General features: G+C 57.4%; 39 protein-coding genes and 2 tRNA genes. 15 read left to right on the top strand and 26 right to left on the bottom strand.

The features are described from left to right. Positions 1-623 precede the first annotated feature (623 nt). The 12 genes from DWV20_RS07730 to purB form a co-directional block, all read right to left on the bottom strand. The gene (locus DWV20_RS07730) at positions 624-1,421 is read right to left on the bottom strand and encodes a TraX family protein (RefSeq protein ID WP_117759178.1); all 798 of its coding nucleotides are present in this window, start codon (positions 1,419-1,421) and stop codon (positions 624-626) included. A gap of 193 nt (positions 1,422-1,614) precedes the next feature. Beyond that, positions 1,615-1,690, bottom strand: a tRNA-Lys gene (locus DWV20_RS07735). 28 nt (positions 1,691-1,718) lie between these two features. Continuing rightward, positions 1,719-2,999 (bottom strand): aminopeptidase, encoded by a 1,281-nt coding sequence (locus DWV20_RS07740; protein WP_117637906.1) that lies wholly within the window; start codon positions 2,997-2,999, stop codon positions 1,719-1,721. Positions 3,000-3,088: 89 nt separating this feature from the next. Then, a complete protein-coding gene (locus DWV20_RS07745) occupies positions 3,089-3,664 on the bottom strand; it encodes a hypothetical protein (protein ID WP_117759180.1) in 576 nt (191 codons plus the stop codon). Further along, positions 3,665-4,543, bottom strand: coding sequence for a phosphoribosylaminoimidazolesuccinocarboxamide synthase (locus DWV20_RS07750; protein ID WP_117563999.1), 879 nt, complete (start codon positions 4,541-4,543; stop codon positions 3,665-3,667). Positions 4,544-4,661: 118 nt separating this feature from the next. Next, entirely contained in the window at positions 4,662-6,227 is a 1,566-nt protein-coding gene (locus DWV20_RS07755; RefSeq protein WP_117759184.1) for a cell wall metabolism sensor histidine kinase WalK, read from the bottom strand. Positions 6,228-6,238: 11 nt separating this feature from the next. Next, a complete protein-coding gene (locus tag DWV20_RS07760; RefSeq protein ID WP_006236208.1) occupies positions 6,239-6,961 on the bottom strand; it encodes a response regulator transcription factor in 723 nt (240 codons plus the stop codon). 153 nt (positions 6,962-7,114) lie between these two features. Further along, positions 7,115-8,326 carry a twin-arginine translocation signal domain-containing protein gene (locus DWV20_RS07765; protein ID WP_117759186.1) on the bottom strand — a complete coding sequence of 404 codons (1,212 nt, stop codon included), beginning with the start codon at positions 8,324-8,326 and terminating at the stop codon, positions 7,115-7,117. Then, complete coding sequence (locus DWV20_RS07770) at positions 8,326-8,589, bottom strand: TIGR03905 family TSCPD domain-containing protein (protein ID WP_117735816.1); 264 nt, start codon at positions 8,587-8,589, stop codon at positions 8,326-8,328. Before DWV20_RS07770 ends, DWV20_RS07765 begins: the two co-directional genes overlap by 1 nt. 113 nt (positions 8,590-8,702) lie before the next feature. Then, a complete protein-coding gene (locus DWV20_RS07775; RefSeq protein ID WP_117759188.1) occupies positions 8,703-10,502 on the bottom strand; it encodes a diguanylate cyclase in 1,800 nt (599 codons plus the stop codon). Beyond that, positions 10,499-11,335, bottom strand: a complete 837-nt coding sequence (locus DWV20_RS07780; RefSeq protein ID WP_117634747.1) for an ABC transporter substrate-binding protein — start codon at positions 11,333-11,335, stop codon at positions 10,499-10,501. The genes DWV20_RS07775 and DWV20_RS07780 overlap by 4 nt, the downstream gene beginning before the upstream one ends. 139 nt (positions 11,336-11,474) lie before the next feature. Further along, positions 11,475-12,821, bottom strand: coding sequence for an adenylosuccinate lyase (purB, locus tag DWV20_RS07785; protein WP_022093797.1), 1,347 nt, complete (start codon positions 12,819-12,821; stop codon positions 11,475-11,477). A 398-nt stretch (positions 12,822-13,219) separates the two neighbouring features. Here purB and DWV20_RS07790 point away from each other — a divergent pair, with 398 nt between their 5' ends. The 4 genes from DWV20_RS07790 (at position 13,220) to DWV20_RS07805 (ending at position 18,957) form a co-directional block, all read left to right on the top strand. Continuing rightward, positions 13,220-14,893, top strand: coding sequence for an RNA-binding domain-containing protein (locus DWV20_RS07790; RefSeq protein ID WP_117637911.1), 1,674 nt, complete (start codon positions 13,220-13,222; stop codon positions 14,891-14,893). 460 nt (positions 14,894-15,353) lie between these two features. After that, the gene (locus tag DWV20_RS07795; RefSeq protein WP_117634743.1) at positions 15,354-15,581 is read left to right on the top strand and encodes a hypothetical protein; all 228 of its coding nucleotides are present in this window, start codon (positions 15,354-15,356) and stop codon (positions 15,579-15,581) included. Continuing rightward, positions 15,581-17,560 carry an N-6 DNA methylase gene (locus DWV20_RS07800; RefSeq protein WP_117634741.1) on the top strand — a complete coding sequence of 660 codons (1,980 nt, stop codon included), beginning with the start codon at positions 15,581-15,583 and terminating at the stop codon, positions 17,558-17,560. Before DWV20_RS07795 ends, DWV20_RS07800 begins: the two co-directional genes overlap by 1 nt. Further along, positions 17,557-18,957 (top strand): hypothetical protein, encoded by a 1,401-nt coding sequence (locus DWV20_RS07805; protein ID WP_117634739.1) that lies wholly within the window; start codon positions 17,557-17,559, stop codon positions 18,955-18,957. Before DWV20_RS07800 ends, DWV20_RS07805 begins: the two co-directional genes overlap by 4 nt. A 203-nt stretch (positions 18,958-19,160) precedes the next feature. Here DWV20_RS07805 and DWV20_RS07810 read toward each other — a convergent pair. Next, positions 19,161-19,235 (bottom strand) — tRNA-Gly (locus DWV20_RS07810). Positions 19,236-19,532: 297 nt separating this feature from the next. Here DWV20_RS07810 and DWV20_RS07815 point away from each other — a divergent pair. Further along, a complete protein-coding gene (locus DWV20_RS07815) occupies positions 19,533-22,964 on the top strand; it encodes a SpaA isopeptide-forming pilin-related protein (RefSeq protein ID WP_118256738.1) in 3,432 nt (1,143 codons plus the stop codon). Between the two features lie 66 nt (positions 22,965-23,030). On the opposite strand, the gene DWV20_RS07820 is transcribed toward DWV20_RS07815, so the two are convergent. After that, the gene (locus DWV20_RS07820; protein WP_022094153.1) at positions 23,031-23,249 is read right to left on the bottom strand and encodes a hypothetical protein; all 219 of its coding nucleotides are present in this window, start codon (positions 23,247-23,249) and stop codon (positions 23,031-23,033) included. A 21-nt stretch (positions 23,250-23,270) separates the two neighbouring features. Then, positions 23,271-26,468: a hypothetical protein gene (locus tag DWV20_RS07825; protein WP_118256739.1), complete on the bottom strand. Its 3,198-nt coding sequence runs from the start codon at positions 26,466-26,468 to the stop codon at positions 23,271-23,273. Positions 26,469-26,666: 198 nt separating this feature from the next. Here DWV20_RS07825 and DWV20_RS07830 point away from each other — a divergent pair, with 198 nt between their 5' ends. Beyond that, entirely contained in the window at positions 26,667-27,689 is a 1,023-nt protein-coding gene (locus tag DWV20_RS07830; RefSeq protein ID WP_117584017.1) for a YafY family protein, read from the top strand. Continuing rightward, positions 27,676-28,593 carry a YafY family protein gene (locus tag DWV20_RS07835; RefSeq protein ID WP_117584018.1) on the top strand — a complete coding sequence of 306 codons (918 nt, stop codon included), beginning with the start codon at positions 27,676-27,678 and terminating at the stop codon, positions 28,591-28,593. The genes DWV20_RS07830 and DWV20_RS07835 overlap by 14 nt, the downstream gene beginning before the upstream one ends. Here the strand turns inward: DWV20_RS07835 and DWV20_RS07840 are convergent. Then, positions 28,590-31,484: a helicase C-terminal domain-containing protein gene (locus DWV20_RS07840; RefSeq protein WP_118256740.1), complete on the bottom strand. Its 2,895-nt coding sequence runs from the start codon at positions 31,482-31,484 to the stop codon at positions 28,590-28,592. The two genes, DWV20_RS07835 and DWV20_RS07840, sit on opposite strands and share 4 nt — an antisense overlap. Next, positions 31,478-32,443, bottom strand: coding sequence for a D-alanine--D-alanine ligase (locus tag DWV20_RS07845; protein ID WP_117655795.1), 966 nt, complete (start codon positions 32,441-32,443; stop codon positions 31,478-31,480). The genes DWV20_RS07840 and DWV20_RS07845 overlap by 7 nt, the downstream gene beginning before the upstream one ends. 85 nt (positions 32,444-32,528) lie before the next feature. On the opposite strand from DWV20_RS07845, the gene rlmN reads away from it, so the two are divergent. After that, positions 32,529-33,581 (top strand): 23S rRNA (adenine(2503)-C(2))-methyltransferase RlmN, encoded by a 1,053-nt coding sequence (gene rlmN / locus DWV20_RS07850; protein ID WP_117634727.1) that lies wholly within the window; start codon positions 32,529-32,531, stop codon positions 33,579-33,581. A 198-nt stretch (positions 33,582-33,779) separates the two neighbouring features. On the opposite strand, the gene DWV20_RS07855 is transcribed toward rlmN, so the two are convergent. The 9 genes from DWV20_RS07855 to rpmH all read right to left on the bottom strand — a co-directional run bounded on the left by DWV20_RS07855 (position 33,780) and on the right by rpmH (position 38,819). Next, the gene (locus DWV20_RS07855; protein ID WP_099432405.1) at positions 33,780-34,034 is read right to left on the bottom strand and encodes a hypothetical protein; all 255 of its coding nucleotides are present in this window, start codon (positions 34,032-34,034) and stop codon (positions 33,780-33,782) included. Further along, a complete protein-coding gene (locus tag DWV20_RS07860; protein ID WP_199581804.1) occupies positions 34,024-34,929 on the bottom strand; it encodes a ParB/RepB/Spo0J family partition protein in 906 nt (301 codons plus the stop codon). The genes DWV20_RS07855 and DWV20_RS07860 overlap by 11 nt, the downstream gene beginning before the upstream one ends. Further along, positions 34,922-35,722 (bottom strand): ParA family protein, encoded by an 801-nt coding sequence (locus tag DWV20_RS07865; RefSeq protein ID WP_118256741.1) that lies wholly within the window; start codon positions 35,720-35,722, stop codon positions 34,922-34,924. Before DWV20_RS07865 ends, DWV20_RS07860 begins: the two co-directional genes overlap by 8 nt. A gap of 134 nt (positions 35,723-35,856) precedes the next feature. Then, on the bottom strand, positions 35,857-36,522 hold the full coding sequence (gene rsmG, locus DWV20_RS07870; RefSeq protein ID WP_233502312.1) for a 16S rRNA (guanine(527)-N(7))-methyltransferase RsmG: 666 nt from the start codon (positions 36,520-36,522) through the stop codon (positions 35,857-35,859). A gap of 168 nt (positions 36,523-36,690) precedes the next feature. Continuing rightward, on the bottom strand, positions 36,691-37,260 hold the full coding sequence (locus tag DWV20_RS07875; RefSeq protein WP_022093802.1) for a R3H domain-containing nucleic acid-binding protein: 570 nt from the start codon (positions 37,258-37,260) through the stop codon (positions 36,691-36,693). 44 nt (positions 37,261-37,304) lie between these two features. Next, positions 37,305-38,075 (bottom strand): YidC/Oxa1 family membrane protein insertase, encoded by a 771-nt coding sequence (locus tag DWV20_RS07880; protein ID WP_055251326.1) that lies wholly within the window; start codon positions 38,073-38,075, stop codon positions 37,305-37,307. A 29-nt stretch (positions 38,076-38,104) separates the two neighbouring features. After that, the gene (gene yidD / locus DWV20_RS07885) at positions 38,105-38,329 is read right to left on the bottom strand and encodes a membrane protein insertion efficiency factor YidD (RefSeq protein WP_022093804.1); all 225 of its coding nucleotides are present in this window, start codon (positions 38,327-38,329) and stop codon (positions 38,105-38,107) included. Beyond that, positions 38,326-38,664, bottom strand: a complete 339-nt coding sequence (gene rnpA, locus DWV20_RS07890) for a ribonuclease P protein component (protein WP_082435526.1) — start codon at positions 38,662-38,664, stop codon at positions 38,326-38,328. The genes yidD and rnpA overlap by 4 nt, the downstream gene beginning before the upstream one ends. 20 nt (positions 38,665-38,684) lie before the next feature. After that, a complete protein-coding gene (rpmH, locus tag DWV20_RS07895; protein WP_019127408.1) occupies positions 38,685-38,819 on the bottom strand; it encodes a 50S ribosomal protein L34 in 135 nt (44 codons plus the stop codon). 345 nt (positions 38,820-39,164) lie between these two features. Here rpmH and DWV20_RS07900 point away from each other — a divergent pair, with 345 nt between their 5' ends. The 7 genes from DWV20_RS07900 (at position 39,165) to gyrA (ending at position 50,321) form a co-directional block, all read left to right on the top strand. Then, on the top strand, positions 39,165-40,517 hold the full coding sequence (locus DWV20_RS07900) for an ATP-binding protein (RefSeq protein ID WP_118256742.1): 1,353 nt from the start codon (positions 39,165-39,167) through the stop codon (positions 40,515-40,517). Positions 40,518-40,532: 15 nt separating this feature from the next. Further along, positions 40,533-42,257, top strand: coding sequence for a DnaA ATPase domain-containing protein (locus tag DWV20_RS07905; protein WP_117820633.1), 1,725 nt, complete (start codon positions 40,533-40,535; stop codon positions 42,255-42,257). A 238-nt stretch (positions 42,258-42,495) separates the two neighbouring features. Further along, positions 42,496-43,599: a DNA polymerase III subunit beta gene (gene dnaN / locus DWV20_RS07910; protein ID WP_099432409.1), complete on the top strand. Its 1,104-nt coding sequence runs from the start codon at positions 42,496-42,498 to the stop codon at positions 43,597-43,599. A 9-nt stretch (positions 43,600-43,608) separates the two neighbouring features. Beyond that, a complete protein-coding gene (locus DWV20_RS07915; protein ID WP_118256743.1) occupies positions 43,609-44,715 on the top strand; it encodes a DNA replication/repair protein RecF in 1,107 nt (368 codons plus the stop codon). Then, positions 44,702-45,265: a DciA family protein gene (locus DWV20_RS07920; RefSeq protein ID WP_117584032.1), complete on the top strand. Its 564-nt coding sequence runs from the start codon at positions 44,702-44,704 to the stop codon at positions 45,263-45,265. The genes DWV20_RS07915 and DWV20_RS07920 overlap by 14 nt, the downstream gene beginning before the upstream one ends. A 105-nt stretch (positions 45,266-45,370) precedes the next feature. Further along, positions 45,371-47,401 (top strand): DNA topoisomerase (ATP-hydrolyzing) subunit B, encoded by a 2,031-nt coding sequence (gene gyrB / locus DWV20_RS07925; RefSeq protein WP_117769723.1) that lies wholly within the window; start codon positions 45,371-45,373, stop codon positions 47,399-47,401. A gap of 208 nt (positions 47,402-47,609) precedes the next feature. Next, a complete protein-coding gene (gyrA, locus tag DWV20_RS07930; RefSeq protein ID WP_199581808.1) occupies positions 47,610-50,321 on the top strand; it encodes a DNA gyrase subunit A in 2,712 nt (903 codons plus the stop codon). Positions 50,322-50,486 lie beyond the last annotated feature (165 nt).

Consider the following 50,486-nt stretch of genomic DNA (forward strand, 5'->3'; position numbering starts at 1 on the left):
AGATATATTGCCAGACCGGAGGGGCGCCGGGGGCGGGAATCGCGCACTCCATATTTTGTTCACAAATGAATAGGTCCCTCAGTCGCATCACTGAGGTTAAAACTGAAGCATTGGCTTCTGATATTGGCGATGACCAGCTGGTTTATAGGTGTTAAGGCATCGGTCATCTCTGGAGCGCCACTTTACTCCAAAAGCATCAGCTATTTGTTTCCCGTCGGTAAAAGGCAGGTTTTGTTCGCCAAGCGTTCTTATATATAGAGAAGTTCGGGTTCGAACCCGTGGCGCGGCAACAAAAAAGCGACCAGCCGGAGCCGATCGCTTTCTATTCTATGCTGGATCATCCAGAGGGCGCTTCCGAACTCATTTTCTCGCTGCCATTCATGCTTTCGAAGCATCGTTCGACCTCCACAGCCTCATGTTTTGAGGATCTGCCGTGTTTATCACTGTTATTAATGAGTGTGTGGAAGTGATCCTCATACAGATACGTGCGATCCGCCAGAGAACTGAGAAGCATCTCTCTGCAGCCCTCGTTGCCTATCCTCGCATCTCTCAGGTCTTCCGGAAATTCACAAGCAGTCTTAGGGTCAATTTGTTTCCGTTTTCAGAGACTTGTTTGAGAGTTTTTAAAGACAGTTCAAAACAATAAGTGAGACACCATAAAGCAGAGCAAGATGTGCCGGATAGAAAATGTAGAAGAAATATTTGAGCTTCAGCCCTCGCTTACCATTATAAAGATTGATAAGCAGCAACGAAACGACCGCGGCAGCAACATCAGGATTAAGTACATTAGCTGCAGCAAGCTCGAATCCGCCGCCAACTATATGGCATGACGAAAGGAGCACTGCACATACTGCAGCAAAGAACATCTTGGCCTTGCTGTCGTGGAATAAATAGAATGCAGCCACAAGCATAATGCCATACACACCGCCATCTAGTTTAGTGTATTCAGCTGCCAGTGCTGTCAAAACAATCAGAGCAGTTTCTGCGATGTATCTTTTCCGTTTTGAAAGACTTTGTATCTTTTCCAGAACAATCAAAAAGACCAAGGAAAGCAGGAGCTCACACATAACATTTTGTTGCCGAAGGTCAAATAGTTGCCCGGTTTGGACGAAATCGTATATGGGCTCCGCAATGATTGCGAAGACAAGCATATTTCGCAGGTACTTCTTTAAGTCATGAGTATGCAAAAATCCCTCAACTATCAAAAAGCAAAATAAGGGAAATGCAATTCTGCCAAGAACATGAAGCATATCCGAAGCCTCGCTTAGAATCGCCCACTGTTCGTCTGATATCTGACTGTACGATGCGTGAGTCATGATTCCATTGGTCAGGACGATCCTGCTTACATGATCGAGAACCATCGAAATGGCTGCTATTATCTTTAATGTGCTGCCGCTAATTCCGTATCTATTTGTTTTCATTTCGTATTCCTTACTTTGGGTGGGCCGTCAGGGGTTCAGCCTGCTCCGCAGGCGGCCGCTGCGGCGCTTCGCGCCTTGCGCGCTGCGCTGGCAAACGCTCACGCGTTTACTCAGCTCCGCGCCCTTTCGGGTTCGAACCCGCGTCGCGGCAACAAAAAAGCGGCCGGCATCCGCCAGTCGCTTTTCCATTCTATGGTGGGCCGTCAGGGGTTCGAACCCTGGACCTTGGGATTAAAAGTCCCCTGCTCTGCCAGCTGAGCTAACGGCCCGCGGGTGGCATTGTACCACGGTCTGGGACTATTCCCAACTCCATTGGCCGTTCTGGAAAATCACAACTTCACGTCCATCAGGCGTAATGCCCGTAATATCGATGTCGTCCGTGCCAATCATAAAATCGACGTGCGTGCTCGAGACGTTAACGCCATGCTCCAGGAGCTCTTCCTTGGACATGTCATACCCACCCTCGATGCATTCGGGGAAACCGACACCTAGCGCGAGATGGCAGCTAGCGTTCTCGTCATAGAGCGTATCGTAGAACAGTACGCCACTTTCGCGGATCGGCGTGTTCTTGGAGATGAGCGCGACCTCTCCCAGGTGAGCAGCGCCCTCGTCAGTATCGATGATGCTTGCGAGCGTTGCCTTGCCCACACGGGCATCGTAGTCCACTACGCGGCCGCCCTCGAACTTAATCCAAAAATCGTCGACCTTATTGCCATGGTGGATGAGCGGCATGGCCGAGTAGACGATTCCGTCAGCGCGCATGCGATCAGGCGAGGTAAAAACCTCCTCGGTGGGGATGTTGGGGAAGAAGGGGTGGCCATCGGGCGTCTTGCCCTTGCCGCCGGCCCACTCGTGACCTTTCGTCATGCCAATCGTCAGATCGGTTCCGTTCGAAGCGGTGTAGTGCAGGCAATCAAATTGATTATCGTTTAGGAAACGCAGGTTCTTTTCGAATGCGGCGTCATGGAGTTCCCAGTCGCTCTCCGGGTCCTGGCCATCGGCGCGAGCGGTGTGCAGAATCGCATTCCACAGCTTATAGATTGCAACCTCATCGGCGTCTCCCGGGAACACCTCGTGCGCCCAAGCCACGACCGGAGCGCCGGCGATGCACCACGGATTGATGTTGTAATCCAGTCCACGGCGGAAAACTTTGCACTGCGTATTCCTCGCCTTGGATGCCGCGGCCGGCTTGGCTGGATCGATGCCCTTGAGGGCTGCGGGATCCGCACCCTCGATAAAGATAAAGCAGGCACCGTCCTGGGCCAGGGAATCCAGCTGCAGGCGCTTCCACTCGGGCGTCTGCTCAAAATAGCTTTTATCGACATGCTCGTACGTGAGCCTCGTCACGGCATCATCGGCCCAAATGACCGTCACGTGGCCGGCGCCGGCGTCATAGGCCTCCGCGACCACCACGCGCGCAAACGGCGCGCACTCGACCGGAGACTGAACGACGACTTCCTGGCCGGGCTTGACGTTTACGCCCTTGCGGACGACCAGGCGCGCATAGTTTTTAATCTTGGGCTCCAGGGCCTTCATGCCCTCCAGAGCTTCTTCAACCGTCAGGGCAGCTCGAATCATGTGCCACTCCATCTATCTATAGAACAGTAAAAAGGCGCGCCGCAAAAACGACGCGCCTTATATCTTAGCGATAAGTATGAATGCAAACGCTATTTCTTCTTGGAGTCCTTTTTGTCCTCCTCGGCAGCCGCGCGCTCGATAAGGGCGTTGAGCTTATTGTCGGACATGCCCTCAGCCTGCGTGCGGTACATGTTGCGCAGGGGACGAATACGAACGAAGTCGTAGATAAAGTCACCCAGAATGACGACGTAAGACAAAACGATGCCGACCATCTGGACGGGACTGGACACCATGCCAGCGGGAGCGAAGTACAGCGAGGCCCAAATGGCCACGACGAGCACCATGCCGATAGCGAGCACGGCCCACCAGATGCGGCGGCGCTTGGTGTAGTCCTCATCCTGCTTGAGAAGGATATTCGACACCGTGTAGATGCGATCCTCCTTGGCGCGCTGCTTAGCCTTGCGGGCGCGCTTCTCCTCTTTAGAGAGGCCCTCGAGGTTCTCGCCCTTCTCGAGCTCTTTGCGGCGTGCCTTAGACGAAGCCGGCACGACGCGGACAGAGCTCGCTGCCTGACGGGCAGGCTTAGCAGATGCGGCGGACTTGCGCGCAACCCCGGTAACCTCGCGGGATTGCGTGCGCTTGTTCGTGGCGCTACGGGTACTCACTTATGCGTTCTCCTTCATGCTTGTGAACTGGGAGCCCGTGATGATCTGGAAGGCCTCGCGATAGCGCTCGGACGTGCCATCGATGACCTCGGCGGGCAGGTGCGGGGTCTCCCCCGTCATATCCCAGTTGGCCTTGAGCCAATTGCGGACGAATTGTTTGTCGTAGCTGGGCTGGATCTTGCCCTCCTCGTAGCTGGCAGCAGGCCAGAAACGGCTGGAATCGGGCGTGAGGCACTCGTCGATCAGCGTGACCTTGCCATCGATGACACCAAACTCGAACTTGGTGTCGGCAATGATGATGCCACGGGTCGCGGCGTACTCGGCAGCGGCCTTGTAGATCTTGAGGGAAAGGTCACGAATCTGCGTGGCGATATCCTCGCCCACGATCTCGCAGCAACGCTCGAACGAGATGTTCTCGTCGTGGTCACCGATCTCGGCCTTCGTGGACGGCGTGAACAGCGGCTCGGGAAGCTTGGAAGCCTCGGTCAGGCCCTCAGGCAGCTGGATGCCGCAGACGGTGCCGTTCTCGTCGTAGGTCTTCTTGCCCGAACCGGTCAGATAGCCGCGGACGATACACTCGATAGGAATCGTCTGGGCCTTCTTAACCAGCATGGCGCGGCCGGCGAGGTAGTCACGATACTCAGCAAACTCCTCGGGGAAATCCGCCGGGTCGATGGAAACGAGGTGGTTGGGAACGATGCCGGCAAACTTATCGAACCAGAATGCCGAGATGCGGTTGAGCACCTCTCCCTTAAACGGAATCTCGTCGGGAAGAATGAAGTCGAACGCAGAAATGCGGTCGGTGGCGACCATCAGCAGGTTTTCACCGGCATCGTAGATATCACGAACCTTGCCACGGGAATCCGGACGACGCTCCATCGTTGTCACGTGAGTCACTCCTTACCAAAATACGACAGTAATGCGGGTTCTTTCCCGCACGTTTTCGCAAACTCGGAGCGGCAGGGACGAAACCCCTCCTTCACCGAATAGCGAAAAGCTAGTGCTCCATTGTAGTAGATGCCGCGTCCGCCGTGTGCTCGCGAGGCAGATGAATCGTAAAAGTCGTACCCTTTCCAAGCTCCGACTCCACAGATATGTAGCCGTGATGGCGCTCGACGATCTGTTTAGTCACGGCGAGGCCCACGCCCAGACCGCCCGCCTCACGGGCACGGCTGGCATCGGCGCGCCAAAAACGGCCGAAGATGCGCGACAAGTCATCCTTGGCAATACCGATGCCGGTATCAGAAACGGCAATGCTGACGTGTTTGCGGTCACTGAGCACCGACACCACGACCCAACCGCCCTCGGGGGTGTAGCGCATGGCGTTGCTCATGAGATTGATGACGCATTGTGTGATCATGTCGGGATCGGCTTCGACGACATCGTCGTGACCTTGGGTCTCGTCAGCAAAGCGCAAGCGCAGATCGCGGTCGACAAACAGGCGCTCCTGGGCATTGACGATGGAACGCACGAAAGGAACCATGTCCACCGGCTCAAGGTTGAGCGGAGCCGTGCTGTTTTCCATGCGCGACAGGTCGAGCATCTGCTGCACCAGACGAGCCAGGCGACGCGTCTCGGAAGCAACAGTCTCCAAGTGCTCATCGTCGGTAGGATATACGCCATCCTGCATGGCCTCGACCGTTGCGAGCATGGCCATAAGCGGAGTACGAAGTTCGTGAGCCACGTCCGAGGTCAAACGTTTCTCGTGTTTCATATCCTTCTCGAGCGAAGTGGCCATCTCGTCAAAGGTCTCACCCAGCTGATCGATTTCGTCATCGCCGCGCAAGCCCGTGCGAGCGGACAAATCGCCATCGCGAATTTGTTTGGCCGTGCTGGTAATACGATGAATCGGCTTGGTGAGCATACGCGACATGAACGATCCGATAACGACCGAGATACAGACTGCAACAACCGCGGCAAGGACCATGGCGTTAAAGGTCTTCTCTCTAAACGCAGAATCTGCCTTGGTGAGCAGAGCATCGGAGCCGATGGCCCATAGCTTTACCTGTCCGACATGCTGGCCGGAAGGCGTTATGATTTCGACGTTGGCCACGCTATCGGAGTCGGTGGGCGCCGACGAAACCGGGCTATGCGAGGCCTTTTTACCTCTCGAGCTGCGAGACGCCGATTCGCTCTCGCGCACATCGGCAGTCGCACTTGCCGAAGGCCACGAGTCGTCATAGACAACAACGCCCTTTTTATTGACGACCTGCATGCCCAAATCGTCGGACACCAAACTCGATGTCGCGACCGTGCGCAGCTCGCCCGCAGTCCAATTGCCGTTTTCCTCGTACGACGTCGCAAGCTTTTCGGCTGCGGAATTTGCGATTTCGACGATATTGGAGCGCGTGTAATCCGAAAAGACCGTGCCCCACACAACAGAGACAACGCCCACCAGCACCAATACCGTCATGAGCGATGTCAGAGCAAAAGCAAGTGCCATGCGCGAGGGATAGCTCATCGTTGGCCGTGAATCGGAACGAGGCGTGTTCCAACTAGCCTTGGAACCCGCCTCGCTCTCCTGCTTGTGCTTTTGTCCGATTTCAAAGCGCGCAGGTGTCATATGTGATTTCCCTATTTCTCGTCCGACTTATCGGTCTTGGCCGGAGCCTCGAAGCGATAGCCGACACCGTGGACGGTGTAGAGCCACTTGGGCTTCTTGGGATCATCGCCCAGCTTGGCGCGAAGGTTCTTCACGTGGCTATCGATGGTGCGCTCATAGCCCTCAAAGTCATACCCGAGCACTTTCTCGACCAGCTCCATGCGGTTATACACACGGCCGGGATGACGAGCAAGCGTGGTGAGCAGCTTAAACTCGGAAGCGGTCAGGTCCACTTCCTTGCCCTCGACCAAGATCTTGTGGCCCGAGATATCGATGACCAGATCGCCGAAGTCGAGTACCTCGACGGCGGGCTCGTCAGCCTGATGGGCACGGCGGAACAGAGCGCGAACGCGGGCGACGAGCTCGCGCGGCGAGAACGGCTTGATCAGATAGTCGTCGGCGCCGAGCTCAAGACCGATAATACGGTCCTCGATCTCACCCTTGGCGGTAAGCATGATAATGGGCACATCCGAGGTATCGCGGATAGTGCGGCAAACGCGCTCACCGGGGATCTTGGGGAGCATAAGATCGAGCACGACCAGGTCAAACTGATGCTTCTCGAACTCTTCGATCGCGGACTGGCCGTCGCCGACGCCCACAACCCAGTAGCCTTCGCGCTCGAGATAGGCAGCGACGGCGTCACGGATTGCCTTCTCATCCTCGACCAGCAGAATCTTTTTTGCATCTGAAGCCATAACACGGCCCCCCTGTCTCAATTAGCTAAGAACAAGCCCATTTTAACGCACCTGAGCCCGCCGGATGCCGCTATGACGCGGCAGCTCGGCGGGCGGTACTCACAATTACAACGCGTTTATTCCCCTGTTGGCGCCTTTTTAACCCCTCTAAGCTTAAAGAGAGAATAGGCGTGCAGTGACCGTCTCTGGTATACCCTGGCTGTTGCGCACCGTGGCGTACGTAAGGAATGAGTCCGATTTTCCCGCCGTAGCTGGATAATCGCCATACTCCAAAGCGCGGTCGGGCGACAGCAGCGAGCCATAGGTCTTGGCAGAGGTGTCGATCAGGAAATGCGATGCCTGCACCTTAACAAGGTATTTATTCTTCTTGCCAGCCGCACATGCGAGCGGCTCGCGTGACAGGAAGAGGTACGACCCTCCCTCATTACCGATATACGTGCCCATGTTGCCCAAGCTGCCCACGCCACTATAGGTCGCCTCGATAGAAAACACGAAGGTATCGCCCATATATACGGCCTCGAAAGGCGAGACTGACGAGGGAAGGACTAGCTGGGCACGTTTGGTGTTGTTGCCGTCGGTCAGATCGATTGCCGTTATGCCGTAGTAGACGCCCTCGTCGTTGCGGACACGCGGCGAGATGGTCAAAATGCCGTCGCTCGCACGCGGGGCCGATGCAAAGCGGCCCGTCGATTTCCAAATTGTCTCGGCCTTGGATTCATCAAGCGAGCGACGATAGCAAAACGAATCACTACTCGTTTTATTGCCGCCTGCCGAAGGCATTTTATACCAGATGACCGATGACCCGAACGCCGTAAACAGGGGCGGATCATAGTCCTTGCCACCCCGATCGAGCTCAACCACGTCGCCAGAGAGCGAAGCGCCCGACAGATTTTGAGCGTAGAGCTTCCACGATGAATTGGCAAAGTTCATCTCAACCCACGCAAACACGCCATCGCCGGCGCGGACATCGTAAAACGAATACCCCGCACCTTCGATAGGATCCTCGATGAGCGTCGTGAGCGAGCCGTCGCCCAAGTTGAGCACGCCAAGCGTGTTGGCATGCAGCGCAGACGCCGGGGCCATCATCGCCGCGGCGTAATCGCCGTCGCAGTAGTACAGCAGCGTACCCAAGGGCAATGTCCATGTCGCCATGGGCTCAAGATCGATATCGACGGCCTCATACTCATCCGTAATCGAGACAATCTTTGAGTCGTCTTTGATAACCTGCGGCTCGCCGGCGGCGTCGTCGCTGGTACCCGTTTTCTTTGAGCATCCGGCAAGCACCGTGGCAGCGCCCGCGGCAGTCCCTCCGAGCACAAAGCCGCGGCGCGATATTCCGTTCTTGACGTGGTCGGCGATACTCATTAGGCGATCTCGGCGCGAGCGGCCTCGATAGCGCGCGTGAGCTGATCGGCGCAAGAAGTCTTTTTCATACCGCAGGTATTACCAGCGAGAACCTCGATGACGCGATCGGCAGGAGCACCCTCGACCAGCTTAGAGATAGCCTTGAGATTGCCGTTGCAGCCACCGGTAAACTCGACGCCCACCACCTTGTTGCCGTCATCGGACAGGTCAAGGTGGATATTGCGAGTGCATACGCCCTGAGGCTTGTAATCAAAACTAATCATTGCGTTCCCCTCTCGTAAAGCAATTTCAGACGTCTATTATCCCCGTCCGAACCGATAAAGTATCGCGGGCACCGATTCAACATTCCCCAATGCGCAAACCGGCGGTAGCAATACTAGCAATCTGCTTCCCGAGCGTGAACTTTTCGTTTCTCTTGATACATGTTGTGGTCAGCGATGTGGTACATCTCGGTCAGCGAACATCCGGGTGTCTCTGCCGTCGCGACGCCAAACGACGCACTGACTGTCAGCACCTCATCGCTCGCAGCAGCAAGGCTGAGGCGAAGATCTTGCACCACTTTGCATGCGGATTCGCGATCGGTGTGAGGGCAAATCAGCAAGAACTCGTCTCCACCAACGCGCATGGGTACAAATTTCTCGCCTGCCGTCCGCTTCAATACAGATGCAGTACGCCGTAGCAGCTCATCGCCCATTTCGTGACCGTAGAGATCATTGGTGCGCTTGAGGAAATTGCAGTCCATCATGATCACACTCACGGGCAGGGACTCGTTCACCAGGTCGTCGCCAAGGGACTCAAGGTAATTTCTATTGCGAAGTCCCGTCAGCTTGTCCTGGAAAGAAAGCTCCTCGGCGCGCTTTGTCATCGAGATGTTATGCGTCGCCACGACGACCGATTCCAGTCGACCCTGCTCATCGCGGCGCTGTGGAACAACCTGCAGCGAATACCACGTACCTCGGCAATCTCGTACCTCGGCATCCAAGTACGGCATGCCCTCCATACGGTCCTGAAGCGTGCTTATATCTATTAGCTCCATGACCGCCTCGCGGCTTTCGGGACTCACGATGTCTCGGCAAACCGTTGTCAAAAAGTCATACACCTCGGCGTGCTCGGAAAATATCTTTGCCACCGATGGCGACATGTTAATTCCCTCGATCTCGAGCGTATCGAGATGCAGCAGGAAGGTCGACTCATATATGGAACTGATAGCATTGATGATGCCGAGTTGCTTGTCCTTTTCGGCCAAATTGCGACGATCGGCAATGTTGCGCGCCAACAGCACTACAACCCAAAACGCCAAGCACACCAGCACGCCGGCAGCGATAAATGAAATCCTGCCCGACATGACCTCAGATTTGGGATAAAGCGCAAACAGGCGATAGTCCTCATACGCCGCACGCACGGCATACCAGGTACTTCCCCGATATTCGATACGTGTTAAGCCTTCGTCTTTCCAATCAATTCCGCTATCGGCAAGAAGCCGGGCAAGGGTTAGATCGACATTCGAATCGTTTGAGGAAACGATCTGCATATCGCGCATCACGAGCACCGTTGGGCTCTGATGGAATGTGTTGTTCACGAGCACGTCGGCGATCGTATACGAATAATCATCGGCGGGCTCGGGCGCAAGCGATCGATACCCCAGCGCTACGCCATCACCGTACGGAACAACACTCACGGCAAAGTCGACATCGCGACGCTCAACGACCGTCGAGTAGGACACCTTGGATCCTCGATACATCGATGCGACCGACGAACAGGCCAGCTCCTCTCGCCACAGCATCAGCGGATCGCGACCATCAATATCGTAATGAGCGGCCATATGGCCGTCGGCGTCCATGACCAACATTCCCGAAAGGTGCTCGGTATGGACGTACTCCTCGACGAGGTCATCGTTGACTTCAACGTGATCAGACGGCAAGAACGTCGAAAACGACTCGAGCGCGGCATCCAAATTGTGCGTCGCTTCGGTTTTTCTTCCCTGTTCATATCGGTCATATTTTTCGCAGGCGTTTTTTAAAAACACCATGGTTTCCTGACCAAACCCAAGCGTTTTATCGAGACAGCGATGCGTGCCGACCATATACAGCAGACCCAACAGGACAGCGCTGACCACAACGCAGATAGCCGCGGTGACTAATGCCTTTCGGCGCAAGCGGCGCTCATCATTTGTCATGATTCCGCTCCTTGCCCGTCCGTCGTCGCCCCTGCCTTGTACTTGCCCACAATGCGCTCAATCGTGCCATCTCGATCCATCTCGAACAGCACGGTATTGAGGTTTTTGACGTACTCCCCCTCATAGCCGTCCTTAAACGCGACGCCAAGGTCAACCGTCATAACGTTGTCAGCGAACACGCGGTAAAGGCCGGGATACTGGGCGACAAGTCGATCAAGCGACTGAACGTCCGCCATCCAACAGTCGACATACCCTTTGGCGAGGGCGGCTTTGCAGAGCTCGGCAGAACCGTACGATTTGATTTGCACGTCCGGCGAGATTTCCAGATCCCCTGCGAGCAATCGGCGTTCGCTCACCGAGCCCGCAATCACCGCGATGGTCTTGCTTCCATCGAGATGCGCCAAGGACTTGATGCCGCTCGTTTTCTTGGCGGCAACCGAGACCGGCACGGTTAAATACGGCTCGGTCCAGTAATACTTATCCTCGCGATAGCAGGGAGAATAATCACACCACAGGCAATCGATATCACCGTTTTTGAGCAGCCGGTCGCGATCGTTCCAGTCAATATCGACAAACTGTGGCTTGAGCCCCGCACGCTTGCAGGCCTCGCGGGCGATGTCGATATCGATACCGACGTAATCGCCCGTGGTATCGATATACACATAGGGGTCGTTATCCGTAACGCCGATTTTGAGTACTGGGAGATCTTTGTCGGCTTCATTCGAGGAGGAAGAACTGCTTCGAACGGTATACGTCAGGGCGACCACACAGGCAGCAACAAGGAGCATGAGCGTAAACGAGACAATGGCGACTCGCTTGATACGTCTGGGCACGCTCCTCCTTTCATCGAAACAGCAGTAAAGTTCATTTTATTACCGGGAGCCAATGCGGCAGTGAAAAAAGCGCCTTGCCCAAAACGGGCAAGGCGCCAATGGTTGAAATGCATCCGCAGGCGGTCGAATTAGGTCAACCCTACTCGAAGCTCAGCTGCTCCAGACGATCGAAGACCGTGTCGATGCGGGTGAGGAAGTCCCACGGATCAAAGATCTCGTCGAGCTTCTCCTGGCTGACGGTGCAGCGCGGATCAGCCTCGAGACGCTCCTTAAAGGTGGGGCCGGAGACGCAATCCTGTACCTCGTGCCAGGTTGCCATGGCGTTCTCCTGCACAATGGCGTACGCGTCCTCGCGGGTGATGCCCGTGTCGACGAGGGCCAGCAGGACCTTGGAGGAAAAAATGAGGCCGCGTGTCTTGTTGAGGTTGGCCATCATGCGAGCGGGATACAACTGCAGGCCGTCGATAACGCGGATGAGGCACTGGAACATGTGGTCGAGCGCGATGAAACTATCGGCCTGGGCGACGCGCTCGGCAGAGGAGTGCGAAATGTCACGCTCGTGCCACAGGGCGACGTTGTCGAAGGCAACCTGCGCGTTGGCCTTCACGACGCGCGACAGGCCGCAGACCTTCTCCATGGTGATGGGGTTGCGCTTGTGCGGCATGGCGGAGCTGCCCTTTTGACCCTTGCGGAACGGCTCCTCGGCCTCGAGGGTATCGGTCTTCTGCAGATTGCGAACCTCGGTAGCGATGCGCTCGCAGGTGGCCGCCGTGGTGGCAAGAACACCGGCGAGATAGGCGTGATGGTCGCGGCTAATAACCTGCGTGGACAGCGGGTCGTGAACCAGGCCCAGGTGCTCGCAGACATACTCCTCGACAAACGGCTCGATGGAGCTGTAGGTGCCGACAGCGCCCGAGATGGCGCCGAAGGCAACATTCTTGCGGGCGTCCTCAAGACGATCCAGATCGCGCTTGAGCTCCCAGGCCCAAGAGCCAAACTTCATGCCGAAGGTCATCGGCTCGGCGTGGATACCATGAGTGCGGCCGGCACAGAGCGTATTGCGCTCCTCAAAGGCGCGACGCTTGCAAATCTCGCCGAGCTTCTTGACGTCCTCGATGATCAAGTCGCAGGCCTGGGTGAGCTGGTAGCACAGAGCCGTGTCGCCCAGATCGGAGCTGGTCATGCCATAGTGAACCCAGCGGCTGGGCTTGGGGTCGCCCTCGGGAACATCGGCATCGATGTATTCCTTCATGTTGGTCAGGAAGGCAATGACGTCGTGGCGCGTGACTTCCTCGATCTCATCGACCTTCGCCTTCTCAAAGTTGGCATGATCGCGGATCCACTGGGCCTCGTCTTTGGAAATACCGATCTTACCGAGCTCCGCCTGGGCCTCGCAGGCCAGAACCTCGATCTCCTGCCAAATGGCGTACTTGTTCTCGAGGGAGAAGATGTGTCCCATCTCCGGGCGGGTATAGCGATCGATCATAGCGGCTCCTTTTTGGTTATTGGCACGTTGGTCGTAACCCAACCATTGTACCGTGCGCAGGTGCAAGTATGGGCAGCAGGCATGAACCTAACATTTTGGAATTGGAGCGGGCAACGAAGATGGACAGCAGCGTCACCGCAGCAGGCGGCAATAGTTCCGTGTACTAATGTAATTTCACGCGTTATCCGCGAAGCTACATGCGAAATTACATTAGAAGAAGACACATTATTTTCCGTTTCCCCTGGCAGCTAATCTGCGAGGTAAATTAAAAGTACAGACATTATATGCACTGAAATATATGACCTTACAGTCGGCCTACAGCCTTATGCACGGGCGGCTAATGTAACAGGAGATATAATTACATTAGTTGCGGATAAAATTACATTATATGGAGTGTCATGATACGGAAAACGAGCGAAATGCCCTCCCTACTTCTGCGCATCATTGCAGACGTCGAGACCGAGGTCGTCGAATACAAGGCAGCAAAGCAGAACTATGACTTCGAGGACATTGGCAGGTATTTCTCCGCCCTCAGCAACGAGGCCAATTTACGCAAGGCAGAGTGCGGATGGCTTTTCTTTGGCATTTCAAACGACCGCAAGATAAAGGGAACCGCCTACCGTAAAGAACCCCAATCGCCAAGTGTCGGCCTGCGACGCCTAAAGCACGAAATCGCCCAATACACCAACAACGGCATGACTTTCGAAGAGATTTACGAGTTTGAGGTTGATGACAAAAGAGTCATTGCTTTCCAGATACCGGCTGGCAGCTTCGCAACGCCAACGACTTGGCACGGAATCCCTTGGTCACGAGAGAATGAGTCCCTCGTAGAGATGCCCAAGTTCAAACTCGACGCCATTTACGGGCAGAGCCGGCCCGACTGGTCGCGCCAGATTGCCTACGAGGCAAACTTCGGTGACCTTGATCCAGATGCAGTTAGCTTTGCATGCTCCAAATTCGTCGAAAAGTTCGGAGAAAGCCAGCCTGCCGTTAGTAGCCTCGACGAAGAATCTATCCTTAGCAAGATGGCGCTTGTGATCCACGGCCACGTGAGCAATGCGGCGCTCGTTCTTCTGGGCAAACCGGAATCGAGTGTCTTTCTGGGTGGCATTGAGCCGCGCATCACTTGGACGCTCTACGCGAGCGACGGCTCCACTATGGCCTATGAACACTTTGAGCCGCCCTTCATTCTGCAGGTCGATCGTATCCTGGGAAAGATAAGAAACGAAAAGTATCGCTTCTTCGACCGCGAAGAGACGCTATTTCCCACCGAAGCGCATCGCTACAGTCCCGAAGTCATTCGAGAACTTCTCCACAACGCTATTGCGCATCAAGATTTCAGGATGTCAGGAAAGATCAATGTCCTTGAGTATGAGGACAAGCTTATATTCAAGAACGAGGGTGCCTTTATCCCCGAGACGATAGAGAACGCGCTCGCGAGCGGCTACAAGCCGCCCTACTACCGTAACCCCCTGCTTTCAAGCGCTATGAACAAAACAGGCATGATGGACCGCAACGCCATAGGCATTCGCAACGTCTTCGATATTCAGCGCAACCGCCTATTACCAATGCCCACCTACGATCTATCTGAGATTGGGCGCGTTGCCGTAACGCTGTACGGTACGGTTCTCAACGAGGACTATTCTCGACTTCTCGCAAGCAATCGAAATCTTGATTTGGTGACAGTACTGCTGTTGGACCTCGTTCAGAAGGGACTACCCGTCACAAAGGAACAGTCACGTCTGCTTCACGAACAAGGCCTCGTTAGGGGCCGTTACCCCAAACTGACGGTCTCAGCCGAGGTGGCAGCAGCCACCGGTGCCCACAGCGAGTATGTGCGAAACAAGGGCGTAGACAATAGCGTCTTCAAGGAGTTGATCTTGGAGCTCCTGCGCGTGCGCCCATGTTCAAGAGCGGAGATTATCGCAGGGCTGGATCATGCCTTGCCGGCAGACCTTACGGCAAAGCAAAAAGGCGACCATGTAAGCTATCTGCTCCAAAGCCTACGGAAAGCTGGCCGCATCACCAACGCTGGAAGCACTTCGGCAGCTGAGTGGCACATAGTCGAGTGATATGGCTCGCGATTTCGATTCTGCCAAACAGGCACATTCCAAGCCAAGTTCGCAACTAGCCCAGAATGTGCCTGACTACCAGTCGTGATAGGACGCATCCTCCGTCGTCTGGCATCGCGCAGCGTCAGGCAACAGCGCATATGGTTGATCCAACTGAAGTCGACATCCAATCGGGCATTGCAACCTTGCGAGACGGCAGTCTCATACAACAAAAATAGTTCCCTGCCACTCCATGCACGAGCGGCAGGGAGCGCTCATGGCGGATCATTTCTCAAGCTCCACCTTCCTCAACCGTAAAAACGTCCAATGTCTTAGAGGCCGTTTTTACATTTGTTGGCTTCTATTTCTTTAATTAAAAATCATCCTTTACCTGCTGATTCGTGATATTTTGCTTGTCTACATATAGGTGTAGACCTATACTAATTCCTATTATGGCTAAGCTATGTCCTTGGGAGGTGCCATGCCGTCAGAAGCTCAGAAGCGAGCCGATCGTAAGTACAAGCACGACAAGACCCAGCAGTTCTGTCTGCGGTTCTATCCCGCCGAAGAGGAGATTTGGTCATTCCTCTCCGCACAGGAAAACAAGCAGGGATTTCTTAAAGATTTGATTAGCCGCGAGATGGGCGTCGCATCGGGCGGCCCCGCACGCGTTGATACCAACACCAAGGTTGGAAGGACGGAATCGTAATGTCGCAAGTGAGCAAGACTTCGGTCATCCAGCCGGAGACTATACTGGACTTCATCGACGGCGTGACGCAGCGCAGGGACACCCCCGAGGAGCGAGTGCGCCAGGAAATCCTAAAGTCCCTCGTGCGTGAGTACGGTTACAAGAAGGAGCAGATCGGGGTCGAGGAGTCGATCAAGTTCGGCAGCAACCGAAAAGCGGTCGACGTCGCCATCTGGGAGCCGGGAAAAGCGCACACCCAGGAAAACATCCACATCATCGTCGAGTGCAAAGACCCCAAGACCAAGGCCAAAGGCAAAAAAGACGGCGTAGATCAAATGCACTCCTATGCGTCTGCCTGCATGAACTCGACCTATGGCATGTGGACCAACGGCGACGAGTTGCTTACCTTCCGTTACGTGGTGGACGATGCCGGCAAGCGCGGCCCCGAGGCCGTGCCCGATCTGCCACATGCTGGTGGCGAGGTACCCGACGACGCGCCGCGCTTCGACCAGTTGCGCCCCGCCGCCAGTGACTCGCTGCTGTACTCGTTCCGCCGCTGTCACAACTACATCGCCGGAAACCAAGGCATCCAAAAGGCCGAGGCATTCCTTGAACTGCTCAAGATCATCTTCTGCAAAATCCAGGATGAGCGCGACTCCGAGACGCCAACGTTCTACATCACGCCAACCGAGCGCCAGGGCGCCGCGGGTAAGAAGAAGTGCCGCAAGCGCATCGAGGCACTCTTTGGAAACGTCAAGCAGTCGTACGAGACCATCTTCAAGGCCGACGAGCGCATCGCATTAACCGACGATGTGCTCGCCTACATCGTGGCGCAGCTGCAAATGTATTCCCTGCTCGAGAGCGACGTGGACGTTAAGGGCCACGCGTACGAGACAATCGTGGGCTCCAACCTGCGTGGTGACAAGGGCCAGTTCTTCACGCCGCGCAACATGTGCCACATGATGGTGCGGATGGTCGACCCGTCCGAAAACGACGTCATCCTCGACCCCGCCATGGGCACCTGCGGCTTTTTGGTCACGGCCATGAATTACGTGCTTGAGAAGATCAGAGACTCCGTCGAGGTGAGCGGGCGCAGCAAAGCAGCCAAGCAAGAGGCTCTGATCGCGCGCAAGCGCGAGTTCCTGTCCAAGCATATCGTGGGCATCGACTTTGATCCCATCCTAGTGCGTGCCTCCAAGATGAATATGGTTATGAACAACGACGGCACCGGACAGCTGTTCCACGCCAACTCGCTCGAGCCGTTCTCGGGCTTTGAACCCAAACTGCAAAAGGCGCTGCGCCTGGACGCCGCCGACATTGCGGCAAATAAGGCGCTGCAGCCGGGGCACGGCGTTACGGCGATTATGACCAACCCACCTTTTGGCTCCAAGATTCCTATCGAAGACCCGGCGATTCTGGAATCCTTCGACCTTGGACACACCTGGTCGTGGTCCGAGGAAGATGCCGAGTGGAGCATGGAACCCAAGCTCTTCTCATCTCAGCCGCCCGAGATCCTCTTCATCGAGCGGTGTATCCGCCTGCTTGAGCCCGGCGTGGGTGTGGCGGCGCTCGTCATTCCCAACGGCATCCTGGGCAACCCGGGTCTGGGCTACGTGCGCCAGTGGATTTTGCGCCATGCGCAGATCCTGGGTTCGGTAGACATGCACCCGGATGCGTTCCAACCCAACGTGGGCGTGCAGACATCCGTCCTTGTGCTGAGACGCTGGGACAGTGAGGAAGAGGCATACTGCAAGGACGGTACCTTCCAGGATTACAAGATATTTATGGCCATCTGTGACCACGTAGGGCACGACAAGCGTGGTCAGACCACCTATGTACGCGACGATGACGGCTACCCCATTGTGCAGGAGCAGACCACCGCGGTGACGGGCAACGTGGGCTCCGAAGAGGAGAGCAGCCACACCTCGAAGGAGCGCGTGGTGGACGACGAGACGATGGCGATCGCCGGCGCCTTCTTTGAATGGAGGCGAGACCAATGACGATCGCGCCTTTGGTGAAGAGCGTCCGACTTTCCACCGTGCTGGGCGGCGACGTGAGGCTCGAGGCGTCAACCTACCTGCGCGACGGGTACGGCTTCGTACGCCTTGCCAACCAGTGCGACAACCACAAGAGGCTCGGTGACCTTACCGACATTTGGCAGCCGAGCAGACTGACGGGGTATACCGTGCCGGAAGGCAAAGGGCTACCCTTCTTTACCGCCGGCCAGGTGTTCGAGGACTTTCCCCGAGTGAGGAAGTGGCTCGCCGCGCCTTTCGTGCCCCAGGCTGATTCTAGATTCGTCAATCAGGATTGGCTGCTGCTTTCGCGCTCGGGCGTGGTGGGCAACGTTACCGCCGTGTACCCGCATCACCTGAACAAGGTCATCACGGACGACCTGTTGCGCATCGAGCCGAAGGACCAAGACGAGTACGGCTGGCTCTACGCGTATATGAAGACGGACTTCTTCAAGCAGATCGCACGAGCGTCTCAGTACGGTCACATGATCAAGCACATCGAGGTGGCCCACGCCAACGAGTTTCCGGTCATCATGCCCGATGCGGCCACGCGCAAAGCCATCGGCGACAAAGCTGCCGAGGCTGTGCGCCTGCGCGGCGAGGCCTGGAAGCTGCGGGACGGGGCGTTTAAGCTGTTGGAGAAGGAGGTCGGTATTGCTTGTGAGGCAGAAAGTCCTGCAGGAACATGCGTGGTGAGTTTATCCAAAGTTATTGACAACAGATCGCGCCTTGATGCTGACAGTTATGCCGGCTCTATAAGCGCCGTAGACTCATTGGTTGACGTAATGGAGTATGCGCCACTTGCTGAACTTGTAGAGGACGTCGAAGAGCTTCCTCGCTTCAAGCGGTTTTATGGCGATTCCAACGTTCCCTTTGTGGGTGTGTCCGAGGTCTTTGACGTTAACACTCAACCGACAAAATTTGTTTACGCCAAGCTCATTAAAAACTGGGAGCGTTACATCCTAAAGCCGGGAACTCTCGTCATGGCATGTTCTGGTCAAAAGTACGGCATCCTAGGACGAGCTCTTTTGCTCACGGAGAATCATGAGGGAATGTTTGGCAGCAACCATCTGCTGAGAATCTATCCCGACGTTACAAAGATTCGAACTGGCTACCTGCTTGCTTTTCTGAACAGTCCCACCGTTGGCAGGCCGTCGGTCGTTCGTTGCGCATACGGAACCTCGGTGCCTCAACTTAGCCCTATCGATATCAAAAAAATTCGCGTTCCCCGTCTTGGCGCGGACGTCGAATCTGCCATCGCCGACCTTATGGACAGGAGCGTGAGCACCTCGGCCAAGGCTGACCAACTTGAGAACGAGGCTACCAAGCTGGCACAGGAGCAGGTCGATATCGCCATCGAGAAGGTTGTCTCCAACACCTAGTGAGGCGACCTTTTAACCGCCGTTAAGCCTATAGCCTCAACACAAACAAAATGCAACGCGTATCGTAGTAAGTTGGTTAACGGCATAGTGTGAGAATTCACACTTGGACATTTGATTAACGCTCGCACCCTGTCGGGTTCGAATCCCAGCACTTTATTGAAAAAAGCACGGCACCGTGATGGTGCCGTGCTTGTGCTCTTAACTGGAGCGGGCAACGGGACTCGAACCCGCGAGTGTCAGCTTGGGAAGCTGATGCCTTACCACTTGGCGATGCCCGCTTGTGTGTTGGCTAGTATAACGCGGTTGTCTTGTTCGATACAAGGGTGTCGATGCTTGTTTTAGCTGTGGAGATTCGTTTGGAAAACATGTCAATTGTGGAGACGAGGACCTTTGACCTCCTGTTCTCCCTATCTTCTACCTGCACTTTTATCTGATTGTTGTATTTGGGCTCGATTTGTCAGAAATCGGGCAAGCTTTTGGTCAGCTTCTGGTACCTACCCGCATGAACCATGGCGGTAGCCTCATCCCAAGCGCCGCGGCCTCCCCGTGCGGCGCACGAGGGATAAGGAGCAGCCATGTCCAACGCACCCACGCACTCTGTCCACAGCGCAATCGCAACAGGTCCGCTGCTCCTGCTCCTCTTCCTGCTTTTCGGCTGCCTGGCACCGGGAGCCGCATTTGCCGTCGATGGCTACGACCAGCTCGGCTTCCGCACTATTAGCGATGATTGTGGGCCCTTCTTTATCGGCAAGTATGAAGCTCAAGACGCCTCGATTGCCTACTGCATGAACCAGGAGCGCCCCGGCCCCACCAAGCCGGGCGGCCCATGGCTCAACTTTGATCAAGGCTGGGTGTGGCTCGACGACGAGTTCGCGGCAATCGTTTGTCACGGATATCCTACCGCCACGTCGTTTGGCGCTTACCATCTTTCACCCGATCGCGCCCGCGCCGCCACCCAGCTTGCCGTATGGATGCTCAACGGCACTACCCATGTCGACGGCACCTACTCCTACACGACCGCTCAGGGCAAAACCAAGAGTGGGCACTTTACCGCCGACGATGAAGTCGTGGCGGCTGCGCGATGGCTCCACGACAGCGCAAAATCAGGAAGCATCAAAGCCGCTCCGCACCGCGCGCGGCGCTATTTAGGAACCGTATCGGGCGGCAGCAAACGTCAAGACATGCTCTATGTACTGCCGACGGTCTCTGTTTCCTTCCAAAAGCAGTCTGCAAACGCTGCCATTACCAGCGGAAACAATACCTATGAGTTTGACGGGGCAACATTCGATGTTTTTGAGAGCGCCAGCGGCGCGCGTGTCGGCACCGTCCAGATGGACAGCAACGGTCGAGCGCAGGCAGTACTTCTGCCCAACACGGCATACTACCTAGTTGAAACGAAGGCGCCGGCCGGCTATGTCCCCCGCCACGATCGTATTGCCTTTACCACGGGGAATGACGGCGGGCGGGTCGCCATTGATGAACAACCTGGCACCATTACCTTGCGCATCGCAAAGCTCGATGCCGCGACGAATGCAGGCCCCCAAGTTGGAGCTTCGTTCGCAGGAGCAGAATTCGTGTGCGTATCACAATCAACCCCTGGATGGGCGCAAATCCTCACGACCGACGAAAGCGGTCGGGCCACTCTCGCCGATGTCCCCTTAGGAACCTTTACCATCTACGAATCAAAAGCCCCCGAGGGCTACCTGCCATCCAACGACAGCTGGACCTATACCGTTGGAGCCGACCAGCTCGGCGATTCAGGCGTGGTCGAGATCGAATCTCGCGTTTCCGATATCCCCATTGCGTTTGACCTTGAGATTTCCAAATTCAAGGACTACGGCAATAGCGACCAATCCGGCCTGGAGCAGCCGGCGGGAGGTGTTGTCTTTGAGGTTGTCAGCAACAGCTCTCAGCAGGTTGTTGGCACACTGACCACAAACATCTATGGCTTTGCCTCCACCAAAGATCAGTCAGAAGCATGGTTTGGCGCAGGCAAGCGACCCGCCGGTGTCCACGGAGCCATCCCATACGACCGCGCCGGCTACACGGTTCGCGAGGTTCCGGAAACCGTCCCCGAGGGTTTTAAACGTGCAGGGGAATGGACCGTCGGGGCCAATCAGATTTCCGACGGCGCCGAGCTTCAATATATCGTGGACAACCACGCTCTGTCGACGCATCTCCAGATTGTAAAACGCGATGCCCAAACAGGCGCTTCTGTTCCACTAGCCGGATTCACCTTCCAACTCCTCGACAGCAATCACGAACCTGTCTCACAAACTTGCTGGTATCCAGCACATAACGTAATGGACACCTTTACGACTGACGCGACCGGGACCGTCACACTGCCCGAATCGCTCGTGCCGGGCACCTATTATGTACGCGAAACCTCGGCCAAAGAGCCCTATCTTGTCGGCGAAGAGATCAAGGTAAACATACCCGCCGACATGAACCTAACGCCCGTTGCAATCGCCTCGTATTATGACCACGCCGCGACCGGAAACATCAGGATCGTTAAAACCGATGCCGTAGACGGCAGCAGCCTAGCGGGCGCCATCTTTGAGATCCGTGCCTCGGGTGATATCGTGCGCCCCGACGGTAGCATTGCCGCGCTCGACGGTGAGACTGTTGCTACCGTCACAACGGATGAAACTGGAGAAGCACGCGCGGACGACCTCCCGCTGGGATCTGGCACCGCACGCTACGAGGTTGTCGAGACTCAAGCGCCGGCCGGCTTCCTGCTCGACCGAACGCCCCATATCGTAGACCTCGCTTATGCCGACCAGAAAACGCCCGTTGTGGAAGCACGGCTTAACGTATCCGACGATTACACTAAGGTTGATATCTCCAAGGTCGATGCAAGCGGTGAGCAGGAAGTGGAAGGCGCACAACTCACCTTATATGGTCCCGATAAAACCGAAATAGACTCCTGGACCTCATCCGACAAGCCGCACCGCGTCGAACATCTTGCACCCGGCACCTACTCGTTGCGCGAAATGATGTCTCCGCGGACCTATGACCTTGCCGAGGAGATAACGTTTGAAATAAAGGATACGGGAGAAGTCCAATCTGTCGCGATGAAGGATGCGCCCATCGAGATCAAAGGACAGGTCGACAAGCGTCAGGAGCTTGTCCAACCTATCGGGAAGGGTCTGCTGGCCAACGGCGATGGTAAAAATCGCGCCGCAACGCAAACCAATACGGACGGACTTTTCTCCTATACCATCGACGCTCGAAACGATTCAGCTACCCGGGTTGATGAGTTCACAATTACCGATGATCTTGAGTGTGCCAAAGACGGCACGGCGAGATTCGTCTCAATCGAAACCCCCGTCGCCATCGGCGACCTCAACGGTCTGTGCAACGTGTGGTATCGCACGACGCCGTTGGACTCGACAGACGTCGATGGGCCGGCAAACGCGACGCTTGACGATGGGCACGAAAATCCTTGGCTTGAGTCCGACGAAGTAAAAGAGAGTCTGGGTGAGGATTGCCGCCTCGTCGATTACGACGGCTGGCACCTCTGGAAGGCGGATGTCTCGACCACGGAATCCACCACACTCGAGGCGAAAGAACTTGACCTTGCATCCAATACCGTCGTAACGGGCATTCGCATTGAATACGGTGCAGTAGCCGCCGACTTTACGACTCGAAGCGATGTGGATTCTTGGACCCGTGATGATCTCAAAGATGAGCACGACGACCTTGACGATGCCAAAGCAATCCTTGGCACAGACGCTCGGGGCGCAGCCGTGCACATGCAGGCAACGTCGGCTTATACGCCCCAAACCGCACTCACCAACAGCGCGCGCGTCGATCTTTGCCGCAACGGCGGCGGCGATAAACTTGAGTCACATGACGAGGACCGTGTCATTCAACGCTGTACCCTACCGCAGGACCTACCGGCAACAGGATCAGTTCCCATCGCCGCCTGCATCACCGCGCTTCTGACCTCGGGTGCCGCAGCCTTATGGTTCGCTCGCCTTAGGTCGATCCCAGAGAAGCGCTAGCGCGATAAAAAAGCGGGCGAGCCAGTCCCCCGGCTCGCCCGCTTTCAATCATGTAAATCGCCGTATCTACTCTGCAGACGAAGATCCACCATCAACGATTGCCTGCTCGGACTCAGGAATCCCATCGGCACCCGTGCTCTGTTCTTGCTCCACCTCTTCGCTGATTGCGGAGGCGGGGGTCGAGCCCTTCGCACCCACGATGTAGGCAGCCCCAAATCCTAACGCAATGGCGATCAAGGTCAAAATCACGTAGACAGGCCAATGGCGCTTAATATACGAAAACACGTTGACTCCTTAGAGCTCCGTCTACGAACGGCGGATAACCTCGGTCACGACCTCGGATACCGTGGCAATGTTCGTCGGGTTGACATTGTGGGGCAGGTCGTCCTCGGTACGAGCGCAAGCCAGGCGCGTGCCGTCCACGCCGGCGATGGTGAGGGCTCGGCGGCTCGCCTCGAGCGCGGCGTAGGCATCGGTCTTGGCATAGGGCATCTCGAGCGCGCCACAATCGACATGGAACGACTTGCACACCTTGCTGACCAGGTTCATGATGCGGCGATCGCCCTTGAGCAGCTGCTGTTCGCCCTCAACCGTCACCACCGAAAGCCTACCGGCGCCGACGGATTCAAGATTGATGAAGAATACGCCGCGGAGCTTATCGCGATGCGAAGCCAAGAAGGCCTTCATACCGGCGCCATCACAATCCGAGGCGCCCGTTGCCACAAACCAGATATCGTGACCGAGCAGCTCATCGTCACCCATAGAGGCGACAGCCGAGAGCATATCTTCGGAAGAAGCGCCGTCGGAAGACGTAGCGCCGCCCTTCCAGCCATCGTTATCGTCCTCGAAATTATCCCACGAACCGATGCCGCGACCGGACTTCTTGGCATCGTAATCGTCTTCGACGCCCAGCCAATCACTCATGCTGTCCTGTTCGTTTTTCTTTTTACAACCGAACAGGCCGCCCAGGCCGCGCTTGCGAGACTTGGGTGCCGCCGGGGCGGGAGCCGAAATGGTCTCGATCGGCTGAGCGCCCGACGCAACGGGCATAGGAGGCGCAACGGGTGCCGATGTGGGTTCGGGACCCTGAGCGGTAGCAAAGGGGTCGTTGACCTGTGCGGAGGGGTCGGGAAGGTCGAACAGCGACGTGCGAGACGCAACGTTTGCCTGCTTCATCGACGGCAGCGACGGATCGGGGACCGAAGCCAGCGGAGACGAGGAAGGTGCAGGCGACGGAGCTGACGCCGGATCGGGAACATTCATCTGCGGACGCGGCGATGCCTGGGAGGAAATCTGGGCCATAAGGGAATCGACCGTTTCGTCCTGGGTGGGAGCAACATCGGCAACCGTGGCACCGGAACCACTCGGGGTCGGCATGGTGAAAATCTGCGTGGAGTAAGGCCTCGACTCATCTGTCTCGGGAGCCTCGGAAACCGCAGGCACTTCCTCCTGCTCGACCTCGGTCGAATCATCTTGCTCGGCTGTTGCGTATTGCTCTTCGTCAGAGTTGGCCTCGACGGGCTCGTCCTCGGCGGCATCTTGGATTGCGGCAGCATCAATAGGCTCGTCATCGTCTGCCGCATCGCCCCGCTCATCGGAAACAGGAAGGGACTCGGCAATCGCGGTGCCTTGCTTTTCAAACGTTATCGTGGAATCGAACTGCGCGGCATCAAACGACATGGTGCTATCGACGTGCTGCTGAGCCTCGAAAGACGTCGTCGCCTCAACAACATCCGTGGACGCCGGTTGCTGGGACTCAAAGGACGTTGTAGCTTCGGCAGCGTCGACGGGCACGGACTGCATAGCCTCGTTCTGCTCGAGCTCTTGCGCCGCGCGCTCACGTGCCGCCTCGGCTGCCTGCTGCTGAGCGATAGCCTCCTGCTCGGCAGCCTCGCGTGCGGCAGCGCGCTTCTCCTCGAAATCGTCGACAAATTTCCTGCCCTTTGCAAGCGCACCCTTAAAGAAGTTGGAAGCGCCGGCGCCAATCGAAGAGAACGCGGATGCAATATCGGCATGGGGCGTTGCCGCGGGAATCTCGGCCGAGAAATCAGTATCGCTCTCGTAAGACGCACGCCTCGGCTGTTCAACGTAATCGTCGTCAGACTCGTCCGCAACGTCTTGCGCCGGCGCGGCGGGAGCCAAAATGTCCAGTCCTGCCGCGGGATCGATCGCGGACACTGCCTCGGGCTCGGCAACGGCAGCGGTAACCGCGGCAGACTCATCATCCACGGTGGCAACGGGCGCAGGCGCCGTCACGACGGGAGCAGGCTCGGCCTCAAACGTCGGCTCCTCGCCCTCCTCGTAATCGAGCGTGCAGGACTCGGGAAGCATTCCGAGCGCACGGATGGCATCCGAACCAAAGCGGATGTTGCCGGCGGCATTGCGATAGAGCTTGGGCTCGGGCTCGGCCGCGACAGGCTCCTCCGCCGGCTCGGCAGCGGGAACCTCGTCATTGAACTCTTCGGCCTGGACAGCCTGATTCTGATCCTCGGGCACAATGGCGCCAATCAGCGTCTCGTCGGCAGACGCACCCTCAAAGCCCGCGATCTGCTCGTCGAAAGCCTCACCCTGTTCGGGCTCGGCCGGAGCGTCGGGAGCAATCGGCTGACCGAACTCGTCCTCGGCGTAGGTAGGCTCTTCATACTCGATGGTGTTGCCGTAGTCGTTTTGCTGCTGGGCCGCGGCATACTCCGCCGCTGCGCGCGCCATTTCCTCGGCACGACGCTTCTGCTCCCCAAAATAGGTATCGAACGGAACATCGTCGGGAAACTCGTTTTCGCCCTGGAAGGGAGCAACGTTGTCCATAACGCCGAGCATAGCGGCGACAGAAGACTTGTTGCACACTGCGCCGGACGTATAGGGAAGAATGCGGCGGTTAGAGATGATGTTTGCCGCGTTGACAAGTGCAACGAGGGAAGCGAGGATCGCGACAATCCACAGCAGAACCTTGAGCGCGCCGGGGAGCGGCAGGATGCGCAGGATGGCAACGGCAGCAGGGGCAACCGTGGCAACGGGCAACAGCTTGGCGATGAGTGCACGATACGAAGCATAGGGCTCGCGGGCGAGCAGCTCAGCACGGGGAGAGTCGTAGTGTGCGACAACGACCACCGGGCGGTTGCGCGGAGATGCGAGCGGGCCCGAGGCCTTGTGGTAGGCGGTGACATTTTGGCTCACGCCCGTCTTGCCCAGGCGCGAAACCACGGGGTGGCCCGTGCGCTCGAGCACGTAGAGCACGGCACCGACAATGGCCAGCAAGGTGCCGACCAAGCCGATACCGCCGCCGATGCCCATCAGCAGGGCGCCGGCAAACGCAAGGATGCCGGTAACGGCAAATGCCAATCTACTGGGCGCCGGGGCATTGAACTCCTGAACCTCGGGATCAAAGCCGTGGTTGCGGAAGATCTGAGCGATATCCTCGGCAGCCAAGCGCTCTTCTTCGCTGCATGCCGGCGTAATGCCGGTGTTCTGCAGCAGGTGGTTAATATAGTTCTGGGTGTTCGCCATGTGCGCTCCACATCCATAATCCGACAAATAGGCCCAATGCTTGCACATTAGAACCGTATATAGTCGAAAGTATACCCCGAGCGAGCGCAAACGACCGAATTCGGGCCATCTTAACGCCCCGAGCGGACAAGGATATAGCCTAATCTCCATATCGGACTAAAATCATGGCAGCAAACCACCTTCTCATGCGAGGACTCTATGACGGCAAGCGACGCGACCGCGACAATTAAAAAGGGAAATTCGGAGCCCAGTTTCGATAAAACGGCTCAGCGCATCCTCAATCTTTTCTTTGTGCTCAACAGCTCCCCCGAACCGCTGACGACCGAGCAGATCGTCTTGGATTCTGACCTGGGATATGGCTCGGGCAATATCGACTCGGATAAGCGCAAGTTTCGGCGCGATCGTGACAAACTGCTCGAACGCGGCATCTTAATCAAGGAGGTTCGCCCCGCCGGCGCGCAGGAGACCGAGGAAAGCTCATGGACAATCGACCGCGAGCACACGTTTGCGGCAGGCGGCCTCATCACCGCAGACGACGCCGATATCCTGCTCAACGCTATCGACCAGACAATAGCGGCCGGCTCATCCACTTTTGCCGCGCCGCTTGCCGATATTCGTTCCAAGATTGCCTACCTCACCGGCAGGACGACGGCGGACGAAGCACCGATCCGCCGCTCTCCCACCGTCGATGCGGTATGGAGCGCCTTTGCCGAGCGATGCGCGCTGCGATTTTTATATCAGAACGGACGCGGTGAGCAGAAAGAGCGTACCGTCTGCGTCTACGGCATGTTCGAGCGCGAGGGCGTTGCGTACTTCTGCGGCCTCGACAATGCCACCGACGACATCAGGACATTCCGCTGCGACCGTATCGTTCGCGCTTGGCGTCCTTCGAAGGCCTACGCCATCCCTGCAGACTTCAATCTCAACGACTACCTGTTCTTTGAATTCGATTTTGCCGACCGCCCGCCCGTTGCGGCTACGTTCTCGTTCGCCCCGCAGACGCAGATCGATATGATCAACGGCCTCACGCGCGGGCGAGGTGAGCTCGCACACACCGATTCGGGATGGACTTGGACCGTTGCCGTGCGCGATCTTGAAGCCGCCGCCTCATTTTGCATGGCCCACGCCATGGACGGCATGAGGCCCATGGCCCCCAAATCGCTCAAGCAGGCGTGGAACCACCTCATTGAAAGGACGGTGCACGAGCATGCCCGTGCGTAAACTCACCAGCGAGCAGAGGCTCTCGCGCGCCATCGACATCATGGAGGCCCTCTACGCCGCCGGCGAGAGCGGCATGACACGAACCGAGATTTGCAGTCGCTTTGACATCACGGGGGCGTCGCTCGACGAGATTCTCGAGATCGTCTCGACGCTCGCGGACCGAGAATCGGGCGCGCGCATCATCTGCGAATGCCACGGCGAGCGTGTGGTCCTCACCGGTGACGCCGGTCGTGTGCTACCGCTGCGCCTGAGTGCCGCCGAGGGCGCCGTGCTCAACCACGAGCTTGAATCGTTGGGGATCGAGCCGCAGACGGCGGCTCGGATTCGATTTGCTCTTCTACCCGAAGAGCTCGGCTATAACCAGCGCGTCTTTGACACCGTCAACCACGGGTCGCACTGGCAGCAGCTGAGCTGCGCCATTCAGGACGGCGTTCGCTGCCGTATCTCGTATCGCTCGATGGACGATGCACGGCCACGCGAGCGTCTGGTCGACCCCTTGCGCATTACGGCAAACGGCGACCAAACATACCTGATTGCCTGGGACATCGCAGTCGATGAGCAGCGCACCTATCGCATGGATAAAATCGAGGGACTCGCCTTAACGGAAGACTCCGTCGTGCCTCACGCACCGGACGTCGCATCCCTCCACGATTCCCTTGCCCGGACGCAGCGCAGCGCAAAGCTCTTGATGCCATTCGATATGGCGGAGCATCTGGACTGGGCCGGCATCACCCTAATCAAGCGCAGCGGGACAGACATGGCAACGGTAACCGTACATTACGGCTCCGAGCGTTGGCTGCTGAGCCAGATAATCGCAGCGGGCGGAGCCATCCGCATCTTGGATGACCCCGCCCTGTCAAAGCGTCTGTGCGATATGGCAAAAACCCTCGTCTGTCCGCTTTAGCGCCGCCGCTCGTGGCGTGCACGCCACAGCTGTAGATAGTGCCCAATCTGCGCCGATTCGATGCGCTGGTAGGAGCTCGTGGGCAGCGACGTTAAGAACTTCTTGCCATAGCCCTTCGTCACCAGGCGAGGATCCGCCAAGATCAGCACACCGCTATCGGTCGACGAGCGAATCAAACGCCCCGCGGCCTGCTTAACCTCGAGCACCGCCTCGGGCAGCGAATAGCGCGCCCATGCGCGGTCTTCGCGCAGGTTGCGCTCGCACGAGAGCGGGTCCGTGGGGCTTGAGAACGGCAACTTGGGAATGATGACGCAGCGCAGCGTCTCGCCGCTGGCATCAAACCCCTCCCAGAAGGCCTTGAGCGCAAAAAGCGACGAGGTCGGTTCGTTGATAAACCGGTCGCGCAGGCGACGAGGAGATGAGTTGCGCTGCTGGCAGTTGAGCTCCAGACCCGCACGGGCCATCTTGGGCTCAACGCGGGCGTATAGGTCCTCCATGTCGCGCCGATTGGTGAACAACGTGAGCACCGATCCGCCCATGGCAAGATGGGCGTCGACCAGTACGCGCTCGAGCGCCGTAAGATAGCTCTCACGATCGCGCGGATCGGGGATATCGCCCGCAACGACTACAGCCATGTTCGAATCGAAGTCGTAGCTCGAATCCAAGTGCAGCGATGACGACGTTGAAGCACCGATGCGATCAAGGCCGACCGCATGGTTAAAGTGCTCAAAGCTTTTGGACACCGTCATGGTCGCCGAGGCAAAGATAGCCGTGTGAACCTCGGGTAGCCACTCGGTTGCCAAAGCCTCGCCAATGTCGATGCGCTCTGCGGTCATCGACTCTCCGCCGGCACGAAGTCTGCGATTGACCTGCAGCGAATACACGTAGTGCTCATCGGTGCCATCAATGATGAGTTTGAGGTTCTCGGCCAGCTCGTGCAGGCGGCGCGAGATATCACCCAGGTCGACAACAACCTCGGGCTTGTCGGCGGCGACGGCTTGCACCAGCGCGTCGACGCTCTTGTCAGCTTGTTCCAATGCGTCGATGCCAGTGTAGGCCGACTGTAAGAAATCATGCCAGTCGTCTGATTCGCGCAGCTCGGGGCCAATCCATAGATTGGCATTGTCATAACCCCCACGCGCACGGCGGCCGAGCTCGCGAACGCCATCGAACACGTCGGCGATTGCCATGCTCGCGCGGGCAACCGTCGACGTCGCCTTGGCAGTAAGGCCCAGATAGAGCGTAGAGCCCTCGGAGGTTGCCAAATCACGGGAAACCTGGCTTAGCGCGCCGGTGCTCGAGCCACCCAGGCGCTCGAACAGGACGCGTGATTCGTCCGCCGACACCACGCGCGCCCACTGACGGCGCGCCTCGCGCTCGATGGAATGGGCCTCGTCGATTACCCAATGACGAATCGGCGGCAAAATCCTGCCCTCGGCCGCGACGTTGCGGAACAGCAGGGAATGGTTGGTGACCACCACATCGGCATGCGCCGCACGACGGCGAGCGCCGTGGACCAAACATTTATCAGGGAAAAACGGGCAGAGGCGACGAGCACACTCGCGCGAGGCCGTCGTAAAGTCGGGACGGTTGACGCTGCGCCACCGAATGCCGAGCGAGTCGAGGTCGCCATCGGCTGATTGGCAGACGTACGCCATAATGACCGCGACCGCCGTGAGCGTGTCCGCCGGATCGCGCTTGGTGGTAATCTCGACCTGGCCGCGGCTCATGCGCTCAAGCTTGCGCAGGCACGGATAGTGGTCATACCCCTTGAGAGCGCAAAATGACAGACCACCGTCCAGTTGCTCCGCAAGTTTTGGCAGCTCATGGTACATGAGCTGGTCGGCAAGATTGTTCGATTTGGTCGCAATACCAACCGTGATGTTGTTACGGCGTGCTGCCTCGGCAAAAGGCACCAGATAGGCCATCGATTTGCCGACGCCGGTGCCTGCCTCAATTACTCGATGAGTGCCCGTGACCAGCGCATCGCGGACCTCGAGCGCCATCGCGATCTGCTCATCACGCGGCTCGTAGGTGGGATACATGCGATTGACCAGGCCACCTGGCGCATAGTCTGCCTCGATCTCCTCACGACTCGGCATCTTGAGAACCGGCAGTTCATCGGCGTCCACCCGATCGTCGGCGCGATCGGCCTTGAGAACGTCAGCACGAGCGGCGCTGAGAGAGAAGATGGAACCAGGGTTCTGCCCTGCCAAGAATGAGAAGATAGGACGATAGGACCAAGGCACGTCCGGATGCATGTCGGCTAGGCGCGCCATGAGGCCCTGGGGCAAGTCGGTGAGCGCCACGAGCAACACGCGCCATACGCCACACAGGGCGTCGACGTCGGCATTGGCACGGTGTGATACCGAGTCGCAGCCAAACAGATCGGCCATAAAAGACAGCTTGTGCGAGGCCAGGCGCGGAAGCGCGATGCGCGACAGCGCCAGCGAATCGATCCAAATATCGCTCACGTTGACGCCGCCTTTGACCGACTCGATAAACGAGCGGTCGAACGTGGCGTTGTGTGCGATCACCGGACAGCCACCGACAAAATCGGCGAGAGCGGCGACGGCCTCAACCGCCGACGGGGCATCTGCAACATCGGCATTTGTAATGCTCGTGAGCTCGGTAATCTCGGCGGGAATCAGCTGCCTGGGATGCACGAAGGTATCGAAGCGGTCGATGACCTCGCGGCCCGAAAGACGGGCCGCCGAGATCTCGATCAGCTCGTTGTCCTGCACCGAAAGACCCGTGGTCTCGGTATCGAGGATAATCACATCTTCCTCGATGAGGCCGAAGGACTGCGTTTTGGCGCGGTCGGCAAGCGTGGCATAGGAGTCGATGACAAACTGCGGCGTTCCTGACGAAACCGCGTCCTCGATTAGCATGCAATGCCCGCTCGACGAAGGCCCATACGGATCAGGCTGTCACAGACCTGCGGGAACGTCATGTCGTCGGTGTGGCGGATCTCATCCGGATACAGCGACGTATCGGTCATGCCGGGAATGGTATTGGTCTCGAGGATAACGGGGCCGTCCTCGCTCACAATAAAGTCGCTGCGCGAGATACCCAGGCAACCGAGGGCCTTGTGAGCGGCACAGGCAAGTTCCTGAGCGCGAGCGTAATTCTCGGGTGAAATCTGCGCCGGAATGCGATGGATATCCGTAGGGTCGACATACTTCACGTCCAGATCGTAGAACTCGCAGTCCTCGGGCTTACGAATCTCGACAATCGGCAGGGCGCGCACGTCATCTTCGCCGTATACGCCGACGGTGACCTCGGTACCCTCGATGCACTTCTCGACCAGCACTTTGTCGCCGTACTCAAACGCCTTGGCGATTGCCGCGGGCAGCTCGGAGGGCTCATGGACCAGGGAAATGCCATAGCTGGAACCGTTGACGGCCGGCTTCACAAAGCAGCGCTCGCCACAAACCTCGACGATATGATCGATATCGACTTCGTCGCCCACCTCGAGCGCAAGGCCGGGGGCAATGGGAATGCCCGCCTTGGCGTATAGGAGCTTAGAGACCTCCTTGTCGGCACCGCAGGCGCTGGCAAGTACGCCCGAGGCCGTGTAGGGGATACCCAGGGTCTCCATGGCACCCTGCATGGCGCCATCCTCACCGCCGGCGCCGTGCATGGCGATAAATGCCACATCGAATCCGCCGGTCGCCATGGTTACCATAAAGTCATCAGCGGCCGTGTCAAGCAGCTCCACCGAGGTGTAGCCGGCTTCCTTCAGTGCCACCACAACGTTCTTTCCCGAATCGAGCGAGATCTCGCGCTCGGCGGAATGACCGCCCGCCAAGACCGCTACGTGCATGTTCTCTAGGCTTTTACCCGGCATGGGCAGACTCCTCCTCTATAATTTCTGCAGCTGATACCATATTGTAGCGATACCCTCTACGTTTCCCCAAAATCGAAAGGCTTCCATGAATCCCAAGACTAAATCTCAGGACATTCGCGACTTGAGCCAAAACGATATTCGCGAGCTCGTGGCCGAACTTGGCCAGCCCGCCTTCCGCGCGAAGCAGCTCATCGAATGGGTCTTTGAGAAGAACGTTTGTTCGTTTGACGATATGACCAACCTTCCCAAGGCTTTCCGTGAGCAGCTTAAAGAGGCTTTTGCCTTTGATACGCCGACTGAACTCACCAAGCAGGTTTCCAAAGATGGCTCGCGCAAGTATCTGCTCGAGTACCACGATGGCATTTCCGTCGAGACTGTCGGCATGCCCCGTCGTAACAAACTTTCCGTCTGCGTTTCCACCCAGGCAGGCTGCGGCATGGGCTGCGCCTTTTGCGCTACCGGTCTCAACGGCCTCAAGCGCTCTCTGACCGCTCAAGAGATCGTCGACCAGGTGCTTCATGTATCCAACGACTTTGGCGAGCGTGCCACAAGCGTTGTCTTCATGGGCCAGGGCGAGCCGTTTGCCAACTACGACGAGGTTCTCAAGGCATTGCGTATCCTCAACGACCCCGATGGTATCGGTATCGGCGCTCGTCACCTCACCGTCTCTACCAGCGGCGTTATTCCCGGTATTCGCAAATTTGCCGACATCCCCGAGCAGTTCACGCTTGCCGTTTCCCTGCATTCCGCCATCCAGTCGACGCGCAATAAGCTCATGCCCGGTGTTAAGAAGTACACGCTGCTTCGCCTTCACGAAGCGCTTCAGCTCTACACCGAGAAGACTGGCCGCCGCCCGACCTATGAGTATGCCATGATCGAAGGCGTCAACGATACGAATCCCGAGATGCAGGCACTCTGCGACTTCTGCGAGGGAACGCTGTGCCACGTTAACCTGATTCAACTAAACGACATCGAGGGCAGCCCGCTCAAGCCGTCGCCGATTCATAAGGTTGAGGATCTTCAGCGTCGTCTTGAGTCCCGTGGCATCGAGACCACGATTCGTAACTCCCGTGGTAACGATATTGACGCCGCTTGCGGACAGCTGAAACAGCGCTTCAAAGTTCAGAAGAACGCTTAGGGGAGTCTTACTCCAAAACGTTTCATGTGAAACATCGAACGGCCCCGGTTGCAGGATATGCAACCGGGGCCGTTTCATTATTGACATCAATTTTGGACCAGCTGCTACCTTTCCCATTATTTACGGACAAAATAAGGGGCCCTTGTCTCATGAATCAGACAAGGGCCCCTTAAAAAATGCAGGGTAATTGTTAGGTACCTAATAGCCTACATTTTCCCATTGGTTGCTAACCCAACCTTGATTAATCTTAGGATTTTTCGTTACCTGAGCAGTGCGCATGGCAACATCTTCTGTCATAACATCCATTTTCTTCTTTGACGTATCAACGATATCTTGCGCGCCACGAAGCAAACGACCTCGAAGTTCATCGTCTGTCGCGATCTTATAGCCAGCAAAGGCACCAGCCGCGACAGTCGTCGCCAATGCAATCGCAGTAAAAATCTTATTCCTCATCTTGGCCTCCTTGATCAAACTGAATCATTTCACCAAGAATACGAGAGAGCTCTTCCTCGTCTTTAAACTCAATCTCAATCTTATTCTTTCCACGCGAGCTCTTCACACGAACGTTGGTATTAAATACCTGACGAAGTACACGCGCAGCCTTTTTAAAAGACTGAGGCGTTGCAGGCCGTGGCGTCTTAGTTGTCTCTCCGGCAGAAAACAATGGAGCAAGATTTTCTGTCGCTCTTACGGAAAGGCCCTCCGCAACAACCTTCTCTGCAAGTCGAATTCGTGCGTCCTCATAGGGAACTGCAAGAATCGTACGTGCATGTCCAGCAGTAAGTTTACCCTCAAAAATCATCTGCTGAACTACTTCGGGGAGATCGAGAAGGCGCAGCGAGTTTGTAATTGCAGAGCGTGACTTGCTTACTGCTTTCGACAATGCCTCCTGGGTCATACCGCTGGCATCGATAAGCTGGCGATAGCCCTTAGCCTCTTCGACGGGATTCAGATCAGAACGCTGAAGGTTTTCGATAAGAGCAAGAGCCAGCATCTCTTCATCATTAACATCTTTAATGATGACAGGCAGTTCCTCAAGACCAGCAAGCTTTGATGCCTGATACCGACGCTCACCAGCGATGATCTCATAGCCGTATCCATGCTTGCGAACCAAGAGCGGCTGCAAAACGCCATGCTCTTGGATTGACTCGCTCAACTCGCGAAGTTCAGTTTCATTAAAATGAATTCGCGGTTGATTAGGGTTGGGAACGATATCCTCAATAGGTAGTTTTGTTACAGATGCGGCATTTGAAGCAGATACAGCAGAACCACCGGTCTCATACTCGGCCTCTGAGACCAAAGCATTGAGTCCACGTCCCAATCCGCCACGTTTCTTTACGCTAGGCACGCTTGATCACCTCTTTTGCAAGGTTCATATACGCTTTTGCACCCTTATTTTGAGGTGCATAGGTAATTACCGGTTCTCCAAAAGACGGAGCTTCGGAGATTTTAACCGTACGGGGGATTAGCGTCTTAAATGCCTTATCACCAAAGTACGATTGAACCTCCTCAACAACCTGATTCGATAGAGAAGTACGCGAGTCATACATGGTCATAAGCACACCATAGGTGTCTAAGCCCTTGTTCAGACGTGATTTGACCATCTTCATTGACTCTAGCAGCTTCGTAACGCCCTCGAGTGCGTAGTACTCGCACTGGATCGGAATCAAAACGCTGTCTGCTGCGGTCAAGGCATTGATAGTAAGCAGGCCGAGCGAAGGAGGACAGTCAATGAAAATAAAATCGAACTCGTTCTGAATCGGCTCAAGCAAATCTTTGAGGCGGGTTTCACGAGCAATTGCGCTTACGAGCTCAATTTCGGCACCTGCAAGCTGAATCGTAGCTGGAATTACGAATACCTTTTTGCAATTTGTATCAAGAACAAGCGATTCTGCCGGCACATCATTCAACAATGCATCATAGATGCAGCGATCAAGGTCTTCTTTTTCAATTCCAAATCCACTGGTGCTGTTTCCCTGCGGATCAAAATCGACAATCAGTGTCTTACGACCCTGCTCACCCAGTGCTGCTGCAAGGTTCACAGCCGTCGTTGACTTACCGACGCCGCCTTTTTGATTGATGATTGCAATGATACGCATGTCTTTTGCGCTCTTAGAACGCTTAACGTCGCGAAATCCCACGGTCCCTCCTGGTGTGTATTAAAGCTGTCAAACGGAGGATGTTTCACGTGAAACATTCCGATTCGATATCAACCGCCATGTTTCACGTGAAACACTGCAAGTTGTTAGTATCCATTATGTTTCACGTGAAACATCTAGGCAAGCGGATTCTTCTTTGCCATGCCATTTGCACGAGGCAATGAAACGGATGCCGGATGACTCTTTTTAAGAACAATGAACTCCCTGTGGCCCAAGCCCTCAGGCAAATCGATTGCGTCATTCAGAAGCAAAGTGAAGCCGCAAATCTTAGCTGCTGACATGCCGGAAGCAAGCTCCTCATCCGAAGGATTACCCTTGGTGATAACAAATAGCCCTCCGTCTTTGAGGAACGGAGCAGCATACTCAACAAGAATCGGTAGAGGGGCAAGTGCGCGGGCGGTTACGACAGAAAACTGCTTCTTATGGCTTCGAGCATATTCTTCAAGGCGATCATGAACCGCATGAGCATGTTTCAATCCAAGAACATCAACAAAAGAATTGACAGCATCAACCTTCTTACCAACAGAGTCAATATAAGTAGCTTTACGATGCGTGGTTATGGTTAACGGAATACCAGGGAAGCCCGCACCTGTTCCCATATCGAGCAAAGCTCCCTCAGGAGCCTTATTGATATAGGGGAGCAAAACAAGTGAGTCGAGGATATGAAGTACCGCAGCATCTTCTATGTTAAGAATACGGGTGAGATTGGTTGTCTTATTTGTTTCCAGAACCAAATCCAAATGTTGAATACATTTCCTCAGCTCAGTATCAGTTACGCTCAAGGAATACTCTTTGCAATAGGAAGTTAGACGACTCAACATCTCGTCAGCCTGCTGATCAGTAAGTACTAACAACGAAAGCTCCTTTCTGACAAAAATCAGTGTATCGAGAACTTTTGACAAAAAAAGGGGACGTGGAAACCACGTCCCCTTAGCATAAGCTCGAGTAGATTATCGAGCAACAATCACCACATGGCGATCGGGGTCAGAACCCTCAGAATGAGTATCGACGGCGTCATTGCCACGAAGTGCAATGTGAACCAGTCGGCGCTCGTAGGCATTCATGGGCGGAAGCGAAACACTCTTATGAGTGCGGATGGCACGCTCGGCAGCAGACTGAGCCATGGAGGCAACCTTGTCCTGACGGCGGCTCTTGTATCCCTCGACGTCCACTACAACCGGATACCTAAAGCCGAGCTTGCGGCTCACCAGCAATGAGAACATAACCTGAAGGGCATCAAGGGTGCGACCATGACGGCCAATGAGAACAGCAAGGTCGGGAGCCGTTACATCCAGAATCAGCTCACCCTCGTCGCCCTCATACTCATCGATAGGAGAGTTGGCGGCATCGAAGTGCGAAAGGATGGAACGCAGGATGGAAATCGCGACATCGGCAATGGTGTCGAGCTCCTCGTCGGTCAGCTCTTCACCAGCCTTGTAGCGCTGTGCAATCTCGGGATAATCGCCCGCGACCTGCGGGGCAACCTCCTCAAGCATATCCTCGATGATCTCTTCAGACATAACGTACTCCAAAAGTTAGGTACCTAAATAAGATTGATATCCCACTACTTCTTCTTGTGCGGGCGCGGCTTCTTCTCGCGACGAGTAACCTCAACCTGCAGCGGCGCGTTCTTAAGGCGCTCCTCCTCATCGGCCTTCGCCTTGTCGATGACCTTCTGCGTCACAAAAATCTGCTGGATAACCTGCCAAGCAGACGAGACGTCGTAGTACAGCAGAACACCAACGGGAAGGCTCCAGCCCATCCAAAGCATCATGACCGTCATGACAACGGCCATCATACGCATGCTCTGAGCCTGCTGGCCGGTCTGGTTGCGCGACATATAGAGCTGCGGAATCAGGGTCAGGACAGCGAACAGGATCAGGCAGACCAGCGCAGGCAGCGCGACCATAAAGCCATCGGCAAAGGAGGCACTCGGCGTGGTGGTCAGGTCGGGCAGAATATTAAAGAACGAAAACGTGCCGTCGTTAAAGTAGTCCGGCAGGTTACGCAGCAGCGTAAATAGGGCGAACAGGACAGGCATCTGAATCAACAGCGGCAGACAACCAGCCATCGGGTTGAACTTGTTCTCGCTGTAGAACTTCTGCATTTCCTCGGCCTGACGCTGGGGATCGTCGGCATAGCGCTCCTGGATCTCGAGCATCTTGGGCTGCAGCACCTGCATGCGTGCCGTCGACTTAGTCGACTTGAGCATAAGCGGCGTCAGCAGCAGACGGATGATGACCACCAGGATGATAATGGACAGGCCCCAGTCGACCGCAAAGGTCTGGATGAGCTTGAGCAGCTCGAAAAGGATGTTAACGATCCAATCCCACATGTAAGTTTTCCTCCGATAGCGAGTGCCCGCTAGGGCACAGGGTCATAACCGCCGACGTGCAGGGGATTGCAGCGAGCGATGCGCCTCACGGCAAGCCAGCAGCCTCTCAAAACACCGTACTTCTCAATCGCCTGGACGGCGTATTGCGAGCACGTTGGGTAATAAATGCAGGCGTCAGGCAATAAGGGCGAAATAACCTGTTGATATATGCGAATAGGAGCGATGGCAACACGTCGCAAAACGTGATTGCTCATCGCTCCTCCCCGGCAACGCCGGCGCGTTTCATAAGCGAACGCAATGCATTGTCCATCTCCTGCGGCGAGGAAACCCTCGTCTTGGGAGTTGCGAACAAGATGATGTCATAACCCGCAACGGGAAATCCACAGCTGCGGGCGGCCTCGCGCATCACACGCTTAGAACGGTTGCGCACGACAGCACAACCGAGCCGTTTAGCACCAACGAAGGCGACCCTTCCGGAGTCGCCTTCGCCAACCGATTCACATATGGTCATTCGAATCAGAGGGTGATTGAAACGACGCCCCTGACTGAACACATGCTCGAAATCTTGCCGAGACTTAATAGTCTTCATGCGAGATGTGTGTATCGCTGCTAGACAGTGAGACGCTTGCGGCCCTTGGCGCGACGACGGGCGAGCACGGCACGACCACCCTTAGTGGCCATACGGGCACGGAAGCCATGGGTCTTGGCACGCTTACGCTTATTAGGCTGATACGTACGCTTCATCTTAAGTTCCTCCTGCTGCATTTCGAGTGTCCGCGGGGGCGCGGACGCAGATATAGACACGTGAGCTTGAAGATTGTAGGGAAATCAATGTTCAAATGTCAAGAAATCAAAGGTAAAAGGTTGCGCAGTTCACACGGTTCCCCCATAAGCCGAGCTCGATTTAGCGGTGCATGGCAACTTTTCACGATATTTCATCGAGTTTTCAACAGGTCATGTTGGCAATGTTGAGAACTTTTCGTCCGTTTTCCAAAGTTTTCAACAGGTTTTGAAAAGTTGTCGAAAGATGAGAAACATTGCACGGTGAGCTACTATTTGTTCGAAACCTTTTGAAAGATTGCGAGCGGCATGTCTGACGACTTTTACACCATGGTCGATTCCGGAGACCCGGCACCCGACAACGAGCACATCACCGGCGTGCGCGAAGAGCGTGAGGAAGGCGAGCAGACGACCACGCAGGCGCCAAAAGCCATGTACGCCGCGCGCATCGCCGTCTATGACGACATGCTGTCGACACCGCGTGTGATCGTCATTGATCCGCAAGATGTCCGCACGTATTTGGAAGAGACGACCAACACCGTCTACCAGTGCATGAAAGAACAAGGTGGCCATATCTCGCTCATGGTCATCCGCGAGATTGTCGAAAACTTTATCCACGCACACTTTGCCGAGCCCATCATCTCGATTCTGGACGGCGGAGACACCATCCGCTTTGCTGATCAAGGACCCGGCATCGACGACAAGGAGCGCGCTTTCGACTTTGGCGTTACCAGCGCAAACAGCAAGATGAAGCGCTATATCCGTGGAACCGGAGCAGGGTTTCCCATGGTGCAGGAGTATTTGGAAAACGCCGGCGGGGCCGTGTCCATCGAGGACAATATGGGCAACGGCACCGTGGTTACGGTAAGCCTGGACCCTAAACGCGTGCAGGAAATCGAACGCGCCGGCGGGCGCGGTGCTGCCGTGCGGCCCGAGACGGAGCAGCCCGCATATCCCCTGCCGGGAGCTTTTGCGCAGCAGCCCATGGCAACGCAACAGATGCAGCCCCGCGTGGGACAGATGCAGCAGCCCGGAATGCTTCCTACACAAGAGCCCCAGGCGGCGTCGATGTCGATGCCGCCAAACGTGCCACAGGCCATGCCGCTGGCGGATCAGGATACAGCAGCAATGCAGCAGGCGACGGGGGCACCGGGTAGCCAGCAAATGGGCTATCAGCCGTACCAACAGGGATATCCATATCAGCAGATGCAGCCACTGGGGTATGGCCAGCAGTTCCCGCAGCAGTACCAGCAGGGATATCAGCAGCCGTACCAGCAGATGCCGCAGCAGCAGTACAACCCCTGGGCCCAGCAGATGCCTCCGCAGCCTTACCAACAGTGGCCTCAAAGTTTTCAACAGCAAATGCCGCCGATGCAGAGTTCTCAACAACCAGCAGCTCAAATGATGTATCCTAATGCAGCAAATCAGTATGCGCAGCCACAACCGGACGTGTTCGTAAGCGATCGCGGCAACGCCGCGCTGGGCTATCTGGCGCAAAATCAAGCGTGCGGTGCTACCGATCTGGCGAGGGCGTTTGGAAACTCGGCCCCCACTTGGTCACGCACGCTCAATGACTTGGCGCAGGCCGGCTTGGTCATCAAGCATGGCCAGAAATACCATCTGACCGAACTCGGCGCCGCTCGCGTGCGAGCTCAGAGCTAAAGAACGGGAGAGATAGTGGACGAGGAAGCAAGCATCATCCTGGGGGATGCCATCGCCTTTTGCCAGCGCGACGGCCAAGATGCACGCCTCATCAACATGCTGGGGCAATCGCGCGCCATAAGCCTAACCGAAGATACGCTCACGATCGAGGCCCCCTCGCGCTTTGCCATCGCGCAGCTCAAAAAGCATCAGCCGACCATTGAGGCCTATCTGGAAGAAATCGCCTTTGCACCGATTGCGCTCGACATCGTGGCACCGCAAGGCGCCGCGACGGAATCCGCTGCCGCGACGGCGCCCGCCACGGCTCCCGCTGCTTCCCCGGCGGCGCCGGCCTCCGCAGGCGACGTGCCGACAATCGGGCACCAGCACAGCGATGTTTCCCGTGAAACCATGGCACCGTTGCCGACCGCGGCGGCGACGTCAACGAACGCACCCGTCACGCACATGCCCATCGCTCACGACGCAACGACGGGCGCGGATTCGGGCATTGCAATCAAGAACACGCTCTCGGCCGATGATTTTCGTCGCATGATGAACCAGATGAAGGGCGGAGCGCCAACTAAATCCACGCAAGCTGCGACCCCCGCTTCACCCATGCCAGCACCGACCGCGCCGGCCGAACAGAATACGGATGGAGCCCCGCTCGCCGCGAACTCAAAATTTACCTTTGAGAACTTTGTCTACGGCCCCGAGAACAGCCATGCCTATCGCTCGGCACTCAAGTTTGCCGCCCTCGCGGACGAGCGGGGCACGTGCACATCACTGTTCATCTACGGCAAATCGGGCCTGGGCAAGACGCACCTGCTGCTTGCCATCAAAAACGAGCTCGCCGAAAAGTCGCCCGAGATCAAGGTCAAGTATGCCAACTCCCAGGCATATCTGGACGACCTGATGACCGAGTTCGACCGCCAAAAGAAGAGCAACGCCCCCATCATGCAGGCGTACCACGGCGTGGACGTGCTCATCATCGACGACATCCAAAACATCATCGGCAAGCGCGCGAGCGTGGACTACTTTTTCCAGCTCATGGACGAGTTCATCCGCAACAACAAGAAGGTCGTCATCGCGGCAGACCGCGCCCCCAAGGACCTGAGCATGGACGAGCGTCTAACCAGCCGCTTCAACGCCGGCATGCTCTGCCTGGTCGCAGAGCCCAGCTACGAAATGAAATACAAGATCTTGCAGCGCTATTACGAGAACACCATCGTCGCCGCTCCCGAGGCAGGCGACGACTCGCTGCTGGCGGCCTATGGGGGCGACGGCGGGCACCTAACCGACGAGCACTTTAAACACATGGCCGAGGTCTCGGGCACCAACATCCGCGAACTCGAGAGCTTTTGCGAGCGCTGCGCCGGCGAGGCGGGCGACCGCGAGCGCGAGGGCGGGGAGCTCACCTTTGACGATATCGACGCCATCGCCAGCCAGTACTTTGACACATCGGCCAAAAAGATCAACGTCCAGACGGTTCAGTCCGTCATCGAAGAGCAGTACGGCGTGACGCACGAGGAGCTCATCGGCCCGCGTCGCAACGCCAATATCGCCAAAGCACGCCATATCGCTATCTACCTGGCCATCGAGATGTGCGAGATGACGACCACGGCGGTGGGCGCCGAATTTGGCAACCGCAACCACTCGACCGTCAGCACGAGTTACAAAAAGGTCCAGAAGATGATCCAGGAAGACCGCACCGTCACCGAAGACCTCAAGTCGCTGCGCGATAAAATTACACTGCGCTCGTAGGGAAATAGAGACACCTGTTGAAAACTTGTCGAAACCACGGGCATAAGGTGTCTAAAACCCAACCCGCGGTGATGAAAAGTTTTGCGCAAGTTTTGAACGTGGAAAACCACCCCTGTTGCACACAGGTTGCTGTCGATTCTCTTTCTGGGTCTGACCTGCGTCTTTGGGAGTAATCAACAGTTTCGTCAGTGCTATTACTATTATTAAGATATTTATATCTATAGAAAGGTATTAAAAGATGAAGTTCACCGTCAGCCAGAGCTCGCTTACACAAGCCATCGGCGTCGTTATGAAGGGTGTCGCTTCGGCATCCACCCTTCCCATCCTGTCGGGCGTGCTCGTTAAGGCCCAAGACGGCATCTTGGAATTCCAGACCTCTAACTACACTATCTCGATCCGTCATCGCATCGCGGCGCATGTCGAAGAAGAGGGCGAGATGGTTATCCCCTGTAAGATGCTCTCCAATATCACCAAGACCCTCCCCGATGCCCCGGTCACCTTTGAGCTGTCCGAGCGCCAGGTGCTGATTGGTTGCGAGAAGAGCTCTTTTAGGCTGAACACGCTCGATGCCAATGACTTCCCCGAGTTTCCGGCCTATGCCATCGAGAGTGCCGTGGAGCTGCCGACCGATGTCTTGTCCGAAATGGTCGGCCGCGTGTGGCGCGTCACCTCGACCGACAAGGCTCGCCCCATCCTGGGCGGCGTGCACATGAAGGTCGAGAACAACACCGTACGCCTGGTGGCGACCGATTCCTTCCGCTTGGCCGTGTGCGATACGCAGGTCGAGACCTCGACCCTCGAGGGCTCCTTTGAGCTCAACGTTCCGGCTGACGCCTTTAACGACGCGCTGAACATCATGGCCAGCCAGGCGACCATCATGATCGGGGCTACCGACACCCAGGTCGTCTTCGAGGCCGGCAACACCACCTACGTGTCGCGTCGCATCGAGGGCGTGTACCCCAACTACAAGCAGCTCATCCCCGATTCGTGCGTGACGAGCGTCAAGATCGATGTCGCCGCCTTTAACGCCGCCCTCAAGCGCGTGGCCGTTATCGCGAGCGCCAACCCCGCCGTCAAGTTCGAGATCGATGTCGAGAACGGGCAGATGGGCCTGTCCTCCATTTCCAATGACCAGGACCTTGCGCAGGAGACGATCGATGTCGAGGCTGAGGGCGAGTCGGGTACCATCGCCTTCAACTACCACTACATCTTCGGCTGCCTCAATGCCCTGTCCAAGGAGAAGGAGATCACGCTGGAGCTCAAGAGCTACTCGCAGGCGGGCATCTTCAAGTCCTACGACAAGATCAACTACCTGTACCTGGTCATGCCGGTCCGCATCTAGCGCTGCGCCATGACCATGTTCGCCCGCGATCTTTCCGTCGCGCACTACCGCAGCTTCGATAGCTATCGCCTTGCCCTGGACGAGGGCGTGACGATACTTGCGGGACCCAACGCGGCGGGAAAGACCAATCTCATAGAGGCGCTGCAGCTGCTGACGAGCGGCGCCTCGTTTAGGCATCCGACCGCAGCCGAGCTCGTCCATGACGGCGTGGGCTCGTGCAAGATCGAGCTGAGGCTCGAGGGCGACGGCCGCGTGCTTGATATGGGATTGAGCGCGGAGGACGGTAAGCGCTCGTTTAGTCGCAACGGCAAGAGATGCTCTGCCGCCGGTGTGCGCGGGATTCTGCCGAGCGTGCTGTTTTGCCCCGACCATCTGGACATGGTTAAGCGAGGCGCCAGTGTGCGCCGCGCCGCCCTCGATGACTTTGGCATGCAGCTGAGCGCACGCTATGCCGATCTTGCGAGCACCTATGGGCGCTGCGTGACCCAGCGTAACGCCTTGCTCAAGGAGACCTGGTGCTGCCGCGAGATGCTCGGCGCGTGGAACGATTCGATTGCCCGCGCGGGCTCGGCCCTGCTCGTGCACCGGTTGGCCCTGCTCGACCGGCTGGCGGGCCATGTGCACACTGCCTACGGGCAAGTAGCGTCAGGTGAGGCCGCCAACGTGACCTATGCGTCCACGCTGGGGGCTTTGCCCCAGGTCGAGGATCGCGAAGAGCTGAAGGGTTGGGCGTACGAGCGCATGCTGGCCGCCCTTGACGAGCATGCCGACGAGGAAATTCGCCGCGGCGTGACGTTGGTGGGACCGCATCGCGACGAGATTGAGTTTACCGTGGCGGGTCGCTCCGCCCGTTCATTTGCCAGCCAAGGACAGCAGCGCACGCTGGTGCTGTCCTGGAAGGTGGCCGAGGTTGCCGTGGCTCGCGATGTCCTGGGCACCGCCCCACTGCTGCTTTTGGACGACGTGATGAGCGAGCTCGACGGCGAGCGTCGCGGCGCTTTCCTGCGGCTGATCGGCGATGATATCCAGACGGTCATAACCACGACCAACCTGGGGTACTTTACCGATGACCTGCTTGATCGAGCCAAGGTGGTGAGCATGGGTGAGACGTGCTAATTACGAGCGCGAGAGCGAGACAGTCGCCTTCAGCGGGTTTTTGAACGCAGAGCGCCAGCGCATCCTGGCGGCTGCAACGCCTAAGCGCCGTGCGCAGATGGAGGCCGCCGAGGAGTCGCGCACGGTCTATCGCGCATGGAACGCGGTGTGCTCGGGCACGCGCGAGGGGCGGCATGTGACGGGACTGCGCTACCTGCCCGAGTCCAATGAGCTGCTGGTGTATCTCGACTCGCCCTCGTGGACGCAGGAAATGACGCTGTTGCGCGAGATCATCCGCGCGCGCATGGAGCGCGCCGGTGCGCATGTGGACGGCCTGGTGTTCAAAACCACCGCGCCCGGTCACACGCCGCCCGCCGCCAAGGAGCGCCTGCGCCCGGCGACGACCGAGCGCCCGCCGGCCCCGCACGCCGACCTAAGTGAGGCCGAGTGCACCGAGATCGAGCGCCAGGTGGCGCCCATCGAAGACCAAAAACTGCGCGAGGCCCTCGAGAATGCCATGAGAGCCAGTGCCGAGTGGGCCAAGGGCGTGCAAAGCAAAAAAGAGCCTTAAATCGCATCTGGTGGCCTTGTAGAGCCAAATACCCTCGGTCCCGAGGGTATTTTTTTACGATAAACTAGTAAGGCTGTACACATTTTCTTGACTGAAGGAGGACGTGTGGCAAACGAAAACGATTACGATGGCGGCGAGATTAAGATTCTCGAAGGTCTCGAGGCCGTTCGTAAGCGCCCGGGCATGTATATCGGCTCGACGAGCGCCAGCGGTCTGCATCACCTGGTGTGGGAGATCGTTGACAACTCCGTCGACGAGGCCATGGCCGGTTTCTGCACCGAGATCCAGGTGACGGTCCACGCCGACAACTCCATCACGGTCGTCGACAACGGGCGCGGCATCCCCGTCGACGAGCACCCTGTTAAAAAGATCCCGACGCTCGAGGTCGTTATGACGATCTTGCACGCCGGCGGTAAGTTCGATAACTCGGCCTATAAGGTCTCGGGCGGCCTGCACGGCGTAGGCATCTCCGTCGTCAACGCACTGTCCAAGCGCGTGGTCGTTCAGGTTCGTCGCGATGGCAACACCTACGAGATGGAGTTCTCGCGCGGCAAGACCGTCAAGAAGATGGAGGTCGTGGGCACCTCGGATTCGACGGGTACCACCGTCACCTTCTGGCCCGACGACGAGATCTTCGAGACCTGCATCTACGATTTCGATACGCTGCACAACCGTCTGCAGGAGACGGCGTTCCTCAATAAGAACCTCAAGATCGTGCTGACCGACGAGCGCGAGGCGACTCCCCACGTGGAGGAGTTTTGCTACGAGGGCGGCATCATCGACTTCGTCAAGTTCCTCAACGAGGGCAAGGACGTCCCCGAGGCCTTTAAGGAGCCCATCTACATCGAGGGCAAATCGGACCCGGACGCTCCCGTGGCCAAGATGGGCGAGGTCGAGGTTTCCCTGCAGTGGAATAGCGGCTACGGCGAGAACGTCATGTCGTTTGCCAACGACATCTACACTCCCGAGGGCGGCATGCACCTTGAGGGCTTCCGCACCGCGCTCACCCGCGTGATCAACGATTACGCACGCAAGCAGAACCTGCTCAAGGAAAAAGATGCCAACCTGACCGGCGACGATGTGCGCGAGGGTCTTTCGGCCGTTATTTCGGTCAAGCTGCCCGATCCGCAGTTTGAGGGGCAGACCAAGGCCAAGCTCGGTAGCTCCTATATGCGCGCGCTCACGCTCAAGATCGTGACCGACGGCCTCGCCGATTACTTGGAGGAGCATCCCAAGCCCGCCCGCGAGATCGTCAAGAAGGCGCAACAGGCCTGCAAGGCGCGCAACGCCGCCCGCAAGGCGCGCGAGGCGACCCGCCGCAAGAGCCTGCTCGAGACGGCGTCCCTGCCCGGTAAGCTCGCTGACTGCTCGGTGCGCGATGCCGAGCTGACCGAGCTCTTCATCGTAGAGGGCGACTCGGCAGGCGGTTCGGCCAAGGACGGCCGTCGCCGAGACATCCAGGCGATTCTGCCCCTGCGCGGCAAGATTCTGAACGTCGAACGCGTTGGTGACCATCGCGCGTTCTCGAGTGACACCATCCAGTCGCTGATTACCGCGATCGGCTGCGGCGTCACGACGAGTGCCGGCGACGGCGGCGACTTCGATATCACCAAGGCGCGCTACCACAAGATCATCATCATGACCGATGCAGACGTCGACGGTGCGCATATCCGCATCCTGCTGCTGACGTTCTTCTACAAGTACATGCGTCCGCTGATCGATGCCGGCTACGTCTATGTTGCCTGCCCGCCCATCTTTGGCATTAAGGTGCGCAACAAGATCCACTACGTGTATCCCAACGGCCGCCAGCCCGAAGACGAGATCCTGCGCGACACCATCCAGAGTCTGGGCCTGAACCCCGACGACAACGACGAGGACGGCAAGGCCAAGGACGGCAAGATCACCAAGAAGCGCAAGGGCTATACCGTCCAGCGCTACAAGGGCCTGGGCGAGATGGACCCCAAGCAGCTTGCCTCGACGACGATGGATCCCAAGACCCGCATCCTGCAGCGCGTGTCGATCGAGGATGCCGTGGTGGCAGACCGCGCCGTGCGCGAGCTGATGGGTTCCGAGGTCGGCTATCGCCGCGAGTACATTGAAAAACACGCGCACGATGCGCGCTTCTTAGACGCCTAGGTTTCCCAGGCACCCCATCTTGCCCTTCAGGATTTCGGGCGCCGCACGCAAGGCGCGCGCCCTCATCCTTCAGGGCAACCTGGGGCACCTGGAAAACCTAGGAGGGTTATCCGGTGTTCCCGGTAATTCGTCTCCGTGGCAGGGAACTAATGGACCACGCAAACCATGAGGAGGTAACGTGGCAGACGATATCAACAATAACGAGGGTATGGGCGAGGCCGGCGATGCCGGCATGCCCGACGATCTGAAGCGCCTGCTTGCCCGCGCTGAGCAGGGCGAGGACGGTGATCCTGACGCCTATAACCCCGATGCCGATGATGACGAGGAAGAGGACGACGACGCCGAGCTCGAGGAGAGCTTTGGCGAAGTCGATCGTGGCGCCTCGGCCGGCGAGGATATCAACGGCGGCCAGCTCCAGATTTCGGAGTTTGGCCGCGAGATGAAGCAGTCGTTTATCGAGTATTCGATGTCGGTCATCACGGCGCGCGCCCTGCCGGACGTGCGCGATGGCTTAAAGCCGGTGCACCGCCGCATCCTGTACGCGATGAACGAGAGCGGCATCTACCCCAACCGCCCGCACAAGAAGTCGGCCTGGACGGTCGGCGAAGTTATCGGTAAGTACCACCCGCATGGCGACTCCGCGGTCTATGAGGCCATGGTCCGCCTGGCGCAGTGGTTCTCCATGCGCACGCCGCTCATCGACGGTCACGGCAACTTCGGCAACATCGACGGCGACGGCGCGGCAGCCATGCGTTACACCGAGAGCCGCCTGGCCAAGCCCGCCATGGAACTGCTGCGTGACCTGCAGAAGGATACCGTCGACTGGCAGCCCAACTACGACGAATCGCTCGCCGAGCCCGTGGCACTGCCTGCGCGCTTCCCCAACCTGCTGGTCAACGGTAGCCAGGGCATCGCCGTCGGCATGGCCACCAATATCGCCCCGCATAACCTCACCGAGGCGATCGAGGCAACCTGCTACCTGATCGATAATCCCGACGCCACTGTCGACGAGCTCATGCAGATCATGCCCGGTCCGGACTTCCCCACCGGCGCCATCATCATGGGCAGTGCCGGTATTAAGCAGAGCTACGAGACCGGCCGCGGCTCCATTACCGTGCGCGCCAAGGCTCACGTGGAGTCCACCAAGACCGGCCGCAGCCGCCTGGTCTTTACCGAGATTCCCTACATGGTCAACAAGGGCACCCTGCAGGAGAAGATCGCCCAGCTCGTCAACGACAAGCGCATCGAGGGCATCTCGGATATGCGCGATGAGTCCAACCAGAAGGGTATCCGTCTGGTCATCGAACTCAAGAAGGGCGTCATCCCGCAGGTCGTGCTCAACAACCTGTACAAGTACACCTCGCTGCAGACGACCTTTGGCGCCAACAACCTGGCGCTTGTCAACGGCGTTCCCAAATGCCTGAGCCTGCGCGAGATGCTGCAGCACTACATCGACCACCAGGTCGACGTCGTCACCCGCCGCACCCGCTTCGACCTTAAGAAGGCCCGGGCCCGCGCGCATATCCTTGAGGGCTACCTGATGGCTCTCGACCATATTGACGAGGTCATCAGCATCATCCGTTCCTCGCAGACCGACTCCGAGGCCAGCAGCCGCCTGATCGAGCGCTTTGGCTTTACGCCCGAGCAGACCACGGCCATCCTCGAGATGAAGCTGCGCCGCCTGACCGGCCTGGAGCGCGACAAGATTCAGGAAGAGCTGGACGGCCTGCGCCGCGCCATCGCCTACTACGAGGACCTGCTGGCGCACGAGGGGAAGATCCTGGGCGTCATTAAGGAAGAGATGCGCGAGATCTCCAAGAAGTTCGGCGATAAGCGCCGCACCGAGATCAGCCATGTCGAGAAGGACCTGGACGTCGAGGACCTCATTGCCGACGAGGACATGGTCGTGACCATCACCCACACCGGCTATGTCAAGCGCATCCCGGTGGCCGCCTACCGCGCCCAGAAGCGCGGCGGCAAGGGCGTCTCGGGCGTCAACCTCAAAGAGGACGACGTCATCGACGAGATGTTCATCGCGTCCACGCACGAGTACGTGCTGTTCTTCTCGAGCAAGGGCAAGGTCTATCGCCTGAAGGTGCACGAGCTGCCGGTGGGTACGCGCCAGGCACGCGGTACCGCGATCGTCAACCTGCTGCCCTTCGAGGAGGGCGAGAAGATCGCGAGCGTCATCAGCTGCCGCGAGTTCCCTGCCGACGAGTATCTGATGTTTGCCACCAAGAGCGGCATGGTCAAGAAGACCGTGATGAGCGCGTATGACCGCAGCCGTCGCGACGGCCTGATCGCTATCAACCTGCGTGACGACGACGCGCTGCTGAACGTGCGCCGCGTGCGCGAGGGCGACAAGATTATCCTGGCCACCACCGCGGGCAAGGCGATCATGTTCTCCGAGGAACAGGTGCGCGCCACCGGCCGCGATACCAGCGGCGTTCGCGGTATCGGTATGAAGGACGGCGTGAGCGTTCTGGGCATGGAAGTCACTAACGGCAACGGCGATCTGTTCGTCATCACCGAGCGCGGCTACGGCAAGCGCACGCCGGTCGCGGACTACCCGGAGCAGAATCGCGGCGGCCAGGGCGTCTACACCATCCAAATGACCGAGCGTAAGGGCAACCTCGCGGCCATGAAGACGGTGGGCCCGCAGCACGAGCTGTTCATCGTGACGGAGGGCGCGACGGTCATTCGCGTCAAGACCGACGAGATCAGCCAGACTGGCCGCGCTACCCAGGGCGTCAAGATGATGACCGTCGACGACAACGACCGCATCTGCGCCGTAGCCCGCATGACAGCAGCCAAGGAAAAACCCGAAGGCGAAGGTGTCGAGGCCGCAGCCGATACCGAAGAGGCCCCAGTCGACCTAGGCGACGGCAACGACATGCCAGAGGATCTCCTCGACGAGTAAGAGGCCCTAGCTGGTGAAAATCATCAGACCCCTTATATCGGCGGTCGGCGCGCTGCGCGCCGACCGCTTTTTTGAAAACCTTGGGATCCCATGGTCGCTGGGCCGGCGAGATGGTTTTGGTTTGTCGCGAGTTCCGCACGCAAAGAAGGCCACTTAATGTGGCCT

The organism is Collinsella sp. AF02-46-1 (genome assembly GCF_003465825.1).
Lineage (GTDB): Bacteria > Actinomycetota > Coriobacteriia > Coriobacteriales > Coriobacteriaceae > Collinsella.

Coding starts and splice junctions, on each gene's coding strand:
- DWV20_RS07730 (WP_117759178.1), bottom strand. CDS start 1,421: ATGAAAACAAATAGATACGGAATTAGCGGCAGCACATTAAAGATAATA.
- DWV20_RS07740 (WP_117637906.1), bottom strand. CDS start 2,999: ATGATTCGAGCTGCCCTGACGGTTGAAGAAGCTCTGGAGGGCATGAAG.
- DWV20_RS07750 (WP_117563999.1), bottom strand. CDS start 4,543: ATGGAGCGTCGTCCGGATTCCCGTGGCAAGGTTCGTGATATCTACGAT.
- DWV20_RS07755 (WP_117759184.1), bottom strand. CDS start 6,227: ATGACACCTGCGCGCTTTGAAATCGGACAAAAGCACAAGCAGGAGAGC.
- DWV20_RS07760 (WP_006236208.1), bottom strand. CDS start 6,961: ATGGCTTCAGATGCAAAAAAGATTCTGCTGGTCGAGGATGAGAAGGCA.
- DWV20_RS07765 (WP_117759186.1), bottom strand. CDS start 8,326: ATGAGTATCGCCGACCACGTCAAGAACGGAATATCGCGCCGCGGCTTT.
- DWV20_RS07770 (WP_117735816.1), bottom strand. CDS start 8,589: ATGATTAGTTTTGATTACAAGCCTCAGGGCGTATGCACTCGCAATATC.
- DWV20_RS07775 (WP_117759188.1), bottom strand. CDS start 10,502: ATGACAAATGATGAGCGCCGCTTGCGCCGAAAGGCATTAGTCACCGCG.
- purB (WP_022093797.1), bottom strand. CDS start 12,821: ATGATCGATCGCTATACCCGCCCGGAGATGGGACACATCTTCTCCCTC.
- DWV20_RS07790 (WP_117637911.1), top strand. CDS start 13,220: ATGATACGGAAAACGAGCGAAATGCCCTCCCTACTTCTGCGCATCATT.
- DWV20_RS07795 (WP_117634743.1), top strand. CDS start 15,354: ATGCCGTCAGAAGCTCAGAAGCGAGCCGATCGTAAGTACAAGCACGAC.
- DWV20_RS07800 (WP_117634741.1), top strand. CDS start 15,581: ATGTCGCAAGTGAGCAAGACTTCGGTCATCCAGCCGGAGACTATACTG.
- DWV20_RS07805 (WP_117634739.1), top strand. CDS start 17,557: ATGACGATCGCGCCTTTGGTGAAGAGCGTCCGACTTTCCACCGTGCTG.
- DWV20_RS07815 (WP_118256738.1), top strand. CDS start 19,533: ATGTCCAACGCACCCACGCACTCTGTCCACAGCGCAATCGCAACAGGT.
- DWV20_RS07825 (WP_118256739.1), bottom strand. CDS start 26,468: ATGGCGAACACCCAGAACTATATTAACCACCTGCTGCAGAACACCGGC.
- DWV20_RS07830 (WP_117584017.1), top strand. CDS start 26,667: ATGACGGCAAGCGACGCGACCGCGACAATTAAAAAGGGAAATTCGGAG.
- DWV20_RS07835 (WP_117584018.1), top strand. CDS start 27,676: ATGCCCGTGCGTAAACTCACCAGCGAGCAGAGGCTCTCGCGCGCCATC.
- DWV20_RS07840 (WP_118256740.1), bottom strand. CDS start 31,484: ATGCTAATCGAGGACGCGGTTTCGTCAGGAACGCCGCAGTTTGTCATC.
- DWV20_RS07845 (WP_117655795.1), bottom strand. CDS start 32,443: ATGCCGGGTAAAAGCCTAGAGAACATGCACGTAGCGGTCTTGGCGGGC.
- rlmN (WP_117634727.1), top strand. CDS start 32,529: ATGAATCCCAAGACTAAATCTCAGGACATTCGCGACTTGAGCCAAAAC.
- DWV20_RS07855 (WP_099432405.1), bottom strand. CDS start 34,034: ATGAGGAATAAGATTTTTACTGCGATTGCATTGGCGACGACTGTCGCG.
- DWV20_RS07875 (WP_022093802.1), bottom strand. CDS start 37,260: ATGTCTGAAGAGATCATCGAGGATATGCTTGAGGAGGTTGCCCCGCAG.
- DWV20_RS07880 (WP_055251326.1), bottom strand. CDS start 38,075: ATGTGGGATTGGATCGTTAACATCCTTTTCGAGCTGCTCAAGCTCATC.
- yidD (WP_022093804.1), bottom strand. CDS start 38,329: ATGAGCAATCACGTTTTGCGACGTGTTGCCATCGCTCCTATTCGCATA.
- rnpA (WP_082435526.1), bottom strand. CDS start 38,664: ATGAAGACTATTAAGTCTCGGCAAGATTTCGAGCATGTGTTCAGTCAG.
- rpmH (WP_019127408.1), bottom strand. CDS start 38,819: ATGAAGCGTACGTATCAGCCTAATAAGCGTAAGCGTGCCAAGACCCAT.
- DWV20_RS07900 (WP_118256742.1), top strand. CDS start 39,165: ATGTCTGACGACTTTTACACCATGGTCGATTCCGGAGACCCGGCACCC.
- dnaN (WP_099432409.1), top strand. CDS start 42,496: ATGAAGTTCACCGTCAGCCAGAGCTCGCTTACACAAGCCATCGGCGTC.
- DWV20_RS07915 (WP_118256743.1), top strand. CDS start 43,609: ATGACCATGTTCGCCCGCGATCTTTCCGTCGCGCACTACCGCAGCTTC.
- gyrA (WP_199581808.1), top strand. CDS start 47,610: ATGGGCGAGGCCGGCGATGCCGGCATGCCCGACGATCTGAAGCGCCTG.